Genomic DNA, 53644 nt, shown 5'->3' with positions numbered 1-53644 from the left:
GGCGTGGACGTGGCGGAGGCGGCGCGCTGGCCGCGGCTGCTGCTGACCGGCGCGGTCACGCTGGGCGTGGGGCGCGTGGGCGGCGTGCAGGACACCGGCGCCAACTGGTCCTTCGGGCCGGCGCTGTCGCTGCCGCTGTTCGATGCCGGGCGCCGCCGCGCCGAGGTCGATGCCGCGCGTGCGCGGCTGGACGAGGCGCTGGCGGCCTGGCAGCAGCGCGTGCGCGGCGCGGTGCGCGAGGTCGAAGAAGCCCTGGTGCGGCTGGACGCCACGGCGCGGCGCGAAGATGACGCCCGGGTGGCGGCCGAGAACTGGCAGCGCTTCGTGCAGGCGACGCAGACGCGCTGGGAGCTGGGCAACGCCAGCCTGATCGAATTGCAGGACGCGCGGCGCCAGCGCATCGCCGCCGAGGCCGCGCTGCTGGCCGTGCGGCGCGAGCGCGTGGCGGCCTGGGTCCAGCTCTACAAGGCCAGCGGCGGCGGCTGGGATGGCTCGCTGGCCGTGGCTGCCAACGCTTCCGGCACCGGCGCTGCCGGTACCGCCGGCACCGCCGGCACCGAATCCAACCTCCGTCAACCATGAAGCCGATCTCGAAGAAAACCACCGTGCTGGCTGCTGCGCTGGCGCTTGGCGGGCTGGCGCTGTCGGCGCTGACCGTGCAGGGCCAGCCGGCCGACAAGGCCCAGGCGGCGCCGCGCGCCGCGCTGAGCGTCTCGGTCACGCAGCCGCAGCCCGCGGAGTGGACGCAGACGCTGGCGGTCAACGGCAACGTCGCCGCCTGGCAGGAAACGATCGTCGGCGCCGAGCTCGGCGGCGTGGCGCTGGCGCAGGTGCTGGTGAACGTGGGCGACGTGGTCAAGCGCGGCCAGCCGCTGGCGCGCCTGGTGGACGACACCATCCGCGCCGACGTGGCGCAGGCGCAGGCGGCGCTGGCCGAGGCGCAGGCGGCGTTGGCCGAGGCCAAGGCCAACGCCGAGCGCGCGCGGGCGCTGCAGCAAAGCGGCGCCCTGAGCGCGCAGCAGATCTCGCAGTACCTCACCGGCGAGCAGACCGCCGCGGCGCGCGTGCAGGCCGCGCGCGCGCAGCTCGATGCGCAGCAGCTGCGCCTGCGCAAGACGCAGGTGCTCGCGCCCGACGACGGCGTGGTGAGCGCGCGCAGCGCCGCCGTGGGCAGCGTGGTGCAGCCGGGGCTGGAGCTGTTCCGCCTCATCCGCCAGGGCCGGCTGGAGTGGCGCGCCGAGGTGCCGGCCGCCGAGCTGCCCAAGGTGAAGGCAGGGCAGGCGGTGACGCTGGTCACGCCGGCGGGCACGCGCGTGCCGGGCAAGGTGCGCCAGCTCGCGCCCACCATCGACCCGCAGACGCGCAACGCGCTGGTCTACGTGGACTTGCAGCCCGCGCCCGGCTCGGACGTGCGCGCGGGCATGTTCGCGCGCGGCGAGCTCGCGCTGGCGCGCCGCGCGGTGCTGACGCTGCCGGCCTCGGCCGTGCTGCTGCGCGAGGGCTTCAGCTACGTGATGGTGCTGGGCCCGGACTCCAAGGTCAGCCGGGTCAAGGTCGAGGCGGGGCAGCGCCAGGGCGACCGCATCGAGGTGCGCAACCTGAAGCCGGACGCGCGCGTGGTGGACCGCGGCGCGGCCTTCCTGGCCGACGGCGACACGGTGCAGGTGGTGGACGCGCCGCCCGCGGCGGCCGCCGGCGCCTCGCGCCAGGCGGCGGCCGGCGGTGCCACCTCGACCCCTGACGCGAAAGCCACGCGATGAACGTCTCCGCCTGGTCGATCCGCAACCCGATCCCCGCGCTGATGCTCTTCGTCCTGCTCACGGTGGCAGGGCTGATGAGCTTCAGCGCGATGAAGATCCAGAACTTCCCCGACATCGACCTGCCCACGGTCATCGTCACGGCCTCGCTGCCCGGCGCCTCGCCGGCGCAGATGGAGACCGAGGTGGCGCGCAAGATCGAGGACTCGGTCTCCACGGTGCAGGGCATCAAGCACATCTACACCGCGCTGCAGGACGGGGTGGCCACCATCACGGTGGAGTTCCGGCTGGAGAAGCCCACGCAGGAGGCGGTGGACGACGTGCGCGACGCGGTCAACCGGGTGCGCTCGCAACTGCCGGCGGACCTGCGCGACCCGAGCATCGCCAAGATGAACCTCTCGGGCGTGCCCATCCTCACCTACACCATCGCCAGCGAGCGGCTGGACGACGAGGCGCTGTCCTGGTTCGTGGACAACACGGTGGCCAAGCGGCTGCTGGGCGTGCCGGGGGTGGGCTCGGTGGCGCGCGTGGGCGGCGTCACGCGCGAGGTGCGCGTGGAGCTGGACCCGGCGCGGCTGCTGTCGCTGGGTGCCACGGCGGCCGAGATCTCGCGCGAGCTCAAGCGCGTGCAGCAGGAGTCGTCGGGCGGCCGTGTGGACCTGGGCGGCGGCGAGCAGGCGGTGCGCACGCTGGGCACGGTGGCCTCGGCGCAGGAGCTCGGCGCGGTGCAGCTCACGCTCTCGGACGGACGGCGCGTCCGGCTGGACCAGGTGGCCGACGTCATCGACACCGTGGCCGAGCGGCGCAGCCAGGCGCTGCTGAACGGGCAGCCGGTGGTGGGCTTCGAGATCACGCGCGCCCGCGGCGCCGGCGAGATCGACGTGGACACGGGCGTGCGCCGCGCGCTGGAGCAGCTGCGCACCGAGCACCCGGACCTGCGCATCCACCAGGCCTTCAACTTCGTGGACCCGGTGGCGGAGAACTACGAGGGCTCGATGCACCTGCTCTACGAGGGCGCGCTGCTGGCGGTGATCGTGGTGTGGTTCTTCCTGCGCGACTGGCGCGCCACCTTCGTGGCCGCCACGGCGCTGCCGCTGTCGGTGATCCCGGCGTTCCTGGGCATGGTCCTGCTGGGCTTCAGCATCAACGTGGTGACGCTGCTGTCGCTGTCGCTGGTGGTGGGCATCCTGGTGGACGACGCCATCGTCGAGATCGAGAACATCGTGCGCCACCTGAAGATGGGCAAGTCGCCGTACCAGGCGGCGATGGAGGCGGCCGACGAGATCGGGCTGGCCGTGATCGCGACGACTTTCACGCTGATCGCCGTGTTCCTGCCCACGGCGTTCATGAGCGGCATCCCCGGGAAATTCTTCAAGCAGTTCGGCTGGACGGCGTCGCTGGCGGTGTTCGCCTCGCTGGTGGTGGCGCGCATGCTCACGCCGATGATGGCGGCCTACCTGCTCAAGCCCATCGTGCATGCCAAGCCCGAGGGGCGCGTGATGCGCTGGTACATGCGCTTCGCCGCCAAGTGCCTGAAGCACCGCTGGCTGACGGCGGGCGGGGCGGGGCTGTTCTTCGTGGGCTCGATCATGCTGATCCCGCTGCTGCCCACGGGCTTCATCCCGGCCGACGACTTCGGGCAGACGCAGGTGGGACTGGAGCTGCCGCCGGGCAGCACCTTCGAGGAGACGCGCGCCGCGGCCGAGCAGGCGCGCGCGATCCTGCAGAGGAACCCGCACGTGAAGCTGGTCTACACCGCCATCGGCGGCGGGGCCACGGGCTCCGACCCGTTCATGCCCGGCGGCGCGGCCGAGGTGCGCAAGGCCTCGCTGATCCTCAACCTCACGCCGCGCCAGGACCGCCCGGGGCTGCGCAAGCAGGCCATCGAGGCCGAGCTGCGCAAGTCGCTGGAGGCGCTGCCCGGCGTGCGCGTGTCGGTGGGCCTGGGCGGATCGGGCGAGAAGTACATGCTGGTGCTCTCGGGCGAGGACGGCCAGGCGCTGCTGGAGGCGGCGCAGGCGGTGGAACGCGACCTGCGCACCATTCCCGGCATCGGCAGCGTGCGCTCCACGGCCAGCCTGGTGCGCCCGGAGCTGGTGGTGCGGCCGGACTTCGCGCGCGCCGCCGAGGCCGGCGTGAGCTCGCAGGTGATCGCCGACACGCTGCGCATCGCCACCACGGGCGACTACGACGCGGCCCTGCCCAAGCTCAACCTGTCGCAGCGGCAGGTGCCGATCGTGGTGCGGCTGCCCGAGAGCGCGCGCGAGGACCTGTCGCTGCTGTCGCAGCTGTCGGTGCCCGGGCGCAACGGGCGCCCGGTGCAGCTGGCCAACGTGGCCGAGCTGAGCCTGGAGAGCGGCCCGGCGGTGATCAACCGCTACGACCGGCTGCGCAACGTCAACCTGGAGGTGGAGCTCAACGGCGTGCCGCTGGGCGACGTGGCGGCCCAGGTGCAGAAGCTGCCGAGCCTGCAGCGCCTGCCGCCCGGCGTGAGCCAGGCGGCGCTGGGCGACGCGGAGGTGATGGGCGAGCTCTTCGCCAGCTTCGGGCTGGCGATGCTCACCGGCGTGATGTGCATCTACGTGGTGCTGGTGCTGCTGTTCAAGAACTTCATGCAGCCGGTGACGATCCTGGCGGCGCTGCCGCTGTCGCTGGGCGGGGCCTTCGTGGCGCTGCTGCTGACGCGCAGCGCGTTCTCGATGCCCTCGCTGATCGGGCTGATCATGCTCATGGGCATCGCCACCAAGAACTCGATCCTGCTGGTGGACTACGCGATCCTGGCGCGGCGCGAGGGCATGAGCCGCTGGGACGCGCTGCTGGACGCCTGCCACAAGCGCGCGCGGCCGATCGTGATGACCACCATCGCCATGGGCGCGGGCATGCTGCCCATCGCGATGGGCATCGGCACCGACCCGAGCTTCCGCTCGCCGATGGCGGTGGCGGTGATCGGCGGGCTGATCACCAGCACCTTCCTGAGCCTGCTGGTGATCCCGGTGGTGTTCACCTTCGTGGACGACGCGGTGGAGTTCACGCTGCGGCACCTGCGGCGGCTGCGCACGCACCACCACCACGCGCCGGCGGGCAAGGGGGCGGGCGCGGCGTGAACAAGTCCGTCACACCCGCGCAGGCGGGTGTCCACGAACCCCGGGCGGCATCCCGGCGCACGTGGATGCCCGCCTTCGCGGGCATGACAAGGTTCTTTCAGTAGCAATCGCGAGCTGGAGAGCGCCAACCGCCCTACGTCCGCACCGCGTCCTTCTGCGCCTTGCGTATGGTCCAGGCGTAGATGGTGGAGCCGCGCAGGTTCTGCATCTGCTCGGGTGGCCAGTCCTCGCCCATGTCGAAGGCATGCGAAACCACGCGCGAGCCCAGCTTGAGCTGGCGCCACAGTTGCGGGCGCAACTCCAGGTTGATGCGCGGCAGCAGGTACAGCGCCACGACGTCGGCCTCGGCGAAATCGGCATCGAACAGGTTGCCCTCGATGAAGCGCACCCGGTCCTCCACCCCGGCCTCCTGAGCCCGGCGCCGCGCCTCGGCGATGCGTCGCGGGTCGATGTCGATGCCCACGCCGCGCGCGCCGCGCTCCTTGGCGGCGGTGACGACGATGCGGCCGTCGCCGCAGCCCAGGTCGTAGAGCACGTCGCCGCGGCGCACGCGGGCCATGTCGAGCATCTTGTTGACCACGGCCATCGGCGTGGGCACGTAGGGCACGTCCAGCGGCTTGGCCGGCTGCTGGCCCTGTGTCGCCTCCTGCGCGCGTGCCAGGGCGCAGGGCAGCAGCAGCGCCAGCGCCGCGGCGCGGCGGCGGCTCAGGTGGAAGGCGGCGAGCTCAGGCGCGTTCATGGGCATCTCTCCTCAGGGGGGTCGCTTCGTTGTCCGGCGCCGGTGCGCGCAGCACCGGCAGCCACAGGGCGCCGGCGAGCAGCACGCCGACGCCGATCCAGGCGGCGTTGAAGCCGCCGAGCTGCTGGCTGTAAACGTAGGACAGGCTGGACCACAGCATGTAGGCGCAGGTGGCGCAGAACAGCAGTGGCAGCAGCGGGTACAGCGGCACGCGGAACGGCCGCTCGGCATGGGGCTCGCGCCGGCGCAGCACGAACAGCGCCAGCCCGGTGAGCAGGAAGAACAGCCAGAACACCGGCGCGGTGAACTCCACCATGGCCTTGAAACCGCTGCCCGCGGCGGCGCCCACGGCCACCAGCGCCAGTGCCGCGGCGCCCTGCAGCGCCAGCGCCACCGGCGGCGTGCCGCGCGCGGCGTCCCAGCGGCCCAGGCGCGACAGCAGCGGCCAGTCGCGGCCCACGGCGAAGCTGGTGCGCGCGCCCACGATGATGGTGGCGTTCATGGAGGTCAGCGCCGCCACGGCGACGATGGCGGCGATCAATTGCCCGCCGGCGGGGCCGAAGGCTTCGCGCAGCAGGTCGGCCGCGATGCTCTGCGCGCGCGCCATGCCCGCCAGCCCCAGGCCGTGCCAGTAGGCCCACACCACCAGCAGGTACAGCGCCGTGATGACCGCGATGGACAGCACCAGCGTGCGCACCATGTTGCGGCGCCGGTCCTTCACTTCCGCGCTGATGTAGGCCGCCTCGTTCCAGCCGCCGTAGGTCAGCAGCACGAACACCATCGCCAGGCCGAAGCCGGAGAGGCTCCAGGGCGCCGCGCCGCCTTCGGCCGTGGCGTCGGCAGTCGGGGAGGGGGCCGGCGCCAGGGCCGCGCCGTCGCCCTGGCCCAGCAGGAACAGCCCGGCGCCAACGACCAGCAGCAGCCCGCCCACCTCCACGGCGGTGAGCCAGGTCTGCGCCGCCGCGCCGGAGCGCAGGCCGCGCAGGTTCAGCCACGACAGAGCGGCGATCGCCGCCGCCGCCCACCAGGCCGGCCCGTTTGGGCCCAGCGGCAGCAGTTGCTGCATGTAGTCGCCGAAGACGAAACCCAGCAGCGCGATGGAGCCGGTGGTGATGACGGCAAAGCGTGCCCAGGCGAACAGGAAGGACACGCTGTGCCCCCAGGCGCGGCGCAGGAAGTGGTAGTCGCCGCCGGCATGCGGGTACGCGGTGGCCAGCTCGGCATAGCACAGCGCGCCCACGAGCGACATCAGCCCGCCCAGCGCCCAGGCGGCGAACATCCAGCCGCTGCCGCCGGCCATGCCGGCCACCAGCGACGGGGCCTTGAAGATGCCCGCGCCGATGACCAGGCCCACGGTGATGGCGACGGCCTCGCGCAGCCCCAGCAGCGCCTGGGGCTGCGGCGGTCGGGAGTCCGGGAGGGAATCGGCGGACGGCGGCATCGGCACCCCTTGCGCCGGATGGGCCGGCACGCCCCGCCGTCACGACGTCAACGGCGCGAGCGTGGGGCGGCAGGTGCCGTGCCTGCCCGAAACCGCAGATCCCGTTCGGGCTGAGCCCTTCGACAAGCTCAGGGCGAGTGGAAAAAGCGTTGTGTCAGTCCACGCCCGCGGCCAGCGCCTTCTTCGCCGCCCGGGCCGCGGCCTTGGCGGCCTTGGCTTCCTTGACCACCTCGAAGCGCGCCAGCGTCTTCTGGCGCGCTTCCTCGTGGTCCACGATGGGCCGCGGGTAGTCCACGCCGAGCTCGATGCTGGCGGCCTCCAGGTCCACCGGCTTGGCCAGCCAGGGGGCGTGGATCAGGTCGTCGGGCAGCTTGGCCAGCTGCGGCAGGTAGCGGCGGATGAAGCGGCCCTGCGGATCGAACTTCCTGCTCTGGCTCACGGGGTTGAAGATGCGGAACCAGGGCTGCGGATCGCAGCCGGTGCCGGCGGCCCACTGCCAGTTGCCGTTGTTGGAGGCGAGCTCGTGGTCGTTGAGTTTCAAAGCAAACCAGCGCTCGCCGCGTTTGTAGTCCAGCCCCAGGTCCTTGACCAGGAAACTGGCCGTGAGCATGCGCAGCCGGTTGTGCTGGTAGCCGCTTTGCGCGAGCTGCAGCATGGCCGCGTCCACCAGCGGGTAGCCGGTACGGCCCTCGCACCAGGCGGCGAACAGCGCGTCGGCGTGCTTGCCCTTTTCCCACTTCACGCGGTCGAACTCGGGGTGATAGGCGTGCTCCACCACGCGCGGGTGATGGAAGAGGATCTGCTGGAAGAAGTCGCGCCAGGCCAGCTCCGACAGCCACACGCGCGCGCCGCTGGAGCCGGCCTGCGCGCGGCGCCAGGCCTCGCGCGCGAGCTGGCGTACCGACACGGTGCCGAAGCGCAGGTGCGTGCCCAGGTAGCTCGGCCCCTTCACGGCCGGGAAGTCGCGCGTCACGTCGTAGCGGTCTATGCGCTCGGCCAGGAATTCATCGAGCAGCGCCTGGCCGCCGGCGGGACCGGTGGGCAGCTTCAACTGGTGCAGGTTGGTGGTCTCGAAGCCCAGGGTTTCCAGGCTCGGGACCGGCTGGCGGAATTCCTCCGGCACGGGCGCCAGCGAGGCGGCATGGCGCGCCACGGGATAGGCGCTGAGGTAGTAGTCGTCGAGCTTCTTGAGCCAGGCGTTGAAGTAGGGCGTGAAGACGCTGTAGGGCGTGCCGGCGCCGCTGAGCACCTCGTTGCGCTCGAAAACGACATGGTCCTTGCTGGAGTGCAGCGCGATGCCGTCCTGCGCCAGCGCGCCGCGCACGCGCGCGTCGCGCGCCAGCGCCGCGGGGTCGTCGTCGTGGTTGAGGTAGACGGCCTGCACGTGCAGCTGCCGCGCCAGCCGCACGATCTCCTCGGCGCCGTGGCCGTGGCGCACGATCAGCCCGCTGTGCTCGGTACCGTGGGCGGCGCCCAGCGCGCGCAGCTGTGCGTCCAGCCCGATGAGGCTGTCGCGGATGAACTCCACGCGCCGGTCCTGGCGCGGCAGCCCGGTGAGCAGTTCGGTGTCGAAGACGAAGGCGCACCACACGCGCCGGGCATGGCGCAGGGCGTGGTAGAGCGCGGCCTGGTCGTCGGCGCGCAGGTCGCGACGGAACCAGACGAGGGCGGTGTCAAGGTCCTTGTTCACGGGTGCCAGTGTGGCCCGGGAATAGAATGCCGCATGGCTGAGCGTGGCATCGATCTGACAAACCAGTTCCTGATTGCCATGCCTGGCATGGCGGACGACAACTTCGCGGGCGCGGTGGTGTACCTGTGCGAGCACAGCGACAAGGGCGCCCTGGGGCTGATGATCAACAAGCCCACCGACATCACCCTGCGCCACCTGTTCGAGAAGGTGGACCTGAGCCTGGACCGCAGCGAGCTGGCCGACGAGCCGGTGTACTTCGGCGGCCCGGTGCAGACCGAGCGCGGCTTCGTGTTGCACGAGGCACTGGGCGCGGCACGCTTCAACTCCACGATGACGGTGCCCGGCGGGCTGGAGATGACCACCAGCAAGGACGTGCTGGAGTCGCTGGCGCATGGCACGGGTCCGCGCCGCGTGCTGGTGACGCTGGGCTACAGCGGCTGGGGCGCGGGGCAGCTGGAGGAGGAGATCTCGCGCAACGGCTGGCTCAACGTCGCCGCCGACCCGCAGATCATCTTCGACACCCCGCCCGAGCAGCGCTACACGCGCGCGCTGTCGCTGCTGGGGATCGATCCGCGCATGCTCAGCGGCGAGGCGGGGCACGCATGAGCGAGGCGCCCGGCGGCGTGGGCCGCGCGCAGAGCTTTCTCGCCTTCGACTTCGGTGCCAAGCGCACCGGCGTGGCCAGCGGCAACACCGTCACGCGCAGCGCCACGCCGCTCAAGACCATCGCCACCGAGAAGGCCGACGTGCGCTTCGCGGCGATCGAGAAACTCATCCGCGAGTACCAGCCCGATGCGCTGGTGGTGGGCGTGCCGCGCCATCCCGACGGGGCGCCGCACGACAATACGCACCGCGCGCAGCGCTTCGCGCGCCAGCTGCACGGCCGCTTCAGGCTGCCGGTGCACGAGGTGGACGAGCGCTACACCAGCACCGAGGCCGAGGCCGGCGGTGCGCGCGACCTGGACGCGGCTTCGGCCGCGCTGATCCTGGAGCAGTTCCTGAGACAAGCATGAGCACCCTTTCCCTGGACGCCGAGGCGCTGTACGGCGAGCTGCTGCGCGGCGTCGCGCGGCTGCTGCGTCCCGCCGATACCGAAACATCCGCGCTCGTGGGCGTGTGGAGCGGCGGGGCCTGGCTGGCCGAGCGGCTGCACACCGACCTGAGCCTACCCGGCGCGCCCGGCGTCATCTCCAGCGCGCTGCACCGCGACGACTACGGCTCGCGCGGCATGCACCTGACCGACGCCACCAAGCTGCCCTTCGAGATCGAAGGGCGGCACATCCTGCTGATCGACGATGTGCTCTACACCGGGCGCACCACGCGCGCGGTGATCAACGAGCTCTTCGACTTCGGCCGCCCGGCCAGCGTGACGCTGGCGGTGCTGGTGGACCGCGGCGGGCGCGAGCTGCCCATCGAGCCCGCCTTCGCCGCCGCCAAGCTCGCGCTGCCGGCCGAACAACGCCTGTCGCTGGCGCGCGATGCCGCCGGCCGCTTCACCTTTGCCCTGGAGGGCGCCGCCTGATGCTGTCGCGCCGCAATCCCCAGCTCAACAGCCACGGCGAGCTGATCCACCTGCTGTCCATCGAGGGCCTGCCGCGCGCGGTGCTCACGCAGATCCTCGACACCGCTTCCACCTTCCTCTCCGTGAGCGACCGCGAGGTCAAGAAGGTGCCGCTGCTGCGCGGCAAGAGCGTGTTCAACCTGTTCTTCGAGAACAGCACGCGCACGCGCACCACCTTCGAGATCGCGGCCAAGCGGCTGTCGGCGGACGTGATCAACCTCGACATCGCGCGCTCCTCGACCGCCAAGGGCGAGAGCCTGCTCGACACCATCGCCAACCTCTCGGCCATGCAGGCCGACATGTTCGTGGTGCGGCACAGCGAGTCGGGCGCGCCCTACCTGATCGCCCAGCACTGCGCGCCGCACGTGCACGTGGTCAACGCCGGCGACGGGCGCCACGCGCACCCGACGCAGGGCCTGCTGGACATGTACACGATCCGGCACTTCAAGAAGGACTTCACCAACCTCACGGTGGCGATCGTGGGCGACATCGTGCACTCGCGCGTGGCGCGTTCGGACATCCACGCGCTCACGACGCTGGGCGTGCCCGAGATCCGCGCGGTGGGGCCGAAGACGCTGGTGCCGGACAATCTGCGCGAGATGGGCGTGCGCGTGTGCCGCGACATGGCCGAGGGCATCCGCGATGCCGACGTGATCATCATGCTGCGGCTGCAGAACGAGCGCATGGGCAGCGCGCTGCTGCCCAGCGCGGGCGAGTTCTTCAAGCACTACGGCCTGACGCCGGAGAAGCTGGCGCTGGCCAAGCCCGATGCCATCGTCATGCACCCGGGCCCGATCAACCGTGGCGTGGAGATCGACTCGGCGGTGGCCGACGGGCGCCACAGCGTGATCCTGCCGCAGGTGACCTTCGGCATCGCCGTGCGCATGGCGGTGATGAGCATCCTCGCCGGCAACGACGCCTGAACAACCAAAGTCCCGTTCGGGCTGAGCCTGTCGAAGCCTTATGGCCCAGCCGGCCTGTTGGCCCAACGACCAAGCTCAGGGCGAACGGAGGATGTGGAAAGCATGAAGATCCTGATCAAGAACGGCCGCGTCGTGGACCCGGCCTCCGGCCGCGACGAGGCGGCCGACGTGGCTATCGCCGCGGGCCGCATCCTGACCATCGGCAACGTCAACCCGGACTTCGAGGCCGACCGCGTGATCGACGCGCAGGGCCTGGTGGTTGCACCGGGCCTGGTGGACCTCGCCGCCCGGCTGCGTGAGCCCGGCCACGAGCACGAGGGCATGCTGGAGAGCGAGCTGGCCGCGGCCGCGGCCGGTGGCGTCACCAGCCTCGTGTGCCCGCCCGACACCGACCCGCCGCTCGATGAGCCGGGCCTGGTGGACATGCTCAAGTTCCGCGCCCGCAAGCTCAGCCGCTGCCGGCTGTTCCCGCTGGGCGCGCTCACCTGCGGCCTGGAGGGCAAGGCGCTCACCGAGATGGCCGAGCTCACCGAGTCCGGCTGCATCGGCTTCGCGCAGGCCGAGGCGCCGGTGCGCGACACGCAGGTGCTGCTGCGCGCGCTGCAGTACGCCAGCACCTATGGCTACACCGTGTGGCTGCGCCCGCAGGACCCGTGGCTGGGCGCCGGCGTGGCCGCCAGCGGCGCGGTCGCCACGCGCCTGGGCCTTTCGGGCGTGCCCGTGGCGGCCGAGACGGTGGCGCTGCACACCATCTTCGAGCTGGTGCGCAGCACCGGCGCGCGCGTGCACCTGTGCCGCCTCTCCAGCGCCGAGGGCGTGGAGCTGCTGCGCCAGGCCAAGGCGCAGGGGCTGCCGGTGACGGCGGACGTGAGCATCAACTCGCTGCACCTCACGGACGTGGACATCGGCTTCTTCAACGCCGCCATGCGCCTGACGCCGCCGCTGCGCCAGCAGCGCGACCGCGACGCGCTGCGCGCGGCGCTGGCCGACGGCACCATCGACGCACTGGTGTCGGACCACACCCCGGTGGACGAGGACGCCAAGAACCTGCCCTTCGCCGAGGCTGAGCCCGGCGCCACCGGGCTGGAACTGCTGCTGAGCCTGGCGCTGAAGTGGGGCCAGGACCAGGGCCTCACGCTGGCGCAGTCGCTGGCACGCGTGACCAGCGGCCCGGTGGCCGTGCTGGGCGAGGCGCTGGGCTCGCTGGTTTCCAGTGCCGGGCGCCTGGTGGAAGGCGGCGTGGCCGACGTCTGCCTCTTCGACCCGCAGGCACAGTGGGGGCTGGAGGCTGCGCAGCTGCGCAGCCAGGGCAAGCACACGCCCTTCGCCTTCGAGCTCACTGGCAGCATGCTGCCCGGGCGCGTGGTGGCCACGCTGGTGGCCGGCACGGTGGCGCACGAGGCTTTCTGACGCGCGTCCCGCCCGCCGGCGCCCCGATGCAGCTTCCGCCCGAGACGACGCCGACGCTGGCGGTGTCCGCCCCCGCTGCCGTGTCGTCGCTGCGGCGGCTGCGCGCGCTGTGGCGGCTGGCGCGCACGGTGCTGCATGGGCTGCACGGGTTGGCCATCGTGCTGCTGCTGTTCCCGTTCTACGGTCCGGCGCGGCGGCAGGCGCGCATCGGCTGGTGGTCGCGCAAGCTGCTGGCCACGCTGGGGCTGGAGCTGCGCGCGCAGGGCACGTTTCGTCCCGGCGCCAAGCTGATCGTGGCCAACCACGTGTCGTGGCTGGATATCGCCGCCATCCACGCGCTGTGCCCGCAGGCGCGCTTCGTCTCCAAGGCCGAGGTGCAGGCCTGGCCCCTGGTGGGGCGGTTGGTGGACGCCGCCGGCACGCTGTACCTGCAGCGCGAGCGCGCGCGCGACGCCATGCGCGTGCTGCACGCCATCACGCAGGCGCTGCGCGACGGCGACACGGTGGCGGTGTTTCCCGAGGGCACCACCGGCGAGGGCCATGAGCTGCTGCCCTTCCACGCCAACTTGCTGCAGGCCGTGATCGCCAGCGGCGAGCCGGTGCAGCCGGTGGCGCTGCGCTACAGCGACCCGCTGCACGCGGTGAGCCCGGCCGCGAGCTTCGTGGGCGACATGACGCTGGGCCAGAGCCTGTGGCGCCTGGCCTGCGCGCAGGGCCTGGCGGTGCAGCTGCAGGTGCTGCCGCCGCAGGCGGTGGCGCATGCCGACCGGCGCGCCCTGGCGGCGCACCTGCGCGACACCATCGCGCAGGCGCTGCAGGCCCGCTGAGGGCCGGCGATGCGGAGCCGCGCGCCATCGACCAACCCCTCAGGAAGAAGTCTGGAGTTCCCATGAGCGAGCAGATGCTGCTGGCCTTCGACGACGAGGCGCCGCTGGCGCAGGCCCTGGCGCAGGCGCTGGGCGTGCCGCTGGCCTTCGTGCAGCGTCACCGTTTTCCCGACGGCGAGCTGCGACTGCGGCTGCCCGGGACGTTGCCGTCGCGGGTGCTGATGCTGCGCGGACTGCAGCAGCCCAACGAGAAGCTGACGGAGTTGCTGCTGTGTGCGCCGGCGGCGCGCGAGCTGGGCGCGCGCGAGCTCATCCTGGTGTCGCCGTACCTGGCCTACATGCGCCAGGACATGGCTTTCACGCCCGGCGAGGTGGTGAGCCAGCGCCACGTGGCGGCGCTGCTGGGCGGGCTGTTCGACGCGGTGCTGACGGTGGACCCGCACCTGCACCGCGTGACCTCGATGGAGGCGCTGTTCCCGGGCCGGCGTGGGCTGGCGCTGTCGGCGGCGCCGCTGCTGGGCGAGTGGGTGGCGCGGCAGCTCGACCGCCCGATCCTGATCGGCCCGGACGAAGAGGCGGCGCAGTGGGTGCAGGCCGCGGCGCAAGGGCAAGGCCTGGAGCACGGCATGGGCTGCAAGCGCCGGCTGGGTGACCGCGAGGTGGTCCTGGAGCTGCCGCCCCTGGAACTCGGCGGCCGTGCGGTGGTGCTGCTCGATGACGTGGCCAGCACGGGCCAGACGCTGATCGCCGCGGCCACGCAGGCGCTGGCGCGCGGGGCGGCCTCGGTGGACGTGGCGGTGACGCACGCCCTCTTCGTGGGCGACGCGCTGGCGCAGCTGCACGCGGCCGGCGTGCGCCACGTCTGGAGCACGGACGCCGTGCCGCACCCGAGCAACGCCGTGAGCGTGGCGCCGCTGCTGGCGCAGGCAGTGGCGGGGTTGTGAGGCTGCGCCGCCAGCTCTCGAGGCAGGAATGAAAAAGGGGCCTCGCGGCCCCTTTGTCTTGTGGCGTGGGCCTGGGATCAGGCCTTGCCCTGGTTGGCCACCGCGGCGGCGGCCTTGGCGGCGGCTTCCGCGTCGCCCAGGTAGTAGCGGCGGATGGGCTTGAGCTCGGCATCGAGCTCGTAAACCATCGGGATGCCGTTGGGGATGTTCAGGCCGACGATGTCGGTGTCGCTGATGCCGTCGAGGTACTTCACCAGCGCGCGGATGCTGTTGCCATGCGCGGCGATGACGATGCGCTGGCCGGACTTGATGGCCGGGGCCAGCACCTCGTTCCAGGCCGGCAGCACGCGCGCGACGGTGTCCTTCAGGCACTCCGTGAGCGGGACCTGCTCGGCGTCGAGCTTGGCGTAGCGCGGGTCCTGGCGCTGGCCGCGCGGGTCGTTGGCGTCCAGCGCCGGCGGCGGCGTGTCGTAGCTGCGACGCCAGATCAGCACCTGCTCGTCGCCGTACTGCTTGGCCATGTCGGCCTTGTTGAGGCCCTGCAGCGCGCCGTAGTGGCGCTCGTTGAGCCGCCAGTCCTTGACCACGGGCAGCCAGGTGCGGTCCATCTCGTCCAGGCAGTGCCACAGCGTCCAGATGGCGCGCTTGAGCACTGAGGTGTAGGCCACGTCGAACTCCCAGCCGCCTTCCTTGAGCAGCTTGCCGGCTTGGCGCGCCTGGGCCACGCCGGTGTCCGTCAGCGGCACGTCGGTCCAGCCGGTGAAGCGGTTTTCGAGGTTCCAGGTCGATTCGCCGTGGCGGATCAGCACGAGCTTGTACATGGGCAGGGACTCAAAGCCTGAGAGTGGGAAAAAGGGCTGTGGCCTGGGGCGCGCGACGGGCGTACGCGCTGGCAGCAAAGCCGCAAATTCTATAATCCGCGGCTTTGGCAACCCCTCGAACGCCGTGCAATTCCTGCTCGACAACTGGTACCTGGTCCTCACCGCGCTCGTGTCGGGCGCCCTGCTGCTGTGGCCGGTGGTCCGCGGAGGTGCCGGCAGCGGCATCAGCACCGCCGAGGCGGTGCGGCTGATCAACCGCGAAAAGGGCGTGCTCATCGACGTGCGCGAGCCGGCCGAATTCGCCAGTGGCCATGCCGTGGGGGCACGCAACGTGCCGCTGTCGCAAATCGAGACCTCCACCGCGCTGCCGAGCAACAAGGCATTGCCGGTGCTGGTGCTGTGCGCAACCGGCGCGCGCGCGTCGCGCGCCGTGGCACTGCTCAAGAAGCGCGGCTACGAGAACTGCCAGCCCGTGGCCGGCGGCTTGGCGGCTTGGCGCGAAGCCAACCTGCCCACCGAGTCCGCGGCCTGAGCCCGCGGCCCGCTGGGGCCGCGTGAAGGGCAGGGTGCTGCCACGAACGGTTGACGGCGCAACGGTGCCTGGCGGCTGATCGTCGTGCGCGTTGCCGGGGCCGGCGGGCACAGGGGCAAGTCGCCCAGCACCGGCAAGGGTTGAAGGCGAGGCGGACAATGACTTGTCCTCAACCACTGCCGCGCGTGCCGCGCCCTGTCTGTGATGAATGCCGTCAAGATGTACACCACGCTGGTCTGCCCCTACTGCCAGCGCGCCAAGCAGCTCCTCAAGCAGCGCGGTGTCGAACACATCGACGAGGTGCGCATCGACCAGGACCCGTCGCAGCGCGACGTGATGATCAAGATCACCGGGCGGCGCACGGTGCCGCAGATCTTCATCGGCGAGACCCACGTGGGCGGCTGCGATGACCTCATCGCGCTGGACCAGCGCGGCGGTCTGGTGCCGCTGCTGCAGGGCTGATCGCCCGGCGCCGCCGTCCCCGTCCGGGACGGCCTGCGCCCCCGGAGGCGCCACGGCGCTGCGTGATAATCGGCCACGCCCGCATGTCGCGGGCCTTCTTTTCTTCGAGACAAGACCATGGCCGACGACCAAGAGCAGAACCCGGTGTTCCAGATCCAGCGCATGTACCTGAAGGACCTGTCGCTGGAGCAGCCGAACTCGCCCCAGATCCTCACCGAGCAGACGCCGCCGCAGGTCGAGATCAACCTGGGACTGTCTGCCGAAACCATCACCGACGGCATCTATGAGGTCTGCGTCACGGCCACCGTCACCACCAAGATCGGCGAGAAGACGCTGTTCCTGGTCGAGGCCAAGCAGGCCGGCATCTTCGAAATCCGCAACATTCCGCAGGACCAGTTGCAGGCCATCATCGGCATCGCCTGCCCGGGCATGGTGTATCCGTACCTGCGGGCCATCATTTCCGACATCTGCACCCGCGCCGGCTTCCCGCCGGTGATGCTGGCCGAGGTGAACTTCCAGGCCATGTACGAGGCCCAGCAGCAGCAACTCGCCGCGCAGGGCAACGGCTCCGTCGCCTGACGTGCCTGCGCGCGGTCGCGGCATGAAGATCAGCGTGCTTGGCGCGGGCGCCTGGGGCACCGCGTTGGCGGTGCAGGCTGCCGCGCGCCACGAGGTGTTGCTGTGGGCGCGCGATGCGCAGCAGGCGCTGGCGCTGCATGAACAGCGCCGCAACCAGCGTTACCTGCCCGATGTGGCGTTGCCCGCGGCGCTGTCCGTGGGCAGTGATCTGGCCGCCGCGCTGGCACATGCGCGTGAGGGGCTGCTGGTGATTGCCACGCCCATGTCGGGCCTGCGCGGCATGCTGCAGGCGCTGCCCACAAGCGCGCGCGCGCTGTGGCTGTGCAAGGGTTTCGAGGCCGGCACCGGGTTGCTGGGCCATGAGATCGCGCGCGAGGTCTGCCCGCGCGCGGCCACCGGGGTGCTGTCGGGGCCGAGCTTCGCCGCCGAGGTGGCGCTGGGCAAGCCGGCAGCACTGGTGGCCGCCAGCGCTGACACGGTGCTGTGCGAGCTGGCCGTGCAGGCATTCCACGGCGAGGCGCTGCGCATCTACATCTGCGACGACCCGGTGGGCGTCGAGGTGGGCGGCGCGGTGAAGAACGTGTTGGCCATCGCCACGGGCCTGTGCGACGGCCTGCAGCTGGGCCTCAATGCCCGCGCTGCGCTCATCACGCGTGGCCTGGCGGAAATGACCCGCCTGGGCGTGGCGCTGGGCGCCCGGGTGGAAACCTTCATGGGCCTCTCGGGCATGGGCGACCTGGTGCTGACCGCCACCGGTGATCTCTCGCGCAACCGTCGCGTGGGCCTGCAGCTCGCCGCCGGGCGCACGCTGGCGCAGGTGCTGGCCGACCTGGGCCACGTGGCCGAGGGTGTCTACAGCGCCGCCACGGTGCTGCGCCGCGCGCGCGACAAGGGTGTGGAGATGCCCATCACCGAGGCCGTGGTGGCTGTGCTCGAAGGCCGGCTGTCGCCACAGCAGGTCGTGCAGCAGCTCATGCAGCGCGCGCCCAATACCGAGCAACGCGGCTGAAAAGGGAAGGGCCGGCGTGGCCGGCCCTCGCTTTGCCTGAAATCCTGGCGGCGCGTCTTACACCGCGCCGGCGTAGCCGTTCTGGCGCCAAGCCTCGAACACCGACACAGCCACTGCGTTGCTGAGGTTCAAGCTGCGCTGCCCGGGACGCATGGGCAGCCGGATGCGCTGCGCCGGGTCGAACTGCTCGCGCAGCGCCGGTGCCAGCCCGGCGCTTTCGCTGCCGAAGATCAGCCAGTCGCCCGGACGCCAGCTCACCTCGCCCAGCAGCCGCGTGCCGCGGGTGGTAAAGGCGAAGCGGCGCTGCGGGTCGGGCTGCTCCGCAGCCAGGAAGACATCCCAGCCGGCATGGCGGCGCACGCTGGCGTACTCGTGGTAGTCCAGGCCGGCGCGCTGCAGCAGCTTGTCCTCCATCGAGAAGCCCAGCGGCTCCACCAGGTGCAGCGTGCAACCGGTGTTGGCTGCCAGCCGGATGACGTTGCCCGTGTTGGGCGGGATCTGCGGATGCACGAGGACGATGTGGAACATCGCGCGATTGTGCGGGAGCGCGTGAGCGCGCCCGGGATGCGCTGCCTCAGGCCTGCGACGGCCGCGGCGTGCGCGCCAGCACCCACAGTTGCACTGCCGCGACGCCGGCGTCCAGCAGCGTGCGCGCGGCCTCGGCGGCGGTGGCACCGGTGGTCATGACGTCGTCCAGCAGCGCCACGCGGCGCCCGCGCAGCGCGGCGGCGCGCCCGGGTGCGATGCCGAAGGCGCCGCGCACGTTGGCGCTGCGCTGGGTTTGTGCCAGCCCGCTCTGCCGCGGTGTATCGAAAAGGCGCAGCAGCAGCCGGGCGTCGCAGCGCAGGGCCAACGGCGGCGCGAGCCGGCGCGCCAGTTCCCAGGCCTGGTTGTAGCCGCGCTCCTGCAGCCGCTGCGAGCCCAGTGGCAGAGGCAGCAGCAGCTCGACCGGCGGCGGTGCCTCGCGCCGCAGCGCCTGCAACAGCAGTGCGGACAGCGCGCCGACGAGGTCCAGCCCGTCGTGGAATTTCAGCTGACCGATCACGCCGTTCCAGGGCCAGGCGTAATCCAGCGCCGCGACGCAGCGCTCGAAGGGCAGGGGGTCGCGCAGGCAGTCGGCACACGGGGCGTCCGGTTGGGTCAGCGGCAGCGCGCAGCCGGGGCAGCGCGTCACGGGTGGAATGAAACGCTCGCGGCAGTCGAGGCACAGCCGTCCGGCGTCCCAGGCGCGGCACACGGCGCACTGGCTGGGCAGCGCCGCCGCGAGCGCGGCCAGCGCGCAGAAGCCCTGACGGAGGCGGCTGGCGGGCATCGGGTCAATATACTGCCCGCCCCCGCCATGAATGCCTCCACCGACTCCTCCAGCTCCCGCGCGATCGACACGCGTGCCATCGAGCGCGCCGTGCGGCGCATGGCCCAGGCCGCCGAGCCGCCTTGGCTGCACGCCGAGGCTGCACGGCGCATGGCCGAGAAGCTGCCCATGATCCGGCGCACGCCGGGGGCGGTGCTGCAGTGGTCGGGCTTCCTGGGAGCAAGCGAGGCGCTGCTGCGCGAGGCTTATCCGCAGGCACAGCAGCTCGTGGTCGAACCCGCGCTGGTGCGCCGCGAGCGTGCCGCGCCGACGCCCGCGCCCTGGTGGTCGCCGCGGCGCTGGGCCGGCGCCGCGGCGACCGCTGCACCGCTGACCGAGGAGGCCGTGACGCCCGGCAGCGTGCAACTGCTGTGGTCCAACATGGCGCTGCATGGCCATGCCGACCCGACGGCGCTGTTCGCACAGTGGCACCGGGCGCTGGCGGTGGACGGCTTCCTGATGTTCTCCACTTTCGGCCCGGGCACGCTGGCCGAACTGCGCGCCCTGTACCGCGAGCGCGGCTGGGGTTCGCCCATGGCCGAGTTCGTGGACATGCACGATCTGGGTGACATGCTGGTGGCTGCGGGCTTCGCCGATCCGGTGATGGACCAGGAGGTGCTGCGCCTGAACTGGGCCGACGCCGCGGCTGTGCTGGCCGAGCTGCGCGGCCTGGGCGCCAACGCCGACACGCGCCGTGTTGCAGGCTTGCGCACTCCGCGCTGGCAACAGCGCCTGATTGAGGCACTGCAGACGCTCGGTGGCAGCGATGGGCGCCCGGCGTTGTCTTTCGAGCTGGTGTACGGCCACGCCTTTAAGGCGGCGCCGCGTCCGCGCGTGGCGGCACACACCGAGGTCGGTCTGGACGAAATGCGACAAATGGTGCGCTCGCGCCGCGGTACCTGAGGGGTTTTCCCAAGGTTGCGCCGGGCGTCGAAATCAAGCAAAGATGCTTCGACGCCGCTCAAAGTCTGCCTAGAATCCAGCGGTTTCTGGGTCAGATTTGCGTTTCGTCAACGACAAAATCGGCAAAACCTGCTTCAGACCTGGCGCAAAAACGCCAACGTCTCGGCCCGAGTCCTCGCTACCACATGACCGCGACCGTCGCTCCGAGCCCCCCCTGGCCTATGCCGCCCGCCCGCAGCCCATGGCGTTTTGGTTGCGAAATCAATGATGGCCGCGGCCTGCGCTGGGTGCTGGGCCGCAACGGTGCGCTCGGGCCGCGACGTCATCTGGGGGTGTGGTTCCTGTCGGGCGCTCTGGCCCTGGGCGTGACCCTGTTTCTCTGGTGGCAGGGCACGGCCATGGCGGCGGCCTTCGCGGCCGGGGAGCTGGCGCTGCTGGGTACGGCGCTGGTGGTGTGCGCGCGACACGCCGCCGACCGCGAGATGCTGACGCTGGCGGATGGCGCCCTGGTGGTGGAGCACCGTTGTGGCGCTCGCACCGAGCGTGCCGAGTTCCGCGCCGCATGGGTGCGCGTGGAGCCGGCGCGGGCGCAAGGATCGCTGGTAGAGCTCTCGGGCGAAGGGCGGCAGATGCGGGTGGGCCGCTACCTGCGTCCGGAGCTGCGCCTGCAGTTGGCGCAGGAGCTGCGGCGCGCGCTGCGCACCGTGGGGCTGCAGCCGGCGGCGAGTCCCAAGAACACGGCAATGCAACACAAGTGAGGACCATGGGAAAGAACAGGACGCTCACGAGTCGCCTCGCCCGCGCTGCACTGGGCCTGGGCATGCTGCCGGCCGCCCAGGCTGCGATGGCGGTCAATGACCTGCCCGGCGGCCCGGCGGTCAACCAGACCAACCTGCACCCGGCAGCCACGGCCATCGCCGCCGAGCTGTACTGGCTGCACAACTTCATGCTGGTCATCTGCACGGTCATCTTCGTGGCCGTGTTCGGCGTGATGTTCTATTCCATCCTCAAGCACCGGCGTTCGCGCGGCGCCAAGGCGGCCAACTTCCACGAGAGCACGGCGGTGGAGGTGGCCTGGACCATCGTGCCCTTCCTCATCGTCATCGGCATGGCGCTGCCGGCCACCAAGGCCGTGGTGGCGATGAAGGACACCACCAACGCCGACCTCACCATCAAGGCCACCGGCTACCAGTGGAAGTGGGGCTACGACTATCTCAACGGCGAAGGGCAGGGCATCAACTTCCTCTCCACGCTGGACGTGACGCACCGCCAGATGTCCGATGCCGGCAAGCCGCAGGGCGACGACTATCTGCTCAAGGTCGACAACCCGCTGGTGGTGCCGGTGGACAAGAAGATCCGCATCGTCACCACCGCCAGCGACGTCATTCATGCCTGGATGATCCCGGCCTTCGGCGTCAAGCAGGACGCCATCCCGGGCTTCGTGCGCGACACCTGGTTCCGTGCCGACAAGACCGGCGACTTCTATGGCCAGTGCGCCGAGCTCTGCGGCAAGGAGCACGCGTACATGCCGATCCACGTCAAGGTGCTGTCGCAGGCCGATTACAGCGCCTGGGTGGCCGAGCAGCAGAAAAAGATGGCCGCGGCGGCCGACGACCCGGCCAAGGTCTGGACGCAGACCGACCTGATCGCCCGTGGCGAGAAGGTTTACGCCGCCAACTGCGCCGCGTGCCACCGCCCCGATGGCAAGGGCGCGGGCCCGATCAAGGCGCTGGACGGCTCGCCCGTGGTCAACGACGCGGACAAGAGCAAGCAGGTCGCGGTAGTGCTCAACGGCCTGCCCAATGGCATGCCCGCATGGAAGCAGCTCTCCGACACCGAGATCGCTGCCGTCATCACCTACACCAAGAACTCGTGGTCCAACCACACCGGCCAGACCGTGCAGCCCGCCGAGATCGTGGCGGCCCGCAAGTGACCCGCGCCGTCGCCTGAAAGGAAAAGCCTCCCATGAGCGCAGTTCTGCCCCACCACGGCGCCACCCACGACGAGCACCACGATCATCCGCACGGCTGGCGGCGCTGGCTGTTCGCCACGAACCACAAGGACATCGGCACGCTGTACCTGCTGTTCAGCTTCACCATGCTCATGGTGGGCGGGATCCTGGCGCTGCTGATCCGGCTGGAGCTGTTCCAGCCCGGGCTGCAGTTCGTCAATCCGCAGCTGTTCAACCAGTTCACCACGATGCACGGGCTGATCATGGTGTTCGGCGCGATCATGCCGGCCTTCGTGGGCTTCGCGAACTGGATGATCCCGCTGCAGATCGGTGCACCGGACATGGCCTTCGCGCGCATGAACAACTTCAGCTTCTGGCTGATGGTGCCCGCGGCGGTGATGCTGGTGTCGTCGTTCTTCATGCCCGGTGGCGCGCCGGCGGCGGGCTGGACGCTCTATGCGCCGCTGACGCTGCAGATGGGCCCGTCCATGGACGCGGGCATCTTCGCGATGCACATCCTGGGCGCGAGCTCCATCATGGGCTCCATCAACATCATCGTCACGATCCTGAACATGCGCGCGCCAGGCATGACGCTGATGAAGATGCCGCTGTTCTGCTGGACCTGGCTCATCACCGCGTACCTGCTCATCGCCGTGATGCCGGTGCTCGCCGGCGCGATCACGATGACGCTTACCGACCGCCACTTCGGCACCAGCTTCTTCCAGCCCGGCGGTGGCGGCGACCCGGTGATGTACCAGCACATCTTCTGGTTCTTCGGGCATCCCGAGGTCTACATCATGATCCTGCCGGCCTTCGGCATCATCAGCCAGATCGTGCCGGCCTTTGCCCGCAAGAAGCTCTTCGGCTACACCTCCATGGTGTACGCCACCGCCTCGATTGCGATCCTGTCCTTCATCGTCTGGGCGCACCACATGTTCACCACCGGCATGCCGGTGACAGGGCAACTGTTCTTCATGTACGCCACGATGCTGATCGCCATCCCGACGGGCGTGAAGGTGTTCAACTGGGTTGCCACCATGTGGCGCGGCTCCATGACCTTCGAGACGCCCATGCTGTTCGCGGTGGGCTTCATCTTCGTGTTCTCCATGGGCGGCTTCACCGGGCTGATCCTGTCCATGGCACCGGTGGATATCCAACTGCAGGACACCTACTACGTGGTGGCGCACTTCCACTACGTGCTGGTGGCGGGGTCCCTCTTCGCGCTGTTCGCGGGCGTGTACTACTGGGGCCCGAAGTGGACCGGCACGATGTACTCGGAGACGCGGGGCAAGATCCACTTCTGGGGCTCGCTGATCTTCTTCAACGTCACCTTCTTCCCCATGCACTTCCTTGGCTTGGCGGGCATGCCGCGCCGCTATGCCGACTACCCGATGCAGTTTGCCGACTTCAATGCGCTCGCCTCCGTCGGCGCCTTCGGCTTCGGGCTGATGCAGGTGTACTTCTTCGTGTTCGTGGTGTTGCCGATGATGCGCGGCCAGGGCCAGCCCGCGCCGCAACGTCCGTGGGACGGCGCCGAGGGGCTGGAGTGGGAAGTGCCTTCGCCGGCGCCCTTCCACACCTTCGAGACGCCGCCGCAGCTCGACGCCACGGCCACGCGCGTGGTGGGCTGAACGCTATGGAGCCGCAGGCCGTGACGATGCCACCGCGCGACGACGACCAGGCGCAGCGCCGGCGCGGCAACCTGCGCCTGGCGCTGATCCTGGCCTCCGTGGCCGCGGCCTTCGCGCTGGGCTTCGTCGCCAAGATCGTGCTGTTGGGCCCCTGAGGCCGCCAAGGAGCCCTGGGCCATGGACACCCGCCGCCAAGCCCGGTTGCGCCGCGACAACTTGCACATGGTGGGCAAGCTCACGCTGGTAGCCGTGCTGATGTTCGGCTTCGGCTATGCGCTGGTGCCGCTGTACAAGCACATCTGCGAGGCACTGGGCATCAACGTGCTGTCGCTGTCGGAGAGGCAGACGGCCGGTTTTGGGCGCGGCACGGCCGATGCGCTCAATACCCAGGTGGACCGCAGCCGCACCATCACGGTGGAGTTCGATGCCAACGCGCGCGGGCCCTGGGACTTTAAGCCCGCGCAGGCGACGCTGAAGGTGCACCCGGGCGAGCTCGCCACCGTGATGTACGAGTTCCGCAACCGCCAGCCGCGCGCGATGACGGCCCAGGCCATTCCCAGCTACGCGCCCAAGCAGGCCACGGCCTACTTCAACAAGGTCGAATGTTTCTGCTTCAACGAATACACGCTGGCGCCCGGAGAGTCGCGGCAGTGGCCGGTGGCTTTCGTGATCGACCCGAAGCTGCCCAAGGACGTGACCACCATCACGCTGTCCTACACCTTCTTCGAGGTCAGCGGCAAGAGTGCGGCGGCCCGGCCGGAGCCGCGCTCGTGAGCGGACGGCGCGCCGATGAAGCCGTGACGCGCAAGGGCTCGTGGCTTCGCACCTTCAAGGCCGTGGCGTGGTCCTTTTTCGGCGTGCGCCGCGCCCGCGACTATGAACAGGATGTCAGCCAGCTCAAGCCCCAGCACGTCATCATCGCCGGCCTCGTGGCCGCAGCGCTGTTCGTGGCGATGCTGGTGCTGCTGGTGAGATGGGTAGTGGGCAGCGGCGTGGCCGGCTGACCCGCGGCAAGAGCAACCTCTCAAGGAGACCCGCAACCATGTCCGCAGCGACGCACCACGGCAGCGTGCCCCACTACTTCGTGCCGAGCCCGTCACGGCATCCGGTGATGACGGCCGTCGGCCTGTTCTTCGTGATCCTGGGGGCGGCCCAGTGGATCAACGGCCACCAGTGGGGTGCCTATTCGCTTTTCTTCGGCCTGCTGTGGTGGGCCGTGGTGATGTTCCAGTGGTTCAGCGACGCGGCGCGCGAGAGCGAGGGCGGGCTCTACGGCCGCAACATCGACATCTCCTACCGCTGGAGCATGAGCTGGTTCATCTTCTCGGAGGTGATGTTCTTCGGCGCCTTCTTCGGCGCGCTGTTCTGGTCACGCTACTACACGCTGCCTGTGCTGGGCAGTTTGGAGAACAGCCTGCTATGGCCTGATTTCAAGGCGGCCTGGCCCTCCGACCAACCCGGCTCCACCGGCTCGCCAGCGGGCATCGTCGAGCCCTTCTCCACGATCGGGCCCTGGCCGCTGCCCACGCTCAACACCGCGCTGTTGCTGACCTCGGGTGTGACGCTGACCATCGCGCACCACGCGCTCATTGCCTCGCACCGTGCCAAGGCCATTGCCTGGATGTGGATCACGGTGGCGTTGGGCGCAACCTTCCTGGTCGTACAGGGCTACGAATACGCCCACGCCTACCGCGATCTGAACCTCAAGCTGAGCTCGGGCATCTTCGGCTCCACCTTCTTCATGCTTACCGGCTTCCACGGTTTCCATGTTTTCGTGGGCATGCTGATGCTGCTGTTCATCACGCTGCGGCTGATGAAGGGCCATTTCACCCCCGACCGCCATTTCGGCTTCGAAGGCGCGGCCTGGTACTGGCACTTCGTGGACGTGGTGTGGCTGGGCCTGTACCTGTTGGTGTACTGGCTTTGAATTGAAGAACAGCCACTGGCCCGGCGTGGCGCTCTGAAGCGCCGGGTTCAGCGGCTCAGCGGAATGCCGGTGGGCTGGATCCAGCCCATCCAGTAACTGAAAAGAATGAACAGGAACAGCGCCACCGACAGCCCCACGCGCAGCGCCAGCGCCCGGGCCATGCGCTTGTCGGGTCCACCGGCCTGTGAAGCCCGCGGTGGTTTTCTGCGCAGCATCAGCACGCCGGCGCCGGCCAAGGCTCCCACGATGGCCAGCAGCGCCAGCACGATGATGGATTTCATGGCCGGCCATTCTGGCACCGGCCTTCCGGGCGGGCGGTGTCCATGCTGAGCGCTCGTGCTCGGTGGCTGGTGATCACGCTCGCAGCCGTGGCGAGCGCGCTGCTGATGGCGCGGCTGGGACTGTGGCAGCTCGACCGCGCGGTGCAAAAGGAGTCGCTGCAGCAGGCGGTGGACAGCAGCGTCGCGCTGCCACCGCTGCCTGCCCAGGCGCTGGCACACGCGCCGGCACAGGTGGCCGGGCAACTGCACCGGCGCGTCACGGTGCGGGGACAGTGGCTCCCCGAGCGCACCGTCTTCCTCGACAACCGGCAGATGGACGGCCGTCCCGGCTTCTTCGTGCTCACCCCGCTGCGGCTGGACGACGGCAGCGCCGTGCTGGTGCAGCGCGGCTGGGTGCCGCGCGACATGCAGGAGCGCACCCGGCTGCCGGCCATCGCCACGCCGGCGCAGCCGGTGACGCTCACGGCGCGCATCGAGGGGCCGCCGGCGCGGCTCTACGAATTCACCCCGCAGGGCGGCGAGATGGGGGTGATCCGTCAAAATCTCTCGATTGAATCCTTCGCGGACGAAACGCAGCTGAGCTTGCGTCCGCTCACGCTGCTGCAGCTCGACGACGCTGTGGCCCCGGCCGCCGACGGGTTGCGGCGCCACTGGCCATTGCCGGCCGTGGACGTGCACAAGCACTACGGCTATGCCGTCCAGTGGTTTTCGCTGGCGGCGCTGATCACGGGTCTTTATGTCTGGTTCCAACTCCTCCGCCCCCGCCGGCGCGCCGCCTGAGCCGCTGAGCCTGACGGTGCACTCGATGCCCCGTCCCGAGCTCGACGCGCAGGCGCGGCGCACCCGCAGCGGACGCCTCAAGATGCTGCTGGTGCTGCTGGCGTGCGCCTCGCCCGTGCTGGCCTCGTACTTCACCTACTTCGTGATCCGCCCCGAGGGCCGCAGCAACTACGCCACGCTGATCGATCCGCCGCACGAGCTGCCGCCGCTGGCGCTGCGCACGCTGGAGGGCCAGCAAGTTCCGGCCGCTTCGCTCAAGGGCCAGTGGCTGCTGGTGGTCACGGGCAGCGGCGATTGCGACGCCGACTGCGAGAAGCTGCTGTACCTGCAGCGCCAGCTGCGCGAGATGACCGGCCGCGAGCGCGAGCGCATCGACAAGCTGTGGCTGGTCACCGACGACCAGATGCCCCCGGCCGCGCTGCAGAAGGCGGTGCTGGACGCCGGCGCGGCGCAGATCCTGCGCGCCGACCCCGCACAGGTAGCTCAGTGGCTGCAGCCTGCGCCGGGCGAGTCGTTGTCCTCGCATCTTTACATCGTCGATCCGATGGGGCAGTGGATGATGCGCGCCCCGGTGCGTCCCGACCCATCCCGTCTCAAGCGCGACCTGGAGCGGTTGCTGCGCGCCTCGGCCAGCTGGGACCGCGAGGGCCGCTGAAACACCATGGACACGGCCACCACGTCCTACGACCTCGCGCCGCTGCTGCATCTGGCGTTGCTGGGCATTGCGCTGGCATTGGCGCCGCTGGCCTGGGTGGCGCTGCGCCACCGCGGCGCGGCGGCCCGGCTGCGCGGGCTCACCGCGCTGACGCTGTTCCTGTGCCTCGACCTCGTGCTCTTCGGCGCCTTCACCCGGCTCACCGACTCGGGCCTGGGCTGCCCGGACTGGCCCGGCTGCTACGGCAGCGCCAGCCCGCTGGGCGCGCAGCACCACATCGCCGCCGCGCAGGCGGTGCTGCCCGACGGGCCGGTGACGCATGCCAAGGCCTGGATCGAGATGCTGCACCGCTACCTCGCCACCGCCGTGGGCGTGCTCATCACGGTGCTGGCGGTCGCGACCTGGCGGCAACACCGCCGCGGCACGCCGGGGCTGATCTCGCCCTGGTGGGCCAGCGCCACGCTGGTGTGGGTCTGCCTGCAGGGTGCCTTCGGCGCGCTGACGGTGACCTTGAAGCTGTATCCGGCCATCGTTACCGCGCACCTGCTCGGCGGTCTGGGGCTGCTGGCGTTGCTGGCGGCGCAGTCCCAGGCCTTCACCGGTCCTGGCAGCCGGCCGCTGGCACTGACGCCGGGGCTGCGGCGTGGGCTGTGGGCGCTGGCCGCACTGGCGCTGGCGCAGATCGCGCTGGGCGGCTGGGTCAGCACCAATTACGCGGTGCTGGCCTGTGGCGACTTCCCCACCTGCCAGGGCCGCTGGTGGCCCGAGATGGATTTCGAGCACGGTTTCACCCTGCAGCGCGCGCTGGGCAGCACGGGCGAGGGCGACTTCCTGCCCTTCGCGGCGCTGACGGCCATCCACTTCACGCACCGGCTCATGGCGCTGGTGCTGCTCGCGGCGCTGGCGCTGGCGGCCTGGCGGCTGTGGCGTCTGGCCGATCCCCAAGCCCGCCGCTGGGCCTGCGCGTTGCTCGCCGTGGGGGCGTGGCAGCTGGGCAGCGGCGTGTCCAACGTGGTGCTGGGCTGGCCGCTGGTGGCGGCCGTGGCCCACACCGGCGGCGCCGCCGCGCTGACCGTGATCCTGAGCCTGATGCTCATGCGCGCCCACCAGAGCGTGCGTGCGCGAGCTCCCTCGCAGCCCACGGCGCATCCCGATCTGGTGCCCGGAGCGAGATACCCATGACCCAAACCGCCACCCATTCCTCCGTGACCCCGCCCGCGCCCGCCGCCGCCGCGCCCCCCGTCCCCCGGCCGGCTTCCCAGATCCACATCCCGATCTGGCGCCAGTTCTACGCCCTCACGAAGCCGCGGGTGGTGCAGCTCATCGTCTTCTGCGCGCTGATCGGCATGCTGCTGGCCACGCCCGGGCTGCCGCCACCGGCCACGGTGGTGGCGGCCACCGCCGGCATCTGGCTGGTGGCCGCGGCTGCCGCCGCCTTCAACTGCGTGGTGGAGCAGCACATCGACGCCCGCATGTCGCGCACCGCCTGGCGCCCCACCGCGCGCGGACAGCTCGGTAACGGGCAGACGCTGCTCTTTTCCGCACTGCTGTGCGCCCTGGGCAGCGCGCTGCTGTGGGCCTTCGTCAACCCGCTGACGATGGTCCTGACCTTCGCCACCTTCGTCGGCTACGCCGTGATCTACACCGTGGTGCTCAAGCCGCTGACGCCGCAGAATATCGTCATCGGTGGCGCCTCCGGCGCCATGCCGCCGGTGCTGGGCTGGGCCGCGGTGCGCGGCGAGGTTGGGCCCGAGGCACTGATGCTGTGCCTGATCATCTTCCTGTGGACACCGCCGCACTTCTGGGCCCTGGCGCTGTACCGCACCGAGGACTACCGCCGCGCCGGGCTGCCGATGCTGCCGGTGACGCACGGCTCGGAGTTCACGCGGCTGCAGGTGCTGCTCTACAGCCTGGTGCTGCTGGCGGCCACGCTGCTGCCCTGGATCTACGGCATGAGCGGGCTGCTTTATCTGGCGTCGGCGCTGGTGCTGGGCGGCCTGTTCATCGCCCACGCCTGGAAGCTGTGGCGGGTCTACAGTGACGCGCAGGCGCGCAAGACCTTCCGCTTCTCCATCCTCTACCTGTCGCTGCTGTTCGCGGCGCTGCTGCTGGACCACTACCTGAGCCCATGGATTCCGTACTGATCTCCCGCCGTGCCCTGGCCCTGGCCGGCGCCTCCGCGGCGTTGCTGGCCCTGGCCGGCTGCAACCGCGCCGGCGACGCTGACGCGCCCAAGGCCACCGTCTCCACCTTCCACGCCGTGGACATCACCGGCGCCGACTACGCGGGCAAGCTGGAGCTGCCCGACGTGCAGGGCCAGATGCGCAAGCTCTCCGACTTCAAGGGCAAGGTCGCCGTGGTGTTCTTCGGCTACACGCACTGTCCCGACGTGTGCCCGACCACGCTGGCCGAGCTGGCGGAGGTCAAGCGCTCGCTGGGCGCCGACGGCGAGCGCGTGCAGGGCATCTTTGTCACGCTCGACCCCGAGCGCGACACACCGGAGATGCTGCGCGCGTATGTGAACAACTTCGACGCCGGCTTCGTCGCGCTGCGGCCCTCGCCGGAGCAGCTCAAGGCCGTGGCGCGCGAGTTCAAGGTCTTCTACATGAAGGTGCCGGGCAAGACCGACGACGCCTACACCCTGGACCACACCGCCGGCAGCTACATCTACGACACCCAGGGCCGCGTGCGCCTGTTCAGCCGCTACGGCGCCGGCGGCGCGCAGGCGCTGGCCGACGACATCAAGAAGCTGCTGGCCCAGGCCGCGCCGGCCTGAAGCACCCAGTAGACACCCAAAAGCCGACGGCCCCCGTGGGGGCCGTCGTCGTTTCAGTCGGGGAGGGCAGGGCGCCGGCGCTTACGCGGCGACCGTGGTCTCCATCGCCTTGCGCATCTTCTTCATCGCCGCGACCTCGATCTGGCGGATGCGCTCGGCGCTGACACCGTACTCCGCCGCCAGTTCGTGCAGCGTCTTGCCGCCGGAGTTGTCGTCGTTCACCTCCAGCCAGCGCTGCTCGACGATGCGGCGGCTGCGCGCGTCCAGCGCATCCAGCGCGCGCAGGATGCCGTCGCTGGCCATCATGTCGCGACGCCGCGCCTCCAGCACCCGCGTGGGCTCGCTGGCCTCGTCGGCCAGGTAGGCAATGGGCGCGAAAGTCGCCTCCTCGCTGTCCTCGCCCTGGGGCTCCAGCGCCACGTCGCCGCCCGACAGGCGCGTCTCCATCTCCAGCACTTCCTCGGGCTTCACGTTGAGCTGCTCGGCCACCGTGCGCACCTCGTCGCCGCTGAGCGAGTTGCGGTAGCTGCGGCCGGCCTCGGCCTCGTTCTTGAAACCCTGCTTGAGCGAGCGCAGGTTGAAGAACAGCTTCCGTTGCGCCTTGGTCGTGGCCAGCTTGACCATGCGCCAGTTGCGCAGGATGTATTCGTGGATCTCGGCCTTGATCCAGTGCAGCGCGTAGCTCACCAGCCGCACGCCCTGTTCGGGGTCGAAACGCTTGACGGCCTTCATCAGGCCCACGTTGCCCTCCTGGATCAGGTCGCCGTGGGGCAAACCGTAGCCCAGGTACTGGCGCGACACCGACACCACCAGGCGCAGGTGCGACAGCACCAGCCGGCCCGCGGCCTGCACGTCACCGTGTTCGCGCAGCCGCTTGGCGCAGTCTTTCTCTTCCTCCGCCGTCAACAGCGGGATGCGGTTCACGGCCGAAATGTAGGCGTCCAGGTTGCCCAGGGACGGCACCAGCGCCCAAGGGTCACGCAGAGCAACAGCATTCGCAGTGGACATGTTCATGGAGTGCTCGGACAGGTGGAATCGCATTTGGTTCCCAAAATATTAGCACTCGACTGATCTGAGTGCTAACGTCGGGCCACCCGGCGGCCGGCGTGCCGCGTGCCTCCCTTAACGGCCGTTCTGGCGGCAAAAAAACCGGGTATGCCCCGGGTTTTTTCGCGGTTGGCATGCCGGCATCCACCCCGCGTCGATGCCAGCGCGCTCAGCGCACCACGTGCCCCAGGCGGTCCCAGCGCACGCCCTGAGGGCCCCATGAGAACCACACCTGCCGCACCCGTCCGACCACGTCCTGCAGCGGCACGGGCCCGAAGTCGCGCGAGTCGGTGCTGGCTTGGCGGCGGTCGCCCAGCACGAACACGTGGCCCGCCGGGACGACCATGTCCAGCGCCACCTTGGCCGAAGGCGCCGGCTCGCGGCCCACCGGCGGACGCACCGCCGCTTCCAACTCCGCTGCCGGCGGCTGCGGCGCCTCGGGCACGGGCGAGGCCATGCCGTTGACCAGCACCTCCGTGCCGCGCAACTGCACCCGGTCGCCGGGCAGCGCCACCACGCGCTTGACGTAGAGCACCGTGCGGTCGTTGGGGTAGGCAAAGACGGCCACGTCGCCGCGCCGCACCGGTGCGCCGAAGAAGCGATGGCCGTAGCGCTTGTCGGTGAACACCAGGTCGCCTGGCCACAGTGCCGGCGCCATGCTGGCCGAGAGGATGCGCAATGGCTCCACCGCGTAGCCGCGCACCGCCAGCATCAGCAGCGGCAGCGCCACGACGTCGCACAGCAGGATCAGCAGCAGCGTCACCCCGGCCATGCGCCACACCGGCGTGCCGGGCGCGGCCAGCCCCGGCAGCGGGTCCAGTACCGGCGGCGGGCCGCGCCGCGCCGTGCGCCAGGCATCTACGATCGAGCCTGTCCACACCCCCAGCGTCAGTAGCAGCCCGGCCGCCAGTGCCGGCGCGGTCCACGCCGGTGGCAGCCACAGCGCCACCACCGCGACGCCCGGCACGCTCAGCAACGCGAAGGCCAGGAAGAACCAGACCGCGCGCTCGACCTGGCCGTTGTGCCACTGCCCCAGGCCGGGCAGCACGAGGGATTTGAGGGCCGCGAGCGCGGGCTGCGGGCACACGGCGATGCGCGGATTCAGGTCCAGCGGGTTCATGGGCTTTTCCTTGGTGCGAAATCGGTGCGAGGCGCCGCCACGGCGCGCCGCGAGGGATGGGATGGGCAATCAGCCCAGGCCCGCCGTCGTGGCGGCCCACAGGCTCCAGGCGAAGGACAGCGCCTGCGCCAGCCCCAGTGCGCTGCCCGCGGCCAGCGCCAGCGCCTTCAGGCCGTGCGCCAGGCGCCAGCGCACGGCGGCGCCTGCTGGCACCGCAGCGCTGTACTGCGAGGGCCGTGCCGCCAGCACGCGCTCAGTGAAATCGTCCGGCGGCTCCAGCAGCGGGGAGCCCAGCGCCTGGTCGAGCCGGCGGTCGTCGTCAGGGGCGGGTGGGTGCTTCATGCTCACTCCAGGGTGTGCAGATCCAGTTCGGCCAGCGCCTGGCGCAGCCGTTCGCGGGCGCGGTGTAGCCGGGCCTTGGCGGCGGCGGGACTGCAGTCCTCGATGCGGGCCACGTCGGCCAGCGTCAGCTCGTGCACGTAGGCCAGCGCCAGCACGCTGCGGTCGTCAGGGGAAAGTCGGCGCAGCGCCGCCTGCAGCTGCGCCTGCTGCTGGCGCGACTGCAGCGCCTGCGCCGGGCCGGGGGCGTCGCAGGCGGCGCCGTCGTCCTCAGCGGCCGGGTGGCCGGTGTGCTGGCGCTGGTGCTCGGCGCGGTAGTGGGGCAGGTGCTGCCAGGCGCGGATGAAGGCGTCCTGCGCCAACTCCTCCGCCTCGGCCTGGCGCAGCCCCATGCGGCCCAGGAAAGCGAACAGCGGGTGCTGGAACTGCCGCACCAGCGTCGCGTAGGCCGAGCGGTCGCCCGCCGCGGCGTGCGCCACCAGCGGCAGTTGCGCCTGTGCTTCCTCTGCGTCCACCGGCCCCCGTTTTTGGTCTTGTCGGGGGCTTATACCGGGCAGGGGGTGGATGGTTGCAGGTGGCTTGGTTTCAGGCCGACGAGCGCCGTGGGGTGTGCCTGTCCGAACGTTGCCGCGCGCGCTTCAGGACCACAGTCCCGCCTCGGACAGCCGCCGGCGCAGCGCGCTGCGTCGGCCGTGGCGCTCCACGAAGCGGTGCAGTGCGCGGGTGAACTCCTCGCGGCGGCCGCCGAGCTTGTGGGCCTGGTCCAGCTTTGAAAGCAGCCGCATGGCTTCCTCGTAACCGGCCCCCGAGCCGCGTTCCACTTGGGCCTCGATCGCGGCCCATTGCCCCTCCACGTCCTCCAGCAGCCGGCGCAGATGCGCCTCGTGGTGCCGGCGCTGCTCGGCCTGCTGCGCAGCGTGATCCCGCGCCTCCTGCTCCTGCCTCACGCCGTGCGCCACCTCCGCCACCTCCCACAGCTCGGCCACGCTGCGCCGCGGCCGGGATGCGACCGCCGGCCGCTGGGCCTTCAGCCAGGCAGCATGGCGCGAGCGCACCTGGCGCTGCGCCTCGGCGCCCCGGTCCTGCGCCAGCAGCTTCAGCACCGCCGTCATGTCCTCGCGCGTCCACTGCGCCAGCCAGGCGTCGAGGCTTGGGTCGGCCTTGGCGTCGTTTTCCCGCGGGACGGGCGTACTGCCGGCCTGGGCCGCGGTGAGCAGGTCGGGGTCAATCTCCAGGAACTCCACCAGCGCCTGCTGCGCCGGCGACAGCGCCGCCAGGCCCGGCGGCACGGGCGGCTCCGGCGTGTCGTCGTCCAGGTAACCCGTGGTCACCCCGGCCAGCCAGCCCAGGTACAGCGGGCGCAGGTCGCCGCGCAGCAGCTCCTCGCGCAGCGGCGCCAGGCGCCGCATCCAGCCGCTGCCGTCCTCCATGGCGAAGCGGTCTTGGTTTTCGCTCTCTTCCAGCGTCCAGTCGAAGATCCAGTGCTCCGCCGTGGCTTCGATGCGCAACCCGTACTCGGCGGCAAAGGGCTCCAGCTCTGCGTCGCCGAAGGCGGTCCGGGGCACGCGCAGCGACAGTTGGCAGGTGCACCAGTTGGCGAAGTAGACGTAGGCGTCGAACCAGCGCCGCATCCAGTCGGTCGGGTCGGCCTTGAGGTCGCCCCTCTCGTAGTGGTTCACGAAGCCCGTGGGCGTGATCTCGGCGCGCGAGGACACCGCGCGCAGCTGCGCCATCTCCTCGCGCGTGAGGGGCCGGTCGATGGCGGCGAATTCGTAGTACTGGTATTCGCTCATGTCGTCCTCCCGTCAGTCAGTTCGACGTGCCGGCGCCTTCCAAGTCCGTCCGCCGTGCGGCGTCGGCCAGCGCCGCCCCGATCGCCGCCAGCGCCGCGTCCCACGGCAGCCGCTCCTGCTCCAGCCGCACCTGCGGACCCCAGCGCCCGCCGCGCAGGTCCTCGAACAGGCGACGCTCGTCCGCCGTCAGCGCATCGAGCGTGGTGCCCGGATGCTGCTGCGGCTCCTCGCCCCACAGCGGCCGGTACGCCAGCAGCGTGGCTTCGTCCATCAGCAGCGAGCGCAGACCGGGCAGGGCGCGCCGGGCGCGCTCCAGAATCGCCAGCCCGTGGGTGTCGATGTCGCCCCAGTGGAATGCCGGCACTCCCTGCAGCCACGGCAGCGCCGCCAGCGTGCCCGCCGCGTGGCCCAGACGCATGAAGACCACCGCGCCCTCCAGGTCCGGCAGCGCCAGGCCGCTGGCCAGGTTCTCCACCACCAGCAGCGCCCGTGGCCGCAGCCCAAGGGCTGCCAGCTCCGGCACGGGCGCTTCTACGTCGCGCAGCCCGCCCAGCGCCCGTCGCAGTACCGGGCACAGCACCGCCATGCGCAAGCGGTGCGGGGCGCGCCGCAGTCCGCAAGCCTCGAAGAAGTCGCACTGCGGCACCGCGCCGCGCAGCAGCGCCAGCAGCTCCATCACCACGCCCGTGCGCTGCTCCAGCCACTTGCTGTCCAGGCCCGCGATGGGCAGCTGGCGCAGGTACAGGCCCGAGGCCGGATGCGCCTCCAGCCACGCCAGCGCCGCCACCAGGCGCTCGAAATCCGCTTCGTGCCAGTCGGCCAGCACGCCGAACAGGCGTCCCAGCCCAGGCTGCTCCGCCAACCGCGGCCAGCGCCCGGCGAGCCGCGCGGCTCGCTCGGCGCAGCCGCCGGAAGCGCTCCTGGTAAGGCGCGAACTCGTCGCGCACGAAGGCGTCGGGCAGATCGGGCTTGAAGCGCCGTACCTCGAAGTCGTGCTTGGGGAAAAACTCCAGCTCGCGCACGTCGAAGGGCCGCTCCAGCACCAGGTACAGCCGCCGCAGGTCCGACGGCGCGGTGGAGCGCCCGCGCACCCACAACACCTGTGCCAGCACCACCACGCGGCCGGCGCCGTCGCGGAAGGTCTGGGCGATGGCGGACCAGGTGGTGTCGGGGCGCAGCACCTGCGACACCACCTCGCCGCCGTCGCCCGTCTGCTGCGCCCAGGCGCCGCGCACGTAGCTCATGAGGCTGCGGTCGCGCCCGCTGCGCTCGGTCTCGCGCGCGGCGACGTTGAAGTCCACCCACTTCGGCGGCGTCATCAGCGCCGCGTTGGCGTCCAGCAGCGGGGACTTGCCCGAACCCGACGGGCCCACGAACAGGTAGCCGCGCGCGGGAATGGGCAAGTCCAGCACCCCGGCGAAGGTGCCCCAGTTGAAGGTCTGCAGCTGCGCCAGACGGAACTGCTGCACCGTGTCGTCCGTCGGCCCGAACAGGTCCGGGTGGGTTAAAGGCTCGTTGATCACGGCGCGTCCTCCAGGTCTTCGTCACCGGCGTCCGCGGCGCCGGCCGCTGCCGTGCCGCCCTGGGCCAGCGCCTGGTAGGTGCGCGTCAGCGCCAGGATCTCCTCAGCCGGGAACAGCAGCTTCAGCGTCGGCGAAACCTCGTAGCGCTCCTCGCCGCCGCGCAGCTTGTGCAGCAGGCCCAGCTTCTTGGATTTCTCGAAGGCGTTGTCCATCTGGCGCTCGAAACGGGCGTGGTCCACGTTGCGGTCGCGCTCGTACACGCGCAGGTGCTCCAGCGCCTCGGCGCGCCCCACCACGGCGCGCTCGCCCTGGGTCTCGCCCTGCATCAGGCGCTGGCGCAGGTACAGCACCAGCGCGGACTCCAGGAAGGTCAGCGCCGAGCGCCGCAGCAGTACCGGGGCGTCGAGCTCGCCCACGGCGGCCTGGCGCGTGAAGGCCACCTGCTGCTCGCGGTCCACCACCAGATCCAGGAACAGCTCGTGCAGCCGCGAGCGCAGCACGCCTTCGTCGCGCAGCAGCGTGGCCCACAGCCGCGCCTGCCGGTGCCCGTCCACCGAGGGGCCCTGCAGCAGCTGCACCAGCGCGCGGCGGGTTTCCAGCGGCAGCTGGCCGCGGTCGCCGGAGAAGAGGACGCCGGCGTCGCCGCCCGTGTCCTCGTCCTGCGCCGCCGCATCGGGCGGCAGCGCCAGACCGCCTTGGGCGGCCGGTTCAGTCATGGAGCTCAAGCAGCCGCTCCCTCAGGAAGTGGATGGTGGGAATGCGCGCGGCGCGCGCCACGCCGTCGCGGCCCTGCCAGCACACGGTCTCGATGGCTTCGGTGACCTCGCCGTGGCGCGCGCCCAGCGCCACGTAGCCGACCACCGAGCCCAGGCCCTGCGGCGCCGGGAAGCGCCGCAGCAGCTCGCCCACGCTGGCCTGCGACACCTCGGCCAGCAGGGCGCGCACGTTGGCGCGCAGGCCGCGCAGGTCGATCTCCGACTCGCGCACCAGCGCCTCCACCAGCGCCATCACCAGCGGCGCCTTGTCTGCGGCCAGCAGCTTCCAGGCGCGGCCCTCGCGTAGCGCGAGGAAGGACAAGGCGGCGCGGGGGGATTTCATGGGGCGGCCGGAGGGCGTGCCGCGAGGCTACGCTGGTAGGGACTCACTGGGTGAGCCTGTGAGGGGCGCAGGGTGGACGGCTGGCATTCAAGCCGTCTCGCTCCTGCGCTTGACGCCGCCCTTGCGGCGCAGGCCGAGGCCGGCCAGGAACAGGTCGGGAGCGTCGATACGGCGGTCCGGGCGTCGGCGCAGCACACCTACTTCGATCAGGTATTCCAGCAGTTCCTTGCCTTCGTAGGGTGGTTTGGCTTCATCGGCAGAAATGGCCACATCCAGCAGCTTGACGGCGTCCTTTTCCAGGTAAGGCACCAGCGGATTGGTCGCAAGGCTGGCCTTGAGGGAATCCAGCCAGGGAAATTCGTCCCGCATCTGGATCACGTGGTCGTTGGATACCCGGTCAAGAGCCGAGCGCAGCGACGTAGGCTGCAGCAGGCGGGGACGTTTCAAGGGCTGCGCCTGTCGGCGCTCGCTGCCTGCGGCCAATTCCAGCATTTGAACCAGAGGGCGCGGATAAGCGCGGCCCAAGCCGTCACGAATATGGTCCAGCAGCCAGCGGTAAACCAACCCCTTTTCTGGTTGGCTCCCATGTAAGGACCCACCATGCGTTCGATGGCGGGCCGGGCATCATCCCAGCGGCTGAGTATGGGGATAAGTCCCAAGTCGGGATCTTCCTGCCATTCCACACTCTTGGCAGCCTTGAGATATGAGGCCAACTGAGGGTCCGCATTGGCGATCCGCTTGAGCAGCATCGCGTACAAGTCGCGTTCGCCCCACATCAGTTCTACACGTGAAGCCGCGAGCGTAGTTTTCCGAACAGATCCGTGATGAGCAGGGCTTCGGAAATCGCCGGATTCTCTGAAAGCCAGCCCCGCAACGCTTCAATGGCGGCTGAATAAGCTTCGTCGAAGTGAATGAATCTGGGCATTACAGAACTCCGTCCAGGTACATCTGGCCCACGCTTTCCTGGTAAGCCTGGGTTGCCGTGTTGTGCCAGGCGGTGGCGTCACGCAGCGTCATGCCAGGTGCGTGGTAGCGATGCTCGGAATTCCAGGTAAACAGCGACGAGCCTGCCATGGTCCGCAGGGTGTTTCCCACATATCTCGCGGTTCTCGCACCAGCCACGGCTGCCAAGGCAGTGGCTTGCGAGTGCAGATGCGAAAGGTCATGGCCGCGCCGCCCCCAGGGCAACGGTGTCCCGGCTGGAGGAACGCCGGTTTCATAAAGCCACAGGCTTTTGAGACTGCACTCCGCCACGTAGCCGCTGAGATAAGCTGCTCCGTCTGCGCGGCCCGCATTCAATAAAATGCTTGAATCTGTCAAATGCTTGCGGGCTGCTTCCGGATGATCATCTCCCTGGGGTAGCGCCAAGCTGGACATACGTGCTTTTTGAGTGGTTGCCTGCAGCGTCAAAAAAATCCCCGTGATTACCAGGATACACGGGGACTTGGATGGAGCGGGACGAAAACTCCCGCCAAATTTCATTTACACGTTGAACAGGAAGTTCATCACGTCCCCATCCTTGACCACGTATTCCTTGCCCTCGGCGCGCATCTTCCCGGCGTCCTTGGCGCCCTGCTCGCCCTTGTAGGCGATGAAGTCGTCGTAGGAGATGGTCTGCGCGCGGATGAAGCCGCGCTCGAAGTCGGTGTGGATCACGCCCGCAGCCTGCGGCGCCGTGTCGCCGATGTGGATGGTCCAGGCGCGCACTTCCTTCACGCCGGCGGTGAAGTAGGTCTGCAGGCCCAGCAGCTTGAAGGCGGCGCGGATCAGGCGGTTCAGCCCCGGCTCGTCCTGGCCCATCTCGGCCAGGAACAGCGCCTTGTCCTCTTCCTCCATGTCGGCCAGGTCCGCTTCGGTCTTGGCGCAGATCGCCACCACCGGCGCGTTCTGGCTCGCGGCGTACTCCGTCAGGCGGTCCAGGAAGGGGTTGTTCTCGAAGCCGTCTTCCGAGACGTTGCCCACGAACATCGCTGGCTTGGCCGTGATCAGGCACAGCGGCTTGAGCACGACAAGTTCTTCCTTGCTGAAGTCGATGGTGCGCACGGGCTTGGCCTCGTTGAGCGCGGCCTCGCACTTGCGCAGCACGTCCACCAGGCGCTGCGCGTCCTTGTCGCCGCCGGCCTTGGCCACCTTGGTGTAGCGCTGCAGGCTCTTCTCCACCGTGGCCAGGTCGGCCAGGCACAGCTCGGTCTGGATCACCTCGATGTCGGCGATCGGGTCCACCTTGCCGGCCACGTGGATGACGTTCTCGTCCTCGAAGCAGCGCACCACGTTGACGATGGCGTCGGTCTCGCGGATGTGCGAGAGGAACTGGTTGCCCAGGCCCTCGCCCTTGGACGCGCCCGCCACCAGGCCCGCGATGTCCACGAACTCGACGATGGCCGGCACCACGCGCTCGGGCTTGACGATCTCCGACAGCTTGTCCAGCCGCGGATCAGGCAGTTCCACCACGCCCACGTTGGGCTCGATGGTGCAGAAGGGATAGTTCTCGGCAGCGATGCCCGCCTTGGTCAGCGCATTGAAGAGGGTGGACTTGCCTACGTTGGGCAGGCCCACGATGCCGCACTTGAGGCTCATGGAAAGGGTTCCGGGTAAGAGGGCAGACGAAGGCCCGGACAGGGCTGAAGGGCCGAAATTCTAGTCGCCCGGCCTTTCCGCTTCCCCTCCGCGGGGGATGGACGCCGCCCGCGCGGCGTGCATTCACACCGCCAGCGACGCCTCCACGCCGCCGCCCACGCGCAGCACCTGCCCCACGCCGGCCTCGATCACCGCGTTCATGGCGAAGGTGACGCGGCCCTTCATGCGCGGATCGGCCCGGTAGCCCGCCAGCGTGTCGCCGGGCTCGTGGCCGCGCTCGGCCGTGGCCGGATCGACGTTCGGGATCGAGCAGCGCACGCAGGGCTTCACCAGTTTCAGACGCACGCCGCCTTCGAGCTCCAGCGTGTCGATGAAGTCCTCGCCGTGGGCGTCCTCCAGCCCGTCGAGCACCAGGTTGGGCCGGAAGCGCTCCAGCGTGACGGGCGGCTGCCCGCGCGCTGCCAACCGGGCATTGAGCTCCGCCAGCGAGGCGGTGGAGGCCACCAGCAAGGGGAAACCGTCGCTGAAGGCGTTCTCCGCCTCCACGCCGGCGCTCCACTTCGGGTCCGACAGCCGGCGCTGCGCCGGATCGAAGCGCACCAGCCGCAGCGGCTGGCCCACGGCGGCCTCGAACCAGTGCGCCGCCGCGTCGCCCTGGTCCAGCGCCGTGACCTCGTCGTCCCACACTCTCACTTGGCGCGGCGTGCCCTGGACCGCCAGTGGCAGCGCCAGCGGGAGCAGGTCCGGCGCGTGCAGCAGCAGCGTCTCGCCCTCGAAGGACGGCTTCACCAACTGCAGGCGCGGCCACTGGCGCTGGCTGGCGAAGTCGCCATCGGCGTCCACCAGCATCCAGGCGCGGTCGTATTCGAGCCCGGTGGGCGTGAGCAGCGCCTGCTCCAGCGCCAAGCCGGCACAGGACTTCACGGGGTAGATGCTCAGGGCGTGCAGGCGCAGGCAGAGGTCACTCACGGCAGGACTCGGCAGGAGGGAAAAGGGCGCCCGGGGCACGGGCGCCGGGCAGGGCGCGGCATGGTAGCGCCGCACCTGTCGGGCGGCGGAGGGAAAAGCGCCGCTGCCTACAATCCTCCGCATGAGTTCCTACGACATCGCCGTGCGCGGCGCCGGCGCGGTGGGCCGCAGCCTGGCGCTGGCCCTCTCGCGCCAGGGCTTGGGCGTGGCCCTGCTGGAAGCGCTGCCGCGCCAGCAGGGGCCCGACGTGCGCACCTACGCGCTCAACGCGCAGGCGGTGAACCTGCTGCGCAGCCTGAAGGTGTGGGACGCGCTGCCGGCCGATGCCGCCACCCCCGTCTCCGAGATGCTGGTGCACGGCGACGCCCACGGTAGTCAGTTGGAGTTCTCGGCTTGGTCGCAGTGCGTGGACGCGCTGTGCTGGATCGTGGACGCGCAGGCGCTGGACGAGGCCCTGGCCACCGCCGTGCGCTTCGCGCCGCACATCACGGTGCTGCCGGCCGACGCCCCCGTGCAGGCGCGGCTCATGGCGCTGTGCGAAGGCAAACACTCCGCCGCGCGCGAGGCGCTGGGCGTGAATTTCGAGGTCAAGCCCTACGGCCACACCGCGGTGGCGGCGCGGCTGGTGGCGGACCGGCCGCACCAGGGCGTGGCCTGGCAGTGGTTCCGCAGCCCCGACATCCTGGCGCTGCTGCCCTTCGACCGGCCGCGGCCGGGCGTCTCCTACGGCCTGGTGTGGTCCATGCCCACCGAGCGCGCGCAGGCGATGCAGCAGCTCGCCGACGCCGACTTCGAGGCCGCCCTCAACGAGGCCAGCGGCGGCGCCGCCGGGCAACTGAAGCTGGACGGCCCGCGCGTGGGCTGGCCGCTGCAGCTCTCGCGCGCGCAGCGCGTGTGCGGCCCGGGCTGGGTGCTGCTGGGCGACACGGCGCACACGGTGCATCCGCTCTCCGGCCAGGGACTGAACCTGGGCCTGGGCGACGTGGAGGCACTGGCGCAGGTGATTGCGCAGCGCGAGCCCTGGCGGGCGCTGTCCGACGAGAAGCTGCTGCGCCGCTACGCGCGCCAGCGCGCCGTGCCCACGCTGGCCATGCAGCAACTCACCGACGGGCTGCTGCACCTCTTCGAGCACGACACGCCCGTGCTGCGCGAGCTGCGCAACCACGGCCTGAACCTGGTCAACCACCTCACGCCGCTCAAGCGCTGGCTCGCCGGCCGCGCGCTGGGCACCTGACACCGTTTTCCCGAGAAGGGACAAGTCATGAACACGCGCACGCTGGCCCGCCTGGGCGCCCTCAGCCTGCTGGCCGCCGCTGCCCTGGGCGCCTCGGCGCAGGAGGCGCAGATCCGCAAGAACCTGGCCGAGCGGCTGCCCAACCTGCCCAAGATCGACGAGGTCAGCCGCACCGCCGTGCCGGGGCTGTGGGAGATCCGCATCGGCAACGACGTGATGTACACGGACGACAAGGGTGACCACATCATCCAGGGCCAGATCGTTGACACCCGCACCCGCGCCAACCTCACCGAGGCGCGGCTCAACAAGCTCAGCGCCATCGACTTCGCCAGCCTGCCGCTGAAGGACGCGGTGGTCATCAAGCAGGGCAGCGGCGCGCGCAAGATGGCCGTGTTCGTGGACCCGAACTGCGGCTACTGCAAGCGCTTCGAGAAGGACCTGGTCGCCGTCAAGGACGTCACGGTCTACACCTTCCTCTATCCCATCCTGGGACCCGACTCCGACGCCAAGTCCAAGGACATCTGGTGCGCCAAGGACCCGGCCAAGGTCTGGCGCGACTGGATGCTCAACGGCGTCACTCCGCCGCGCTCCATGGGCAAGTGCGACGCCGCCGCGCTGGAGCGCAACGTGGCTTTCGGCAAGAAGCACCGCGTGCAGGGCACGCCGGCCCTGGTGTTCGAGGACGGCAGCCGCGTGCCCGGCGCCATCCCGAGCGCCGAGGTCGAGAAGCACCTGGCCGAAAGCAGCCGCAAGTCCTGAGGCCCGCGGCCTTGAGGCGTCCGCTGTCCTGTGGCGCCCGGCACGAAGGGTCAGCCGGCTGTAAGGGGGGGCAACGGCACAATGTTGCATATGCATTCGCCCGTGCCCGTCGCTCCTTCCGGCCCCTACATGCCCGTGCAGCCCGCGCTGCGCCTGGGCTATGCCGGCCTGGTTCCCTTCGTCTTCGGCGCGCTGCTGGTGTGGTTCGTGCGCCCGGACGCGCATCCCTACGTGGTGGACGCGCTGGCGGCCTATGCGGCGCTGATCGTCTCGTTCCTGGGCGGCATCCACTGGGGGCTGGGCTTCATCCACGGCCAGCCGCGACTCTTCACCTGGGGCGTGGTGCCCTCGCTGGCGGCCTGGGTGGCGCTGCTGATGCCGCCCTATGCCGGCCTGGTGCTGCAGGGCGTGCTGCTGGTGGCGTGCTACCTGGTGGACCGGCGCCTCTATCCCACGCTGGGGCTGCAGCCCTGGCTGACGCTGCGCTTCCGCCTCACCGCCGTCGGCGCGCTGAGCTGTTTCCTGGGCGCCGCGGGCACCTGAACTGCCTGCCTCGGCCCATTCACCGGGGCGCCGGCGCGGCGGCCCGCATCACCCACGTATCACCCCGCCCGCAGCCATGATCCATTACCGCATCGACGTCGAGGACGCCCCTTCGCATCTCTGGCGCGTCACGCTGAGCGTGCCGCGGCCCGCCGCCGAGCAGCGCCTGAGCCTGCCGGTGTGGATTCCGGGCAGCTACATGGTGCGCGAGTTCGGCCGCCACCTCTCGGGACTGCGGGCGCGCCAGGGCGACGCGCCCGTGGCGCTGCGGCAGCTGGACAAGACCACCTGGCTCGCGGCCTGCGCGGGCGAAGCCGCGCTGGAAGTGAGCTGCCTGGTCTATGCCTTCGACACCTCCGTGCGCACCGCCTTCCTCGACGCCGACCGCGGTTTCTTCAACGGCACCAGCCTGTGCCTGCGCGTGGAAGGGCGCGAGCACGAGCCGCACCAGATCAGCTTCGGCCAGCTGCCCGAGGGTTGGGAGATCGCCACCGCCATGCCGGCGGTGGAGGGCGGCGCGGCGCTGGCCTTCGGCGCGCCCGACTACCACGAGCTCATCGACCATCCCTTCGAGCTGGGCCGTTTCTGGCGCGGCAGCTTCGAGGCCGCGGGCGTGCCGCACGAGTTCGTCGTGGCCGGTGCCTGGCCCGGCTTCGACGGCGAGCGGCTGCTGGCCGACGCGCGGCGCATCTGCGAGGCGCAGATCGCCTTCTGGCATCCGCAGGACGAGCCCGCGCCCTTCGAGCGCTACGTGTTCCTGCTCAACGTGGTGGAGGACGGTTACGGCGGCCTGGAACACCGCGCCAGCACGGCACTGATCGCCTCGCGCCGCGACCTGCCGCGCCGCGGCGTGTCCGTGACCCAGCTCACCGACGGCTACGTCACGCTGCTGGGCCTCATCAGCCACGAGTACTTCCACAGTTGGAACGTCAAGCGCCTGAAGCCGCGCGAGTTCGAGCGCCTGGACTATGGCCAGGAGAACTACACCGAGCTGCTGTGGTTCTTCGAAGGCTTCACGTCCTACTACGACGACCTCCTGCTGGTGCGCGCGGGGCTCATCGACGAGGCGCGCTATTTGAAACTGGTGGCCAAGAACCTCAACGGCGTGCTGGCCACGCCGGGGCGCTTCGTGCAGAGCGTGGCGCAGTCCAGTTTCGACGCCTGGGTCAAGTACTACCGCAGCGACGAGAACACGCCCAACGCCACCGTGAGCTACTACGCCAAGGGTTCCCTGGTGGCGCTGGCGCTGGACCTGACGCTGCGAAGCCGTGGCGAGGGTTCACTGGACGAGGTGATGCGCACCCTGTGGCGTGACAGCGGCGGCGGTCCCATCGGCGAGGAGGACGTGGAGCGCGCGCTGGCGCAGGTGGCCGGCCGCTCGCTGGCCGAGGAACTGCACGCCTGGGTGCACGGCACCGAGGACGTGGCGCTGCAGCCGCTGCTGGCGCGCGTGGGCGTGGCCTGGAAGACCGAGCCGCTGCCCTTTGCCGCCGCGCTGGGGCTGCGCCTGAGCGAGGGGCCGGTGACCGGCGTGCAGGTGCGCGCGGTGCTGCGCGGCAGCGCCGCCGAGCGCGCGGGCGTGTCGGCCGGCGACGAGCTGCTGGCGGTGGACCGCTGGCGCGTGCGCCGGCTGGAGGACGCGCAGCAGTGGCTCACCGTGGGCGCGCCCTTCGAGCTGCTGCTGGTGCGCGGCCAGCGCGTGCTGAGCTGCCACGTCGAGCCGCCGGCGCAGCCTGCCACCAGCGTGGTGCTGGCGGTGGACGAGCAGGCGGGCGAATCGGCGCGCGCGCTGCGCGAGGCTTGGCTGCAGGGCTGAGCCGCATATCCCGCCGTTGCCTGCCGCGGCGGCGCCTTCGCCGTTGCTTGAATGCCCGTAGTCCCCTCGCAAAAGCGCCGCCCCCGGCGCCGGTTGCAGCTGGCGTTGCTGGCGCTCGCCGTGCTGCTGCTGCACGTCTGGCTGATCAACGACATCGCGGTGTCGCTGCCGCAGCCGGACGCCCCGCCGCCGCGCATGGAAGTGGCCTTCGTGCGCGAGCTGGCGCCGACGTCGCCGCTGGCGCCTGCGCCACCGGCCCCGCCACCGCCTCCGGCCCCGCCGCCAAAGCCCAAGGCGCCAAAGCCGGCCGCCCAGCCCGCCTCGGCCCCGCCGCCCGAGCCCAAGCCCGAACCCGAGTCCCAACCTGAGCCTGAGCCTGAACCCGAGGTCGTGGCCGAGGCGCCGGAGGCGGCCTCCGCGCCGCAGGACGAGGCTTCCGACCCGGCGTCGCTGCCGGAGGAGGCGCCGGCCGTGGCCGAGGCGGCTTTGGCGCCAGCGTCCGAGGCCTCCGACGTGCCGGCCCAGGCCGAGGCGCCCGCGGAGGCGGCCAGCGCTGCCCAGGCCACGGCGGACGCCGCTTCCGCCGCCGCCCCGGCCTCCGCCACGGCGCAGGCCGTGCCGCCGGCCTTCGAATCTGACGCCTTGTCGCCCTTCCGCGACTGGCCTCCTTCGACGCAGCTCGACTACCAGCTCTCCGGCTGGTATCGCGGCGAGGTGCATGGCAGCGCGCGCGTGCAGTGGCTGCGGCAGGACCAGCGCTACCAGGTCCACCTGGAGGTGGTGGTGGGCCCGCGCTTCGCGCCGCTGATGTCCCGGCGCATGAGCAGCGACGGCGAGTTGGGCCCGCGCGGCCTGATGCCGCGGCGCTACGACGAGGAGACGCGGATGGGCTTCCTGACGCCGCGGCGCTCCACGGTGCGCTTCGAGCCCGACGCCATCGTGCTGTCCGGCGGCAGCCGCCGCGTCCCTGTGCTGGGCGTGCAGGACACCGCCAGCCAGTTCGTGCAGATGACGTGGATGTTCACCCTGCGCCCGGAGCTGCTGCGCCGGGGCAACGTGGTGGAGCTGCCGCTGGCGCTGCCGCGCCGGCTGGACCTGTGGACCTACGACGTGCTGGGCGAGGAACAGATCGACACCCCGCTGGGCCCGCTGCGGGCGGTGCACGTGAAGCCGCGGCGCGAGCCTGTGGCCGGCGAGGTGATGACGGCCGAGGCCTGGTTCGCGCCCACGCTGCAGTACCTGCCGGTGCGGCTGCTGATTCACCAGTCGGCCGAGGTCTGGGCCGACCTCAAGCTCAAGAGCCTGCCGCTGCAGTCGCGGTGAAGCCTCGCGGGCATCCCGCAATCCCCGCACCCGGGGATCCGCCCCGTATAGTCAGCGCCGCCCTGAACTCCGGAAGAAGAGAGAACGACCGATGGAATTCCAGAACCTGATGACGGCGCTGCACGGCGGCGAGGACGGCACGCTCAAGACCGCGGTGATCACGCTGCACCGGCCCAAGGCGCTCAACGCGCTCAACGATCCGCTGATGGACGAGCTGGGCGAGGCGCTACTGGCCTTCGACGCCGATGACGCCGTGGGCTGCATCATCCTCACGGGCAGCGAGCGCGCCTTCGCCGCCGGCGCCGACATCGCCGCCATGGCCAAGCGCGAGTTCATGGACGTCTTCAAGACCCAGTTCATCACGCGCAACTGGGAGACGATCCGCAAGGTGCGCAAGCCCGTCATCGCCGCGGTGGGCGGCTTCGCGCTGGGCGGGGGCTGCGAGCTGGCGATGATGTGCGACTTCATCATCGCCGCCGACACGGCCAAGTTCGGCCAGCCCGAGATCAAGATCGGCATCATGCCCGGCGCCGGCGGCACGCAGCGGCTGCCGCGCGCCATCGGCAAGAGCAAGGCGATGGACCTGATCCTGACCGGCCGCATGATGGACGCGCAGGAGGCCGAGCGCGCCGGGCTGGTGTCGCGCGTGGTGCCGGCGGACAAGCTGCTGGAGGAGGCGCTGGCCGCGGCGGCCGTGATCTGCAGCTTCGGCCTGCCCTCGGTGATCATGGCCAAGGACTGCGTCAACCGCGCCTACGAAACCACGCTGACCGAAGGCATCGCCTACGAGCGCGGGCTGTTCCACTCCATGTTCGCCACCGAGGACCAGAAGGAGGGCATGGACGCCTTCCTGGCCAAGCGCAAGCCGAGCTTCAAGCACCGTTGATGTTCCAGGCGGCCGTGCCGGTGGGCCCGGCCGCCTGAAGTCCACCGGTTACGGCTGCACCCACTTCCCCCCGTTGCGGTCGAAGCACGCCCGTCGCTGCCCCTGCGGCAGCAGCTCCAGCCAGTCCATGCTCCGCACCTGCGCGTGCACCAGCGCGAAATAGTCGCGCGAGGAGCGCTCGGGCGTGGCGGCCTGTGTCAGCGGCTGGCCCGGGGGCAGGGGCGAGAGGTAGTCCTGCGCCGCCGGCGTGAGCTTCAGCTGCGCCCAGCGCGAGGACACCGCCAGGCCCTCGGTCTCGACTTCCAGCATCACTCGCAGCCGCAGTTGCCAGCTCAGCTGCGGCGACCACACCAGCAGCGTGCCGCGCGGGAACTGCGCGATGTGCTGCACCTTGGTGCTGCGCGAGTCGGTGAAGAAAAGCAGCTCGTGCGCCTCGGCGTCCACCTCGCGCAGGATCACGCTGCGCGCATGCGCCTCGCGCCCGTCGGTGGTGGCCAGCGACATGGTGTGCCAGGGGTGAGACCGATCGGTGCTGGCGCGCGCCAGCTCCGCCCAGCAGGCGGCTTCGATCTCGGGCAGCGACTCCAGCTGTTGATCCATCCGGCCTCCGTCACAGAAAACTGCTCTGTCCGTGCAATGCGCCACGCAGCGTAGGCGCGCGCCAGCTTCGGGGATTCATCTGGATCAAAGCAAGGCGCCGGCCCGGGTTCATCCCGGGCCGGCGCCTTGGTGGAGAGCGAAGGCCGGGCGCTGCCCGGCCGCGGGCCTTATTCCTCGCCGTGGCCGTTGCCGTGCCCGGCGGGGCTCTCGCGGCGCAGGGCGGGGAACAGGATCACGTCGCGGATGCTGGCGCTGTCGGTGATGAGCATCACCAGGCGGTCGATGCCGATGCCGCAGCCGCCCGCGGGCGGCATGCCGTACTCCAGCGCGCGGATGAAGTCGGCGTCGTAGTACATCGCCTCCTCGTCGCCGGCGTCCTTGTTCTTCACCTGCGACAGGAAGCGCTCGGCCTGGTCCTCGGCGTCGTTGAGCTCGGAGAAGCCGTTGGCGATCTCGCGGCCGGTGATGTAGAGCTCGAAGCGCTCGGTGCGCGTGGGGTCGGTGTCGGCGGCGCGCGCCAGCGGGCTCACTTCCACCGGGTGGTCCACGATGAAGGTCGGCGCCCACAGGTGGTGCTCGACGTACTCCTCGAACACGCCGAACTGCAGCTGCGCCAGGTTCCAGTGCGCCGGGGCCTCGTGGCCGCCGTGCTTGAGCTGCGCGCGCAGCGCGCCTTCGTCGTCGATGCGCTCGGCGCCGATCTCGGGCACGTACTTGACGATGGCGTCACGGATGGACAGGCGCTGGAAGGGCTGCTCCAGGTCCACCTCGCGGCCTTGGTACGTCACCTTGGCGCTGCCGGTGGCCTGGCGCGCGGCGTGGCGGATGACCTGCTCGGTGTAGCCCATCACGTCGTGGTAGTTCCAGTACGCGGCGTAGAACTCCATCATCGTGAACTCGGGGTTGTGCCGAACCGAGATGCCTTCGTTGCGGAAGTTCCGGTTGATCTCGAACACCCGCTCGAACCCGCCCACCAGCAGCCGCTTCAGGTACAGCTCCGGCGCGATGCGCAGGAACATTTCCTGGTCCAGCGCGTTGTGGTGCGTCACGAAGGGCTTGGCGTTGGCGCCGCCGGGGATGGGATGGAGCATGGGCGTCTCCACCTCCAGGAAGCCGTGTTCCACCATGTAGTTGCGGATGGAACTCACCGCCTTGCTGCGGGCCACGAAGCGCGCGCGGGCGGCCTCGTCGGTGATCAGGTCCACGTAGCGCTGGCGGTACTTCTGCTCCTGGTCCTGCATGCCGTGGAACTTGTCCGGCAACGGGCGCAGGCTCTTGGTCAGCAGCCGCAGCTCGGTGACCTTGATGGACAGTTCGCCCGAGCGGGTGCGGAACAGCGTGCCCTTGGCGCCGAGGATGTCGCCCAGGTCGTTGTGCTTGAAGGCGTCGTAGGCCTCGTCGCCCACGTCGGCCTTGGAGACGTAGAGCTGGATGCGCCCGTGGGTGGGGCCGAAGGAGGCGTCCTGCAGGGTGCCGAAGCTGGCCTTGCCCATGACGCGCTTGAGCATCAGGCGCCCGGCCACGGCCACGGCGATGGCCTGGGGCTCCAGCTCCTCGTTGGGCAACTGGCCGAAGCGCTGCTGCAGGTCGGCGGCGTCGTGCGTGGGCTTGAAGTCGTTGGGGAAGGCCACGCCGCCGCGGCCGCGGATCGCCGCCAGTTTCTCGCGCCGCTCGGCGATGAGCTTGTTGTCGTCGGTCTGGGGAAGTTCGTGGCTGCTCATGGCTGACAGGGGCGCTGCGGCGGGCAAAAGGGCGAATTGTAGGCAGGGCAGGGTGGGCGGGCCTGGGGGCGGGATGGCGGGCAGCCTTCAACCACAATCTCCATATCTGGATGCGTTCACGATCCACCTACGGAGTACGCACATGGCTGTTCCGCAGCACAAGTTGACGCTCAGCGAGTTCCTGGAGTGGGAGAACGCCCAGCCCGATCGGCACGAGTTCCATCGCGGCGAGGTGTTCGCGATGGTGGGCGGGCGGCGAAGCCATGGCCGCGTCGTTGCCAACCTGGTGCGCCACTTGGGAAATCAGCTCGACGGCACGCCTTGCCAAGTCTTCAGCGAGTCCATGAAGGTTCAGGTGGCCGACGACACCATCCTGTACCCCGACGTGTTCGTCACCTGCGACAAGGCCGATCTCGCCACGGACACGATCTTCCGCGCGCCCACGCTGGTGATCGAGGTCCTGTCGCCCAGCACCCAGGCCTACGACCGCAGCCAGAAATTCGCCCTCTACCGCCGCCTTGCCGCATTGCGCGAATACGTGCTGATCGATCCCGACACGCGCCGCGTGGAGTCCTTCCGGCGCACGGCCGATGGCGGATGGACCTTCCACGACATGAGCGCGGACACGGCCATGGCGCTGCCGAGCATCGGCTGCGACGTGACGCTCACCGAGGTCTTCCAGGGACTGGACACCGCCTGATCTGCGTTCAGGCCGCGTTTCCCCACGCGGCGACAATGCAGCCCCCCGCTGCCGTCCCCCTGAACTCCCATGTCCCTCGCCGGCCTGGCCCGTGGTGCCAGCCTGAACCTGCTCGCGCGCGTCGCCACCGTGGCCCTGGGCCTGGGGCTCATGGTCCACGTGGCGCGGCTGGGACCGGAAGTGCAGGGCGCCTTCGCGCTGTTCATGGCCGTGGAGTCGGTGCTGCTGACCCTGGGCTCCGGCTTCGGCCTGGCGCTGGCGCGGCGCATTTCCCATCACCAGGAAGCCCCCGGGCCCGGGCTGCGGCGCTGGCTGGCGGTGTCGGTGGCCTTCGGGGCCGTCGCCTCGCTGGTGCTGCTGGCGCTGGCCGCGACCGTCCAGCGCCCGCCCTACGACCGCCTGGGCCTGATGGCGCTGGCGGCGCCGCTGCTGCTGCTGGTGCCCACCGCCACCGGGCTGTGGCTGGGACAGGGCCGCATGGCGCCGCTGAACCTGCCGCAGGTCGCGGCACCGGCGCTGGTGCTGGGCGCGCTGCTGCTCCTGCCCGGACAGGGCTCTGATCTGCTCGGCCCCGTGCTCGTGGCCTGGGTGGCGGCCAAGGCACTGGTGGGCGTGGGGACGGCCGCGACGGCGCTGCGCGCTGCGCCGTCCGGCGCGGCGCACACCTGGGGCGGGCTGAAGCGCGACGCGCGCTTCGTAGCCGAGATCGGCATCACCAACGTCGTGAGCCTGCTGAACTACCGCGTCACGCTGTTCCTGGTCGAGCGCCACGACGGGCTGGCCGCCGCGGGCGTCTATTCCGTGGCGGTGCAGGTGGCGGAGCTGCTGTGGCTGCTGTCCTCGGCGCTGACCATCTCGGCCTACCACCGCATCGGCCAGCCCGACACCGATGCCGCCGCGCGCACCGCGCTGCAGGCGGCGCGGCTCAACGTGGCTCTGGCGGCGGTGGCGGCGCCGCTGCTGTGGGGCGCGGCGGCGCTGGCGCTGCCGCGCGTGCTGGGCGAGGCCTACGCCGGCAGCCTGATGCCGCTGGCGGCGCTGCTGCCGGGCATCGCGGCCTACGCCGCCGCTTCCAGCCTCTCGGCCTTCTTCACCAACCACCTGGGACGGCCCCACCTGTCGGGCCTGATCGCCACGCTGTCGCTGACCCTGAACACCCTGGGCTGCCTGCTGGCAGTGCCGCGCTGGGGCGCGCTGGGCGCGGCGGCCAGCACCAGCGCGGCCTACGTGGGCGCCATCGGCCTGGCCTTGTGGCTGTTCCGGCGCGCCGCGCGCTCCGGCGCCGGGCAGGCACCCCTGGCGCAGCCGCGACAATAGAAGTCTTTGCCTTTTTCAACTGAAGCCGCCCGCCGTGTCGATCAAGAGAGCCCTGCTGTCGTTGCTGAGTTGCGTGCTGGCGCCGCGCATGGTGTACGGCTGGCGCACCCCCGACGGCCGGCTGCTGCGGCACACGCGCGTGAGCACGCATGCGCATGTGGAATACCGCGACACGCTGCACATCGGCGACCACGTCTTCATCGGCCACTTCAACTTCCTGGACGCCTCGGGTGGCCTGACCATCGGCGAGGGCTGCCAGATCACCAACCACGTTTCCATCCTCACGCACAGCTCGCACCACGCGCTGCGCGTGTGTGGGCGCGGCTACTACGGCCATCCGCGCCCGCCGGGCTACCGGCAGGCCTCCACCGAGATCGGCCCGTACTGCTTCATCGGCCCGCATGCCGTCATCGCCCCGGGCACCAAGCTCGGCCGCGGCGTGCTGGTCACGGCCTACAGCTACGTCTCGGGCACGGTGCCGGACTTCGCCGTGGTGCAGGGCCAGCCCGCGCGCGTGGTGGGCGACGTGCGCGACGTGGACCGCACGCTGCTGAAGCTGCACCCGGAAATGCGCGAGCACTACCGCGCCTGGGCCGGAGAGCTGCCATGAGCGCGTTGATCCGGCCGGCCTCGGCCGGCACGGCCGCGGCGCGGCGCCCGCTGCGCATCCTCTTCACCGGCGACGCCGACAGCGTGCACCTGCAGCGCTGGGTGTGGGAGATGCACCGCCGCGGCGTGGAGTGCCACGTGCTGACGCGGCGCCCGGCGGCGGTGCCGGGGGCCGCCGGCGTGCACGCCATCCGCCCCGGCAGCGACGGCGCGGGATGGTTCCTGGCGCTGCCCGAGGTGCGGCGCTGGGCCGCGCGCATCGCGCCGGACCTGGTGCATGGCCACTACGTCAGCTCCAACGGCCTGTGGGCCGCGGCCAGCGGGTGCCGCCCGGTGGTGCTCACCGCCTGGGGCACGGATTTATTGGTGACGCCGCGGCGCAGCCGCCTGATGCACGCCATCACCGGCTGGACGCTGCGCCGCGCCGATCTGCTCACCGGCGACTCGCGCGACCTGATCGAGGCCATGGACGGCTACGGCGCCACGGCCCCGCGCGAGGAGCTGCTGTGGGGCGTGGACACCGAGCGCTTCGAGCCGCCCGCGCCGGGCGTGCGCGAGGACGCCGCCTTCGAGCTGCTGAGCCTGCGCTCCTGGGAGCCCAACTACCGCATCGACGTGATCCTGCAGGCGCTGGCGCTGCTGCGGCAGCGCGGTACGCCGCGGCCGGTGAGCTTGGCGCTGCTGGGCGGCGGCTCGCTGGAGCCGGCGCTGCGCGAGCAGGTGCGCGCGCTGGGGTTGCAGGACGCGGTGCGCTTCGTCGGCCGCCAGGACGACGCCGGCATGCGCGGCTGGATGCAGCGCTGCCACGTCTCGGTGAGCGTGCCCGAGAGTGACGCGACCTCGGTGTCGGTGCTGGAGTCCATGGCCTGCGGCCTGGCGCTGGCGGCCTCGGACCTGCCCGCCAACCGGCAGTGGATCGACGACCGCGGCGGGCGCCTGGTGCCCGCGGGCGACGCCCGGGCGTTGGCCGATGCGCTGCAGGCGCTGCAGGCGCTGCCGCGCGAGGCGCTGGAGGCCATGGGCCGGCGCAACCGCGGGATCGTGCTGGAGCGCGCCGCGCGCAAGCAGCACATGGACCGCATGCACGCGCTGTACCTGCAGCTCACGGGCCGCGCGGCCGGGGAAGTCGCATGAACGGGGCCACGCCGCGGCTGGTCAGCGTGATCGTGCCCTGCCGCAACGAGCGGGCGTACATCGGCGCCTTCTGTGCCTCGGTGCAGGCGCAGCGGCTGGCGCCGGGCTGGGCGCTGGAGCTGCTCATCGCCGACGGCAACAGCGACGACGGCACGCGCGAGGAGCTACTGAGGCTGGCGGCGGCGGACGCGCGCATCCGCATGCTCGACAACCCCGGGCGCATCGTCTCCTGCGGCCTGAACCGGGCGCTGGAGGCGGCGCGGGGCGAGGTGGTCGTGCGCATGGACGTGCACACCACCTATGCCGACGACTACGTCGCCCAGTGCGTGGAGGCGCTGCAGCGCAGCGGCGCGGCGGTGGTGGGCGGGCCGTGGAAGGCTGAAGGCATCGAGCCCTGGCAGCGCGCCATCGCGGCGGCCTTCCAGTCGCGATGGGTGGCGGGCGGGGCGCGCTCGCGCCAGCTCGACTACGAGGGCGAGGCC

Annotated in this window: 60 protein-coding genes and 2 pseudogenes (1 of these 62 cut by a window edge); 39 read left to right on the top strand and 23 right to left on the bottom strand. The window is 70.7% G+C overall.

All coding sequences use genetic code 11. From position 1 onward, the window contains the following. From Q0741_RS02530 to Q0741_RS02520, 3 genes are all read left to right on the top strand, one after another. Positions 1-582, top strand: a 582-nt coding sequence (locus tag Q0741_RS02530; protein WP_298231618.1) for a TolC family protein, incomplete at its 5' end; no start/stop codon positions are given. Beyond that, positions 579-1760, top strand: a complete 1182-nt coding sequence (locus Q0741_RS02525; protein WP_298231617.1) for an efflux RND transporter periplasmic adaptor subunit — start codon at positions 579-581, stop codon at positions 1758-1760. The genes Q0741_RS02530 and Q0741_RS02525, both read left to right, overlap by 4 nt. Then, positions 1757-4861: an efflux RND transporter permease subunit gene (locus tag Q0741_RS02520; protein WP_298231616.1), complete on the top strand. Its 3105-nt coding sequence runs from the start codon at positions 1757-1759 to the stop codon at positions 4859-4861. The genes Q0741_RS02525 and Q0741_RS02520 overlap by 4 nt, the downstream gene beginning before the upstream one ends. Before the next feature lie 133 nt (positions 4862-4994). Here the strand turns inward: Q0741_RS02520 and Q0741_RS02515 are convergent, their stop codons facing one another. The 3 genes from Q0741_RS02515 to Q0741_RS02505 all read right to left on the bottom strand — a co-directional run bounded on the left by Q0741_RS02515 (position 4995) and on the right by Q0741_RS02505 (position 8731). Further along, a complete protein-coding gene (locus tag Q0741_RS02515; protein ID WP_298231615.1) occupies positions 4995-5600 on the bottom strand; it encodes a class I SAM-dependent methyltransferase in 606 nt (201 codons plus the stop codon). Next, positions 5587-7041, bottom strand: a complete 1455-nt coding sequence (locus tag Q0741_RS02510; protein ID WP_298231614.1) for an APC family permease — start codon at positions 7039-7041, stop codon at positions 5587-5589. The genes Q0741_RS02515 and Q0741_RS02510 overlap by 14 nt, the downstream gene beginning before the upstream one ends. Before the next feature lie 154 nt (positions 7042-7195). Further along, on the bottom strand, positions 7196-8731 hold the full coding sequence (locus Q0741_RS02505; RefSeq protein ID WP_298231613.1) for a deoxyribodipyrimidine photo-lyase: 1536 nt from the start codon (positions 8729-8731) through the stop codon (positions 7196-7198). Between the two features lie 33 nt (positions 8732-8764). Between Q0741_RS02505 and Q0741_RS02500 the strand changes: the two genes are divergently transcribed. The 7 genes and pseudogenes from Q0741_RS02500 (at position 8765) to Q0741_RS02470 (ending at position 14396) form a co-directional block, all read left to right on the top strand. Further along, the gene (locus tag Q0741_RS02500) at positions 8765-9337 is read left to right on the top strand and encodes a YqgE/AlgH family protein (protein WP_298231612.1); all 573 of its coding nucleotides are present in this window, start codon (positions 8765-8767) and stop codon (positions 9335-9337) included. Further along, entirely contained in the window at positions 9334-9744 is a 411-nt protein-coding gene (gene ruvX / locus Q0741_RS02495; protein ID WP_298231611.1) for a Holliday junction resolvase RuvX, read from the top strand. The genes Q0741_RS02500 and ruvX overlap by 4 nt, the downstream gene beginning before the upstream one ends. Next, a complete protein-coding gene (gene pyrR, locus Q0741_RS02490; protein ID WP_298231610.1) occupies positions 9741-10253 on the top strand; it encodes a bifunctional pyr operon transcriptional regulator/uracil phosphoribosyltransferase PyrR in 513 nt (170 codons plus the stop codon). Before ruvX ends, pyrR begins: the two co-directional genes overlap by 4 nt. A gap of 8 nt (positions 10254-10261) precedes the next feature. Further along, positions 10262-11215 (top strand): annotated as a pseudogene (locus tag Q0741_RS02485) (aspartate carbamoyltransferase catalytic subunit); the annotation flags it as partial. A gap of 102 nt (positions 11216-11317) precedes the next feature. Beyond that, positions 11318-12625 carry a dihydroorotase gene (locus tag Q0741_RS02480; protein ID WP_298231608.1) on the top strand — a complete coding sequence of 436 codons (1308 nt, stop codon included), beginning with the start codon at positions 11318-11320 and terminating at the stop codon, positions 12623-12625. A gap of 26 nt (positions 12626-12651) precedes the next feature. Next, positions 12652-13452 (top strand): lysophospholipid acyltransferase family protein, encoded by an 801-nt coding sequence (locus Q0741_RS02475; RefSeq protein WP_367184049.1) that lies wholly within the window; start codon positions 12652-12654, stop codon positions 13450-13452. A gap of 62 nt (positions 13453-13514) precedes the next feature. Next, positions 13515-14396: a ribose-phosphate diphosphokinase gene (locus tag Q0741_RS02470; RefSeq protein WP_298231607.1), complete on the top strand. Its 882-nt coding sequence runs from the start codon at positions 13515-13517 to the stop codon at positions 14394-14396. Positions 14397-14473: 77 nt separating this feature from the next. On the opposite strand, the gene gpmA is transcribed toward Q0741_RS02470, so the two are convergent. Beyond that, positions 14474-15217 (bottom strand): 2,3-diphosphoglycerate-dependent phosphoglycerate mutase, encoded by a 744-nt coding sequence (gene gpmA / locus Q0741_RS02465; RefSeq protein WP_298231606.1) that lies wholly within the window; start codon positions 15215-15217, stop codon positions 14474-14476. Positions 15218-15341: 124 nt separating this feature from the next. Between gpmA and Q0741_RS02460 the strand changes: the two genes are divergently transcribed. The 4 genes from Q0741_RS02460 to Q0741_RS02445 all read left to right on the top strand — a co-directional run bounded on the left by Q0741_RS02460 (position 15342) and on the right by Q0741_RS02445 (position 17799). After that, positions 15342-15749, top strand: a complete 408-nt coding sequence (locus Q0741_RS02460) for a rhodanese-like domain-containing protein (RefSeq protein ID WP_298231605.1) — start codon at positions 15342-15344, stop codon at positions 15747-15749. 204 nt (positions 15750-15953) lie between these two features. Continuing rightward, positions 15954-16211, top strand: coding sequence for a glutaredoxin 3 (gene grxC / locus Q0741_RS02455; protein WP_298231604.1), 258 nt, complete (start codon positions 15954-15956; stop codon positions 16209-16211). A 117-nt stretch (positions 16212-16328) separates the two neighbouring features. Then, entirely contained in the window at positions 16329-16790 is a 462-nt protein-coding gene (gene secB / locus Q0741_RS02450) for a protein-export chaperone SecB (protein ID WP_298231603.1), read from the top strand. Positions 16791-16812: 22 nt separating this feature from the next. Then, positions 16813-17799, top strand: coding sequence for an NAD(P)H-dependent glycerol-3-phosphate dehydrogenase (locus Q0741_RS02445; RefSeq protein ID WP_298231602.1), 987 nt, complete (start codon positions 16813-16815; stop codon positions 17797-17799). 57 nt (positions 17800-17856) lie between these two features. Here Q0741_RS02445 and Q0741_RS02440 read toward each other — a convergent pair whose 3' ends face one another. Together Q0741_RS02440 and Q0741_RS02435 are read right to left on the bottom strand one after the other, a co-directional pair. Further along, on the bottom strand, positions 17857-18327 hold the full coding sequence (locus tag Q0741_RS02440) for a tRNA (cytidine(34)-2'-O)-methyltransferase (RefSeq protein ID WP_298231601.1): 471 nt from the start codon (positions 18325-18327) through the stop codon (positions 17857-17859). A 46-nt stretch (positions 18328-18373) separates the two neighbouring features. Continuing rightward, positions 18374-19111, bottom strand: coding sequence for a ComF family protein (locus Q0741_RS02435; RefSeq protein ID WP_298231600.1), 738 nt, complete (start codon positions 19109-19111; stop codon positions 18374-18376). 27 nt (positions 19112-19138) lie between these two features. Between Q0741_RS02435 and Q0741_RS02430 the strand changes: the two genes are divergently transcribed. The 8 genes from Q0741_RS02430 (at position 19139) to Q0741_RS02395 (ending at position 25562) form a co-directional block, all read left to right on the top strand. After that, positions 19139-20053: a biotin synthase gene (locus Q0741_RS02430; RefSeq protein ID WP_298231599.1), complete on the top strand. Its 915-nt coding sequence runs from the start codon at positions 19139-19141 to the stop codon at positions 20051-20053. A gap of 185 nt (positions 20054-20238) precedes the next feature. Beyond that, complete coding sequence (locus tag Q0741_RS02425) at positions 20239-20811, top strand: DUF2244 domain-containing protein (protein ID WP_367184048.1); 573 nt, start codon at positions 20239-20241, stop codon at positions 20809-20811. A gap of 62 nt (positions 20812-20873) precedes the next feature. After that, positions 20874-21986 carry a cytochrome c oxidase subunit II gene (coxB, locus tag Q0741_RS02420; RefSeq protein ID WP_298231627.1) on the top strand — a complete coding sequence of 371 codons (1113 nt, stop codon included), beginning with the start codon at positions 20874-20876 and terminating at the stop codon, positions 21984-21986. Between the two features lie 32 nt (positions 21987-22018). Continuing rightward, entirely contained in the window at positions 22019-23635 is a 1617-nt protein-coding gene (ctaD, locus tag Q0741_RS02415) for a cytochrome c oxidase subunit I (protein ID WP_298231597.1), read from the top strand. A 26-nt stretch (positions 23636-23661) separates the two neighbouring features. Next, a complete protein-coding gene (locus Q0741_RS02410) occupies positions 23662-23790 on the top strand; it encodes a cytochrome oxidase small assembly protein (protein WP_298231626.1) in 129 nt (42 codons plus the stop codon). Between the two features lie 22 nt (positions 23791-23812). Next, on the top strand, positions 23813-24409 hold the full coding sequence (locus tag Q0741_RS02405; protein ID WP_298231596.1) for a cytochrome c oxidase assembly protein: 597 nt from the start codon (positions 23813-23815) through the stop codon (positions 24407-24409). Further along, positions 24406-24639, top strand: a complete 234-nt coding sequence (locus tag Q0741_RS02400; protein WP_298231595.1) for a DUF2970 domain-containing protein — start codon at positions 24406-24408, stop codon at positions 24637-24639. The genes Q0741_RS02405 and Q0741_RS02400 overlap by 4 nt, the downstream gene beginning before the upstream one ends. Before the next feature lie 38 nt (positions 24640-24677). Beyond that, positions 24678-25562: a cytochrome c oxidase subunit 3 gene (locus Q0741_RS02395; RefSeq protein ID WP_298231594.1), complete on the top strand. Its 885-nt coding sequence runs from the start codon at positions 24678-24680 to the stop codon at positions 25560-25562. A gap of 47 nt (positions 25563-25609) precedes the next feature. Here the strand turns inward: Q0741_RS02395 and Q0741_RS02390 are convergent, their stop codons facing one another. Then, on the bottom strand, positions 25610-25843 hold the full coding sequence (locus tag Q0741_RS02390; protein ID WP_298231593.1) for a twin transmembrane helix small protein: 234 nt from the start codon (positions 25841-25843) through the stop codon (positions 25610-25612). A 42-nt stretch (positions 25844-25885) separates the two neighbouring features. On the opposite strand from Q0741_RS02390, the gene Q0741_RS02385 reads away from it, so the two are divergent. Genes Q0741_RS02385 through Q0741_RS02365 form a run of 5 tightly spaced genes read left to right on the top strand, consistent with a single transcriptional unit; the run spans position 25886 to position 30054 of the window. Continuing rightward, entirely contained in the window at positions 25886-26623 is a 738-nt protein-coding gene (locus tag Q0741_RS02385) for an SURF1 family protein (RefSeq protein ID WP_298231592.1), read from the top strand. Next, the gene (locus Q0741_RS02380) at positions 26580-27278 is read left to right on the top strand and encodes a hypothetical protein (RefSeq protein WP_298231591.1); all 699 of its coding nucleotides are present in this window, start codon (positions 26580-26582) and stop codon (positions 27276-27278) included. The genes Q0741_RS02385 and Q0741_RS02380 overlap by 44 nt, the downstream gene beginning before the upstream one ends. 6 nt (positions 27279-27284) lie before the next feature. Further along, positions 27285-28460: a heme A synthase gene (locus tag Q0741_RS02375; protein ID WP_298231590.1), complete on the top strand. Its 1176-nt coding sequence runs from the start codon at positions 27285-27287 to the stop codon at positions 28458-28460. Continuing rightward, positions 28457-29422 carry a heme o synthase gene (gene cyoE / locus Q0741_RS02370; protein WP_298231589.1) on the top strand — a complete coding sequence of 322 codons (966 nt, stop codon included), beginning with the start codon at positions 28457-28459 and terminating at the stop codon, positions 29420-29422. Before Q0741_RS02375 ends, cyoE begins: the two co-directional genes overlap by 4 nt. Then, positions 29407-30054: an SCO family protein gene (locus Q0741_RS02365; protein ID WP_298231588.1), complete on the top strand. Its 648-nt coding sequence runs from the start codon at positions 29407-29409 to the stop codon at positions 30052-30054. Before cyoE ends, Q0741_RS02365 begins: the two co-directional genes overlap by 16 nt. A gap of 81 nt (positions 30055-30135) precedes the next feature. On the opposite strand, the gene rpoH is transcribed toward Q0741_RS02365, so the two are convergent. The 6 genes from rpoH to Q0741_RS02335 all read right to left on the bottom strand — a co-directional run bounded on the left by rpoH (position 30136) and on the right by Q0741_RS02335 (position 35317). Further along, positions 30136-31068, bottom strand: a complete 933-nt coding sequence (gene rpoH / locus Q0741_RS02360) for an RNA polymerase sigma factor RpoH (RefSeq protein ID WP_298231587.1) — start codon at positions 31066-31068, stop codon at positions 30136-30138. A gap of 202 nt (positions 31069-31270) precedes the next feature. Beyond that, complete coding sequence (gene lepB / locus Q0741_RS02355) at positions 31271-32221, bottom strand: signal peptidase I (RefSeq protein WP_298231586.1); 951 nt, start codon at positions 32219-32221, stop codon at positions 31271-31273. 69 nt (positions 32222-32290) lie between these two features. Next, positions 32291-32563: a hypothetical protein gene (locus Q0741_RS02350; RefSeq protein WP_298231585.1), complete on the bottom strand. Its 273-nt coding sequence runs from the start codon at positions 32561-32563 to the stop codon at positions 32291-32293. Positions 32564-32565: 2 nt separating this feature from the next. Next, a complete protein-coding gene (locus Q0741_RS02345; RefSeq protein WP_298231584.1) occupies positions 32566-33075 on the bottom strand; it encodes a sigma-70 family RNA polymerase sigma factor in 510 nt (169 codons plus the stop codon). A gap of 123 nt (positions 33076-33198) precedes the next feature. After that, a complete protein-coding gene (locus Q0741_RS02340; RefSeq protein ID WP_298231583.1) occupies positions 33199-34353 on the bottom strand; it encodes a hypothetical protein in 1155 nt (384 codons plus the stop codon). Between the two features lie 16 nt (positions 34354-34369). Next, on the bottom strand, positions 34370-35317 hold the full coding sequence (locus Q0741_RS02335) for a Wadjet anti-phage system protein JetD domain-containing protein (RefSeq protein WP_298231625.1): 948 nt from the start codon (positions 35315-35317) through the stop codon (positions 34370-34372). Positions 35318-35322: 5 nt separating this feature from the next. On the opposite strand from Q0741_RS02335, the gene Q0741_RS02330 reads away from it, so the two are divergent. Next, on the top strand, positions 35323-35592 hold the full coding sequence (locus tag Q0741_RS02330) for a hypothetical protein (RefSeq protein WP_298231582.1): 270 nt from the start codon (positions 35323-35325) through the stop codon (positions 35590-35592). 47 nt (positions 35593-35639) lie between these two features. On the opposite strand, the pseudogene Q0741_RS02325 reads toward Q0741_RS02330, so the two are convergent. The 8 genes and pseudogenes from Q0741_RS02325 to Q0741_RS02290 form a co-directional block, all read right to left on the bottom strand. Continuing rightward, positions 35640-35822, bottom strand: a pseudogene (locus tag Q0741_RS02325) (ATP-binding protein); the annotation flags it as partial. A 50-nt stretch (positions 35823-35872) separates the two neighbouring features. Then, positions 35873-36592, bottom strand: a complete 720-nt coding sequence (locus Q0741_RS02320) for a DUF4194 domain-containing protein (RefSeq protein ID WP_298231581.1) — start codon at positions 36590-36592, stop codon at positions 35873-35875. Further along, positions 36585-36974, bottom strand: coding sequence for a DUF3375 family protein (locus Q0741_RS02315; RefSeq protein ID WP_298231580.1), 390 nt, complete (start codon positions 36972-36974; stop codon positions 36585-36587). Before Q0741_RS02315 ends, Q0741_RS02320 begins: the two co-directional genes overlap by 8 nt. An 87-nt stretch (positions 36975-37061) precedes the next feature. Then, positions 37062-37538, bottom strand: a complete 477-nt coding sequence (locus tag Q0741_RS02310; RefSeq protein WP_298231579.1) for a hypothetical protein — start codon at positions 37536-37538, stop codon at positions 37062-37064. Positions 37539-37755: 217 nt separating this feature from the next. Beyond that, positions 37756-37899 carry a hypothetical protein gene (locus Q0741_RS02305; protein WP_298231578.1) on the bottom strand — a complete coding sequence of 48 codons (144 nt, stop codon included), beginning with the start codon at positions 37897-37899 and terminating at the stop codon, positions 37756-37758. Beyond that, positions 37899-38384 (bottom strand): HEPN domain-containing protein, encoded by a 486-nt coding sequence (locus tag Q0741_RS02300; protein ID WP_298231577.1) that lies wholly within the window; start codon positions 38382-38384, stop codon positions 37899-37901. The genes Q0741_RS02305 and Q0741_RS02300 overlap by 1 nt, the downstream gene beginning before the upstream one ends. Positions 38385-38456: 72 nt before the next feature. Beyond that, on the bottom strand, positions 38457-39551 hold the full coding sequence (gene ychF / locus Q0741_RS02295) for a redox-regulated ATPase YchF (protein WP_298231576.1): 1095 nt from the start codon (positions 39549-39551) through the stop codon (positions 38457-38459). 123 nt (positions 39552-39674) lie between these two features. Beyond that, positions 39675-40520: an MOSC N-terminal beta barrel domain-containing protein gene (locus Q0741_RS02290; RefSeq protein ID WP_298231575.1), complete on the bottom strand. Its 846-nt coding sequence runs from the start codon at positions 40518-40520 to the stop codon at positions 39675-39677. Positions 40521-40641: 121 nt separating this feature from the next. Here Q0741_RS02290 and Q0741_RS02285 point away from each other — a divergent pair, with 121 nt between their 5' ends. From Q0741_RS02285 to Q0741_RS02260, 6 genes are all read left to right on the top strand, one after another. Then, positions 40642-41754: an FAD-dependent monooxygenase gene (locus tag Q0741_RS02285; protein ID WP_298231574.1), complete on the top strand. Its 1113-nt coding sequence runs from the start codon at positions 40642-40644 to the stop codon at positions 41752-41754. Between the two features lie 27 nt (positions 41755-41781). Then, a complete protein-coding gene (locus Q0741_RS02280) occupies positions 41782-42513 on the top strand; it encodes a DsbC family protein (protein WP_298231573.1) in 732 nt (243 codons plus the stop codon). 129 nt (positions 42514-42642) lie between these two features. Further along, entirely contained in the window at positions 42643-43056 is a 414-nt protein-coding gene (locus Q0741_RS02275) for a DUF3429 domain-containing protein (protein WP_298231624.1), read from the top strand. 76 nt (positions 43057-43132) lie between these two features. Then, positions 43133-44872, top strand: a complete 1740-nt coding sequence (locus tag Q0741_RS02270) for a M61 family metallopeptidase (RefSeq protein ID WP_298231572.1) — start codon at positions 43133-43135, stop codon at positions 44870-44872. Positions 44873-44923: 51 nt separating this feature from the next. Further along, complete coding sequence (locus tag Q0741_RS02265; RefSeq protein ID WP_298231571.1) at positions 44924-46195, top strand: DUF3108 domain-containing protein; 1272 nt, start codon at positions 44924-44926, stop codon at positions 46193-46195. A gap of 109 nt (positions 46196-46304) precedes the next feature. After that, positions 46305-47081: an enoyl-CoA hydratase gene (locus tag Q0741_RS02260; RefSeq protein WP_298231623.1), complete on the top strand. Its 777-nt coding sequence runs from the start codon at positions 46305-46307 to the stop codon at positions 47079-47081. A 48-nt stretch (positions 47082-47129) separates the two neighbouring features. On the opposite strand, the gene Q0741_RS02255 is transcribed toward Q0741_RS02260, so the two are convergent. Next, entirely contained in the window at positions 47130-47681 is a 552-nt protein-coding gene (locus Q0741_RS02255) for a pyridoxamine 5'-phosphate oxidase family protein (protein ID WP_298231570.1), read from the bottom strand. A 167-nt stretch (positions 47682-47848) separates the two neighbouring features. Then, positions 47849-49402 carry a lysine--tRNA ligase gene (gene lysS / locus Q0741_RS02250; RefSeq protein ID WP_298231569.1) on the bottom strand — a complete coding sequence of 518 codons (1554 nt, stop codon included), beginning with the start codon at positions 49400-49402 and terminating at the stop codon, positions 47849-47851. Between the two features lie 142 nt (positions 49403-49544). Between lysS and Q0741_RS02245 the strand changes: the two genes are divergently transcribed. From Q0741_RS02245 to Q0741_RS02225, 5 genes are all read left to right on the top strand, one after another. Then, positions 49545-50102, top strand: coding sequence for a Uma2 family endonuclease (locus tag Q0741_RS02245; RefSeq protein ID WP_298231568.1), 558 nt, complete (start codon positions 49545-49547; stop codon positions 50100-50102). Between the two features lie 69 nt (positions 50103-50171). Next, complete coding sequence (locus Q0741_RS02240; RefSeq protein WP_298231567.1) at positions 50172-51419, top strand: teichoic acid transporter; 1248 nt, start codon at positions 50172-50174, stop codon at positions 51417-51419. A gap of 34 nt (positions 51420-51453) precedes the next feature. After that, positions 51454-52029, top strand: a complete 576-nt coding sequence (locus Q0741_RS02235) for an acyltransferase (RefSeq protein ID WP_367184047.1) — start codon at positions 51454-51456, stop codon at positions 52027-52029. Further along, positions 52026-53162, top strand: coding sequence for a glycosyltransferase (locus Q0741_RS02230; RefSeq protein ID WP_298231566.1), 1137 nt, complete (start codon positions 52026-52028; stop codon positions 53160-53162). The genes Q0741_RS02235 and Q0741_RS02230 overlap by 4 nt, the downstream gene beginning before the upstream one ends. Then, positions 53159-53644, top strand: the 5' portion of a protein-coding gene (locus tag Q0741_RS02225) for a glycosyltransferase family 2 protein (RefSeq protein WP_298231565.1). It continues 543 nt past the right edge of the window; the window shows 486 of its 1029 coding nt (coding positions 1-486); it begins with the start codon at positions 53159-53161; its stop codon lies beyond the right edge, outside the window. Before Q0741_RS02230 ends, Q0741_RS02225 begins: the two co-directional genes overlap by 4 nt.

Source organism: uncultured Azohydromonas sp. (assembly GCF_937926365.1).
In the GTDB taxonomy this organism is placed as follows: Bacteria; Pseudomonadota; Gammaproteobacteria; order Burkholderiales; family Burkholderiaceae_C; genus Azohydromonas.
This window is presented reverse-complemented; position numbering and strand designations above follow the sequence as displayed.

Coding starts and splice junctions, on each gene's coding strand:
- Q0741_RS02525 (WP_298231617.1), top strand. CDS start 579: ATGAAGCCGATCTCGAAGAAAACCACCGTGCTGGCTGCTGCGCTGGCG.
- Q0741_RS02520 (WP_298231616.1), top strand. CDS start 1,757: ATGAACGTCTCCGCCTGGTCGATCCGCAACCCGATCCCCGCGCTGATG.
- Q0741_RS02515 (WP_298231615.1), bottom strand. CDS start 5,600: ATGAACGCGCCTGAGCTCGCCGCCTTCCACCTGAGCCGCCGCCGCGCC.
- Q0741_RS02510 (WP_298231614.1), bottom strand. CDS start 7,041: ATGCCGCCGTCCGCCGATTCCCTCCCGGACTCCCGACCGCCGCAGCCC.
- Q0741_RS02500 (WP_298231612.1), top strand. CDS start 8,765: ATGGCTGAGCGTGGCATCGATCTGACAAACCAGTTCCTGATTGCCATG.
- ruvX (WP_298231611.1), top strand. CDS start 9,334: ATGAGCGAGGCGCCCGGCGGCGTGGGCCGCGCGCAGAGCTTTCTCGCC.
- pyrR (WP_298231610.1), top strand. CDS start 9,741: ATGAGCACCCTTTCCCTGGACGCCGAGGCGCTGTACGGCGAGCTGCTG.
- Q0741_RS02480 (WP_298231608.1), top strand. CDS start 11,318: ATGAAGATCCTGATCAAGAACGGCCGCGTCGTGGACCCGGCCTCCGGC.
- Q0741_RS02475 (WP_367184049.1), top strand. CDS start 12,652: ATGCAGCTTCCGCCCGAGACGACGCCGACGCTGGCGGTGTCCGCCCCC.
- Q0741_RS02470 (WP_298231607.1), top strand. CDS start 13,515: ATGAGCGAGCAGATGCTGCTGGCCTTCGACGACGAGGCGCCGCTGGCG.
- gpmA (WP_298231606.1), bottom strand. CDS start 15,217: ATGTACAAGCTCGTGCTGATCCGCCACGGCGAATCGACCTGGAACCTC.
- grxC (WP_298231604.1), top strand. CDS start 15,954: ATGAATGCCGTCAAGATGTACACCACGCTGGTCTGCCCCTACTGCCAG.
- secB (WP_298231603.1), top strand. CDS start 16,329: ATGGCCGACGACCAAGAGCAGAACCCGGTGTTCCAGATCCAGCGCATG.
- Q0741_RS02445 (WP_298231602.1), top strand. CDS start 16,813: ATGAAGATCAGCGTGCTTGGCGCGGGCGCCTGGGGCACCGCGTTGGCG.
- Q0741_RS02440 (WP_298231601.1), bottom strand. CDS start 18,327: ATGTTCCACATCGTCCTCGTGCATCCGCAGATCCCGCCCAACACGGGC.
- Q0741_RS02435 (WP_298231600.1), bottom strand. CDS start 19,111: ATGCCCGCCAGCCGCCTCCGTCAGGGCTTCTGCGCGCTGGCCGCGCTC.
- Q0741_RS02430 (WP_298231599.1), top strand. CDS start 19,139: ATGAATGCCTCCACCGACTCCTCCAGCTCCCGCGCGATCGACACGCGT.
- Q0741_RS02425 (WP_367184048.1), top strand. CDS start 20,239: ATGACCGCGACCGTCGCTCCGAGCCCCCCCTGGCCTATGCCGCCCGCC.
- coxB (WP_298231627.1), top strand. CDS start 20,874: ATGCTGCCGGCCGCCCAGGCTGCGATGGCGGTCAATGACCTGCCCGGC.
- ctaD (WP_298231597.1), top strand. CDS start 22,019: ATGAGCGCAGTTCTGCCCCACCACGGCGCCACCCACGACGAGCACCAC.
- Q0741_RS02410 (WP_298231626.1), top strand. CDS start 23,662: ATGCCACCGCGCGACGACGACCAGGCGCAGCGCCGGCGCGGCAACCTG.
- Q0741_RS02405 (WP_298231596.1), top strand. CDS start 23,813: ATGGACACCCGCCGCCAAGCCCGGTTGCGCCGCGACAACTTGCACATG.
- Q0741_RS02395 (WP_298231594.1), top strand. CDS start 24,678: ATGTCCGCAGCGACGCACCACGGCAGCGTGCCCCACTACTTCGTGCCG.
- Q0741_RS02390 (WP_298231593.1), bottom strand. CDS start 25,843: ATGAAATCCATCATCGTGCTGGCGCTGCTGGCCATCGTGGGAGCCTTG.
- Q0741_RS02385 (WP_298231592.1), top strand. CDS start 25,886: ATGCTGAGCGCTCGTGCTCGGTGGCTGGTGATCACGCTCGCAGCCGTG.
- Q0741_RS02380 (WP_298231591.1), top strand. CDS start 26,580: ATGTCTGGTTCCAACTCCTCCGCCCCCGCCGGCGCGCCGCCTGAGCCG.
- Q0741_RS02375 (WP_298231590.1), top strand. CDS start 27,285: ATGGACACGGCCACCACGTCCTACGACCTCGCGCCGCTGCTGCATCTG.
- cyoE (WP_298231589.1), top strand. CDS start 28,457: ATGACCCAAACCGCCACCCATTCCTCCGTGACCCCGCCCGCGCCCGCC.
- Q0741_RS02365 (WP_298231588.1), top strand. CDS start 29,407: ATGGATTCCGTACTGATCTCCCGCCGTGCCCTGGCCCTGGCCGGCGCC.
- rpoH (WP_298231587.1), bottom strand. CDS start 31,068: ATGAACATGTCCACTGCGAATGCTGTTGCTCTGCGTGACCCTTGGGCG.
- lepB (WP_298231586.1), bottom strand. CDS start 32,221: ATGAACCCGCTGGACCTGAATCCGCGCATCGCCGTGTGCCCGCAGCCC.
- Q0741_RS02350 (WP_298231585.1), bottom strand. CDS start 32,563: ATGAAGCACCCACCCGCCCCTGACGACGACCGCCGGCTCGACCAGGCG.
- Q0741_RS02340 (WP_298231583.1), bottom strand. CDS start 34,353: ATGAGCGAATACCAGTACTACGAATTCGCCGCCATCGACCGGCCCCTC.
- Q0741_RS02320 (WP_298231581.1), bottom strand. CDS start 36,592: ATGACTGAACCGGCCGCCCAAGGCGGTCTGGCGCTGCCGCCCGATGCG.
- Q0741_RS02315 (WP_298231580.1), bottom strand. CDS start 36,974: ATGAAATCCCCCCGCGCCGCCTTGTCCTTCCTCGCGCTACGCGAGGGC.
- Q0741_RS02305 (WP_298231578.1), bottom strand. CDS start 37,899: ATGCCCAGATTCATTCACTTCGACGAAGCTTATTCAGCCGCCATTGAA.
- ychF (WP_298231576.1), bottom strand. CDS start 39,551: ATGAGCCTCAAGTGCGGCATCGTGGGCCTGCCCAACGTAGGCAAGTCC.
- Q0741_RS02285 (WP_298231574.1), top strand. CDS start 40,642: ATGAGTTCCTACGACATCGCCGTGCGCGGCGCCGGCGCGGTGGGCCGC.
- Q0741_RS02280 (WP_298231573.1), top strand. CDS start 41,782: ATGAACACGCGCACGCTGGCCCGCCTGGGCGCCCTCAGCCTGCTGGCC.
- Q0741_RS02275 (WP_298231624.1), top strand. CDS start 42,643: ATGCCCGTGCAGCCCGCGCTGCGCCTGGGCTATGCCGGCCTGGTTCCC.
- Q0741_RS02270 (WP_298231572.1), top strand. CDS start 43,133: ATGATCCATTACCGCATCGACGTCGAGGACGCCCCTTCGCATCTCTGG.
- Q0741_RS02265 (WP_298231571.1), top strand. CDS start 44,924: ATGCCCGTAGTCCCCTCGCAAAAGCGCCGCCCCCGGCGCCGGTTGCAG.
- Q0741_RS02260 (WP_298231623.1), top strand. CDS start 46,305: ATGACGGCGCTGCACGGCGGCGAGGACGGCACGCTCAAGACCGCGGTG.
- Q0741_RS02255 (WP_298231570.1), bottom strand. CDS start 47,681: ATGGATCAACAGCTGGAGTCGCTGCCCGAGATCGAAGCCGCCTGCTGG.
- lysS (WP_298231569.1), bottom strand. CDS start 49,402: ATGAGCAGCCACGAACTTCCCCAGACCGACGACAACAAGCTCATCGCC.
- Q0741_RS02245 (WP_298231568.1), top strand. CDS start 49,545: ATGGCTGTTCCGCAGCACAAGTTGACGCTCAGCGAGTTCCTGGAGTGG.
- Q0741_RS02240 (WP_298231567.1), top strand. CDS start 50,172: ATGTCCCTCGCCGGCCTGGCCCGTGGTGCCAGCCTGAACCTGCTCGCG.
- Q0741_RS02230 (WP_298231566.1), top strand. CDS start 52,026: ATGAGCGCGTTGATCCGGCCGGCCTCGGCCGGCACGGCCGCGGCGCGG.